This window comes from Luteitalea sp., from assembly GCA_009377605.1.
Lineage (GTDB): Bacteria > Acidobacteriota > Vicinamibacteria > Vicinamibacterales > Vicinamibacteraceae > WHTT01.
The window spans coordinates 1-57,671 of record WHTT01000005.1 but is presented as its reverse complement, the minus strand read 5'-3'; the positions used below and the strand labels follow the sequence as shown (position 1 = coordinate 57,671).

Sequence of the window (57,671 nt, the reverse complement as noted above, 5' to 3'; positions counted from 1 at the left end):
TGTTTGGCGCTGGTAGTCGGCGAACTCCGGCGACATCGCTTCCTTGAAACAAACCGCCTTGCCGGCAATCACGTGCATCAGCGGTCCACCCTGAAGGCCCGGGAAGACCGACTTGTCGAGCGCCTTGGCCCGTTGCGCACGGCACAGCACCATGCCGCCACGTGGACCGCGCAGGGTCTTGTGCGTGGTCGTCGTGATGAAGTCGGCGTGCGGGATGGGGCTGGGATGGACGCCGGCGGCGACGAGGCCCGCGATGTGCGCGATGTCGCACATGACCGGCGCATCGACGGCCTGCGCCGCCTGCGCGATGCGGGCGAAGTCGATCACGCGTGGGTACGCGCTCGCGCCCACGATGACGAGCTTTGGCTTGTGCTGCTCTGCGAGGCGCTCGAGCGCCTCGTAGTCGATCCGCTCGTCCTCCTGCCGCACCCCGTACGGGACAACAGTGTAGAACTTCCCTGAGAAATTGAGCGGATGGCCATGTGTCAAATGGCCGCCGTGCGCCAGGTTCATGCCGAGGACCGTATCCCCAGGCTGGAGCACGGTGATATACACCGCCATGTTCGCCTGCGCGCCGGAGTGCGGTTGCACGTTCGCGTGCTCCGCGCCGTAGAGCTCCCTCGCTCGATCGATGGCGAGCGACTCCGCGACGTCGACAAACTCACACCCGCCGTAGTAACGGTGGCCTGGCTTCCCTTCGGCGTACTTGTTGGTCATGACCGAGCCCATGGCCTCGAGCACGGCGCGGCTCACGAAGTTTTCGGAGGCGATGAGCTCGAGGCCGCTGTTCTGCCGGTCGACCTCGTGACGGATTGCTGCGGCGATCTCGGGGTCAGTCTCGATCAAGGTGCGAAGCAGGGGCGAGACGGTGTCGGTGGTCATGATGTATGGCTGACTGCGGAAGAGGAGGACATGGGCCGCTCGAGTGCGGCCCCGTCTTCGAGCGCGGCGATCTTTCGCACACGCCGTTCGTGGCGGCCACCCTCGAAGGTCGTCGTGAGAAACGCGCGGACGATTGCCAGCGCCAGGTCGGTCGGTGTGACACGTGCGCCCAGCGCCAAGATGTTCGCGTCGTTGTGCGATCGGCTGAGCCTCGCCGTGGCGAGGTCCCCGACGGGCGCAGCCCGGATGCCGCGAACCTTGTTGGCGGCCATGGCCATCCCGATGGCGGTGCCGCACACCAGGATGCCGCGGTCGGAGCGGCCGCCGGCAACGTCACGTGCTACGCGCGCGGCGAAGTCCGGGTAGTCCACCGCCTCCATCGAGTGGGTGCCGAAGTCTTCATAGGTCACGCCCATCTCGTCCAGCACCGGCTTGACGAGCTCTTTCAACGTCACGCCCGCATGATCCGCCGCCAGCGCTACGCGCATAGCCGTTGATTGTACTATGGGTCGATCGCTCGAGCACCTTCCGATGCGCAGCTCACCCTCAACCGTCTCCATCAGCCATCATGGCCTGCAGCGCATCCACAATGGCCACCTGTGGATCTACCGATCCGACTTGACGCAGATCGATGCGGAGGCGGGCGAGGTGGTTCGTGTAGTCGACGGCCGCCGCCGACTCGTTGGCCAGGCACTCTACAGCGAGCGATCGCAGATCGCGCTGCGCCTCTTGACGAGGACCGACGAGGCCATCGATGCCGCGTGGTGGCGGTCGAGGCTCGATATGGCCTGGCGCGTCCGCCAGTCGCTGGCGATCGACGCCACGGCATACCGTCTCGCGCACGCCGAGGGCGACCTCCTCCCATCCCTCATCGTCGACCGCTATGGTGATGTCCTGGTCGTTCAGACGTTGTCTCAGGGGACGGACCGGCTCTTGCCGCTTCTTCGCGACCAACTGGTGGAGCTGTTCGAGCCGGCTGGCATCATCGCACGCAACGATCCGAAGGTGCGCCTGCTCGAGGGTCTCGAGCAACGGGTCGAGACCGTCCACGGCACAGTGCCGGATCGCGTGGCCGTGCGGGAAGGGCCGGTTGCCTACGAGGTCGACATCCGGCGGGGCCAGAAGACTGGCTTGTTCCTGGACCAGCGTGAGAACCGTGAGGCGGCGGCGCGATACGCGCGCGGCCGACTGCTCGACTGCTTCAGCTATCAAGGCGGGTTCGGGTTGAGGCTCGCTCGGCAGTGTGACAGCGCGCTCGCGCTCGAGATCTCCGACGAGGCATGCCGGGCCATTCGCGAACATGCTGTGCTGAATGGTGTGACGAACCTCGAGGTGCGCTGCGCGAACGTGTTCGACGCCTTGCGCCAGCTGGAGCGCGAAGACGAGCGGTTCGATACGATCGTGCTCGACCCGCCTGCGTTCGCCAAGCGCAAGACAGCGTTGCCGCGCGCGCTCAGCGGCTACAAAGAGATCAACCTCCGGGCGCTTCGACTCTTGCGCCCAGGCGGGCACTTGATCACATGTACCTGCTCGGCTCACGTGGACGAGGCAACCTTTGGCGAGGTGGTCTTCAGTGCTGCGGTCGATGCCAATGCGCCCGTGGTGGTCGTGGAGAAGCGCATGCAGTCCCGAGACCATCCGGTGCTGCTCGGCATGCCGGAGACCTACTACCTGAAGTGCTTCATTCTGAGGCGGCTGGCGTGAGAAATCACAGGCTGCCGGTGTGTAGCTGACCTCAAGACCTTGGAGAAATGCTATAGTGAGCGTCTAGCCGCCAGGGGTATCTGCGCAGCCGTCATGGGCGGGCAGATTGAGAGAGTCCCTTGGAACCTGACCCGGTTGAGACCGGCGGAGGGAGCGCGGCGTCACCCGCCTCCGTTCCTCTCTGGTTTTCAACCGCCTGTAATACGTCTTTACCCGAAGAGGGTTTCGGAGTCGGCCATGTCATTCACGCTCGCAGCAGCTCCAGCTACGTCTGACTACAGTGCGGCATTTCCGAGCTCACGCAAGGTGTACGTCGAGCAGCACGGCGTGCGCGTACCGATGCGCGAGGTCGCGCTCTCCAACGGCGAGCCGCCCGTGCGACTCTACGACACCAGCGGACCGCAGGGACACGACGTTCGCGAGGGGCTGCCGCTGCACCGCCGCGCGTGGATTCTCGACCGCGGCGACGTCGAAGAGGGGCCGCGTCGCTTCCCGCAGCAGACGTGGCAGCGTGAGATTCCGCAGGGGCTGGCGAGCCGGACACATCGGCGACTGCGTGCAAAGCACGGCCGAGCCGTCACACAACTGCACTACGCACGGCAAGGCATCATCACGCCAGAGATAGCGTTCGCGGCCGCGCGCGAGGACATGGACCCGGAGCTCGTTCGCTCGGAGGTCGCACGCGGACGAGCCATCATTCCGGCAAACGTCAACCACCCCGAGCTGGAGCCGATGATCATCGGACGCCGCCTCCTCGTGAAGATCAACGCCAACATTGGCAACTCCGTCGTGAGCTCGTCGATCGAGGAAGAGGTCGACAAGCTCCGATGGGCAACGCTCTGGGGTGCCGACACGGTGATGGATCTGTCGACCGGGCGCGACATTCACGAGACGCGCGAGTGGATCCTCCGCAACGCGCCGGTGCCGATCGGCACGGTGCCCATTTACCAAGCGCTCGAAAAAGTCGGTGGAAAGCCGGAGGAGCTGACCTGGGAGATCTACCGCGACACGCTCATCGAGCAGGCGGAGCAGGGTGTCGACTATTTCACGGTGCATGCCGGCGTGCTCCTCCGCTACGTTCCGCTCACGGCCCGGCGTGTCACCGGCATCGTCTCGAGGGGCGGCTCAATCATGGCGAAGTGGTGCCTCGCGCATCACGAGGAGAGCTTCCTCTACACGCACTTCCGTGAGATTTGCGAGATCATGCGCGCCTACGACGTCGCGTTCTCGCTTGGCGACGGCTTGCGTCCTGGATCGATTGCCGACGCCAACGACGAGGCGCAGTTTGCGGAGCTCCGAACCCAGGGCGAGCTCACGCGCATTGCGTGGGAATACGACGTGCAGGTCATGAACGAAGGCCCCGGCCACATTCCCATGCACCTCATCAAGGAGAACATGGACAAGCAGCTCGCGTGGTGTGACGAGGCCCCCTTCTATACGCTTGGACCGCTCACCACGGACGTCGCGCCTGGCTACGACCACATCACGTCTGCCATTGGCGCCGCCATGATTGGCTGGTACGGCACGGCGATGCTGTGCTACGTCACGCCCAAGGAGCATTTGGGCTTGCCCGACAAGGAGGATGTCAAGGCTGGCGTCATCGCCTACAAGATCGCCGCACATGCGGCGGATCTCGCCAAGGGGCACCCGCGTGCCCGCGCGTGGGACGATGCGCTCTCGAAGGCGCGGTTCGAGTTCCGGTGGCGCGATCAGTTCAATCTCTCGCTCGACCCGGTGACCGCGGGCGCCTTCCATGACGAGACGCTGCCGGCGGAGGGCGCCAAGCTCGCACACTTCTGCTCGATGTGTGGCCCCAAGTTCTGCAGCATGGAGATCACGCAACAGGTGCGCGACTACGCGGCGCAACAGGGACTCGACGTCGGCCGGGCCGTCGAGGCTGGCCTGGACGAGAGGTCGCGGGAGTTCGCAAAGGCGGGCGAGATCTACGTGAGAAGCGATGATTGAGGCCCGGCGCGAGATGAGAGCCGACTGGCGGACGACAGCTGCGGTTTTCGCTTATCGCTCTCTTGGTCCCGGCACGATCTGAATTACCGTCGGATATCGCTGTGGCTGTGCGCCTTGTCTTGGATCGAGGTAGCCCTCGGCATTGCCCCAGGTGTAGTCCTTCACGGTCACGCTCGGCGGGAACGCCATGCGCCGCTCGTCGAAGCGGCCCTCTTCGAAAATGTGCACCGGCGGCGCGTCGAAGACACGGTTGCCTCGCGAGCGCAACGCACTGCGATAGAAGCTGACGACCTCTGTGTAGCTCGCCGTCGCGCCGAACAAGTAATAGCGTTGCCCTTGGCCAGCGCTGTAGGACTTCAGGAACTGGGCGCCCGAGAACAGGGGAAAACCAAGCGTCGCTTCGGTTGGCGCCGGCTCGCCCGCCGCCTCGACGTCCTTCGCTGCGGCTCCAGCTTGCGCCGTCGACTTGGAGCCGGTTGAGCTGCTCGCGGACGACTGGACGGGCAGTGGTCTCTCATCCGCCGGTTGCGTCGGGCTGCCCATCTCTCGTCCCGTGACCTTGTCCTCTGGGATGGCTTGGTCTCGCTCAGGAGGCGGCTCTTCGTTGCCGGGTCGCTCGCTGGGCTCAGGCGGCGCAGGTTTCGGTCGAGGCGCCGTTCGGTCGGCAGGCTTGGGAAACGGCTGTGGCTGCTGCGCGACTGCCAGGCCTGACAGCATGGCGCTCGTGAGCGACAGGGCAACTACCAACAGGAATCGGCGTGCCATTTCCTCAGTATAAAGGAATCAGGAATCAGGAAACGGAAACCGGCGGCAGGTCGGGGGTCAGCAGGGGCGAGGGGCACAGCCCAAGAACCAAGAACCAAGAACCAAGGACCAAGGACGAAAGAACATCCCGGCCGGTTTCGCCGTAAAATAGGAACAGCATGACGAACGTGGTGAAGACAGCTTTCCTTCTTGGTGCTCTGAGCGGGCTTTTGCTGCTGCTGGGTCAATGGCTCGGAGGGTCGGGCGGTCTGGTGATTGCCTTCGTGTTGGCGGTTGCCATGAACTTCGGATCGTACTGGTTCTCCGACCGAATCGTGTTGCGGATGTACCGAGCGAAGGAAGTCGGTCCCGAGCATCCGTTGTCGCAGGTCGTCCGACGCTTGACTCAGCGCGCCGGCATGCCCATGCCACGCGTCTACGTCATACCGGACTACTCGCCCAACGCGTTTGCGACCGGCCGCAACCCGCAGCATGCGGCGGTTGCCGCCACCGAGGGTGTTCTCCATTTGCTCGACGAGCAGGAGCTGGAGGGCGTGATGGCCCACGAGCTCGCACACGTCAAGCACCGGGACATCTTGATCAGCTCGATCGCGGCGACACTTGCGGCCACCATCATGTTCGTCGCCCAGATGGCACGCTTTGCCGCCATCTTTGGCTATGGCGGCCGCGGTGACGACCGCGGTGGCAACCCGCTCGGGCTGCTTGCGGCCGTGATCGTGGCGCCGCTGGCGGCGATGCTCATCCAGGCCGCCATCTCGCGCTCACGTGAGTTCGCCGCAGATGCTGGCGGCGCGGCAATTGCGGGCAGCCCATATGGGCTGGCGCAGGCATTGCGCAAGCTGGAAAGCGCCTCGCGGCGCGTACCGCTCGATGCGAATCCGGCTACTGCGCACATGTTCATCGTCAAGCCGTTGTCGGTCTCCGGGCTCTTTTCGTTGTTCAGCACGCATCCGCCCACCGCCGCGCGAATCGAGGCGCTGACCCGGCTGACCCCGTGATCCTGGTAGGGCCGCCTCGCCGAGGCGGCCTCGGCGCGCCCGCCTTACCATCGCTCGAGGGGCGTGAAATTCCAACGTCTCGGGTTAGACTTGTCGTCTCCCGTCAGTGACACTCGACCCGAAAGCCCTGCTCGACTCGGTGGCCGAAGCCGTCTCCGACGGCCAGGCCGTCGACTGGTCCGCCGTCGATTCCCGCACCAGCAGCCAGAAGACGCGCCATCTCCTCCGCCAGCTTCGGCTGATTGCCGAGATTGCCGGCGTCCATCGCGACGCGCCTGTGGATGGCCAGGGTCGCAACGAGGCGGAGATCGACCTGACCTCGTCGGCGGGCCCGACGCCGCACGCCGGTCCACTCCCGGCTAGAACCCTGCTGCCGCGCAAGACATGGGCGCATCTCCAGCTGCGCGAGGTGCTCGGCCACGGGGCCTACGGCGTGGTGTTTCGCGCCTGGGACTCCCGCCTGGATCGAGAGGTCGCGCTGAAGTTGATCCCCGATCTTGCGGATCGGAGCTACGCGGAGGGTGTCATCCAGGAAGCCCGGTTGATGGCGCGTATCAACCATCCCAGTGTGGTCACCATTTACGGGGCGGCGCGCATGGACGGGTTCGTCGGTCTGTGGATGGAGCTGGTGGAAGGCCAGACACTCGAAGCGGGCCTTCGGCAGCGCGGCCGGCTGAGCGCGCGCGAGGCGGCCCTCGTGGGCCTCGACGTGTGCGAGGCGCTGGCCGCTGTCCATGGCGCTGGGCTGTTGCACCGGGACATCAAGGCGCAAAACGTCATGCGCGACAGGCGCGATGGCCGCATCGTCTTGATGGACTTCGGCGCAGGGCGCGAGCGGCCGCTACCAGGCGGCGTCGAGGTAGCGGATCTCGCCGGCACGCCGTTGTACATGGCGCCCGAGCTCTTTCGTGGCGCTGCCGCGTCAGTGCAGAGCGACGTCTACAGCGTCGGCGTGATGCTCTTCCGCCTTGTGACCGGCAAGGCCCCAATCGCGGCGCGATCGATCGATGACGTGCGGCAGGCGCATGAGACGGGTGCGGCCAGGCGCCTGCGCGACGAACGCTCCAACCTGCCCGCAGGGTTCGTTCACATCGTCGAGCGCGCCCTTTCCGCAGACGCTGCGAAGCGCTTCGGAAGCGTGGGTGAGCTCGAGCTCGCCCTGACGGGCTTCATCAGCGGCGGGCAAGGCCGCGCGCGACCGGCCACGACGCGTACGCGCTGGTACGACGCGCCGCGCTGGCTGTGGCTGGCGGGCGTGCTGGTCCTCCTGGTGCTCCTCACGTTCGCCTGGCGCGCCCTCCGCGGGCCTGCGCGCGGTGACATTGGTCCGTTGCCGCGAATCGCGTTTACGGTCTATCCGCCCCCTGGTGGCGAGTTCGATAGCCTCGCGATCTCACCGGACGGTACGCGGCTCGCGTTCGAGAGTCAGGGGCGGCTTTGGATACGCGCCCTGAGCGGCGTGCAGGCGACCGAGGTTCACAACTCCAGTGGCGGTGTCGATCCGTTCTGGTCGCCCGATAACCGGTACATCGCGTTCTTCAAGTCGGGGCGGCTGTGGAAGGCTCCTGCCAACGGCGGAGAGCCGGTCGTTCTGTGCGACGCACCGCGCGCGCTCGGCGGCTCATGGGGACCCAGCAACGCGATTGTGTTCGCTGGTCAGCTCGGCGAGACAATCTATCGCGTCCCGGCGTACGGCGGCGCTCCACAGGCGCTCCGGACCGCCGGTGCGAATGGACTCGATGAGCTCAGGTGGCCGGTCGTGCTGCCATCGGGACGTGGCTTCATCTACTCTGCGCAAAAGGAAGGCGGGGCCCAGCGGGCCATCTACTTCGCGCGCTTCGACAGCACGACCGATCAGGCCCTCGTCGACAGCGACGCGAACGCCCATGCGACCGACGACACCCTGTTTTACTTGAAGCAGGGTGTGCTTTACGCGCACCCGCTCGATATCGAGCGCGGGCGGCTCACCGGAGCGCCCACCCAGATCGGCCACCGTCTCGATCCGAGCCCGTACCAGCAATTTCACGCTGAGTACTCGGTATCGCCCAAAGGCGTCGTCGCGTATCGCGGCGGCCGCCAAGTGGATCGCGAGCTCCGCATTGTCGATCGGACCGGTCGCACCGCCCGCGTCCTCGGTGGGCCGGGGGAATTCCGCGACATTGCGCTCTCGCATGATGGTACCCGGCTCGCGTACGAAGAGCGCGATGCCGCCGCCGGCACGACCGACATCTGGGTCGTCCACATCGAGAGCGGCGGCCGCACACAAATCACGTGGGGGCCGGACGATGAGACCTGCCCGATATGGTCTCCGGACGATCGGCAGCTGCTGTTTGTCGCCCATGGTGAGGGACGCGCACGACTGTTGCGGAAGACCGCCGACGGCAATGGGGCGGCGACGGAGATGTTCGAGTTTCGGGCCGAGGCGCAGCCCTTCCACGTGTCCTCCGATGGTCGATGGTTGGCGTTCCAGCAACTCGGGCACGAGACATCCTGGGATATCCACTTACTCGACCTGCTGGCCGGGCCTGCGCCTGCCGCCCTTCGGCAAGCTCAGGGCGACCCTGACCCTTCGACCCTTCAGCAAGCTCAGGGTCGCCAGACCCTCTTCCATCGCACCTCGCACGCGGACGATGAGCCGAGATTTTCGCCGGATGGCCAATTCCTGGCCTACTCATCGCGCGACTCGGGAGATCGCTTCGTCTTCTTCGAGGAGGTCGATCGCACCACTGGCCAACGCTGGCGCGTCTCTCCGTCATACGGCCGCCAGCCGCAGTGGCGCGCAGATGGGCAGGAGCTCTATTACCACGGCGCGGACCGGATGCTCATGGCGGCGCCGATTGATCTCTCCGGCGAGACGCCCCGCGTGGGATCGCCAACGCCCCTCTTCGAGCTCGCGTTCCGTGGATGGGACCTTCGGTACCATTACGCCGCGTTTCCCGACGGCCAGCAGTTCGTGCTCAACGCACCGCGCGAGGGCTCGCTGCCGCTTCCGGTGACGGTCGTCCTCAACTGGGAGGGGCGGTAACGATCAGTGATCACTGCGTGAGCCGCGCCCGATGCCAGGCGAGGAGATCGGCAAGTGTTTGGGAGAGGGGGATTTCAGGTCGCCAGCCGGTGTCGGTGGTGAGGCGAGCCGGATTGCCGACGAGCAGCGCCTGATCGGTCGGGCGCAGCCGTGTTGTGTCGACGCGTACCTCGATTTCGCGCGTGGCGTGCCGCCGAAGCTCGCCGAGGACATCGCCGATGGCGTACGCATGACCGCTGCACACGTTGTAGGTCGTGCCTGGACGGCCGTGCGCCATGAGTCGCTTGTACGCTTGCACAGTGTCCCGCACATCCGTCAAGTCGCGTTGCGGTTCGAGATTGCCCACCGAGATGACTGGAGCTTCGAGACCGGCTTCGATGCGCGCGAGCTGCAGCGCAAAGCTCGATGCGAAGTATTGGGGGCTCTGACCCGGTCCGATGTGATTGAAAGATCTGGTGACGATCACCTCGAGCTTGTCGTCGTGTGCCGCGCGCAGCGCCAGCAGCTCCTGGGCGAGCTTCGAGAGACCGTAGGGGCTCGTGGGGGCGAGCGGTGCATCCTCTTCGAGTGGCACAGCCGCCGGTCGATACACCGCTGCCGAGCCGGTCACCAGCACTCGGGTGCCAGGCGACCGTCGCCGCAGCACCTCGAGGAGGTGATGAGTGGCACGGACGTTGAGGGCAAGCGCGGTGTCGCTCTCCTGCCACGAGCTCGCCTGGTGGGCAGCGCCAGCCAAATGATAAAGGGCCGACGGGCTCATGTCGGCAAGCGCGCGTTGTACGGCTTTTCCATCCAGTAGCTCGACGGCGCGCCAAGTGACGCCATCTCTTGCTGTGCGGGGCTCGTCACTGCCGGGGCGATACCAGCCCACGATGGGCCGGCCGTCGCGGATGAGGAGGTCGAGCAGGTGGCTGCCGGCGAAGCCAGCCGCACCGGTGACGAGCACAGGACGGTCGGACACTTTTTGCTCCGGGTAGTACGCAGCGAAGGTGAAAGGTCGAAGGGGCAAGGGATCAAGGACTAAGGGATCAAGGGGTCGAGGGCGAGCCGGAGGCCTCTACCGTAGCCCCCCTAGATCCCTAGATCCCTAGATCCCTGGACCCCTTGCCCCTGTCCACATACTGCTGCTTGTAGTAATCGCGAAACGCTGGGTCCTGTTCCTTGATGGGACGCCACCACCACTCGTTCTGCTTGTACCACTCCACGGTCTCCGCGAGGCCATCCGCAAAGGTCTGTGCCGGTGTCCAGCCGAGGGCACGGATCTTGGTGGTGTCGAGCGAGTAGCGGCGGTCGTGGCCAAGGCGGTCCGTAACGGGCTGGATGAGCGACGACGGCTTCCCGACAAGGGCCAGGATCTCGTGCGTCAGATCGAGGTTCCTGACTTCGTTGCCCCCTCCGATGTTGTAGACCTCGCCAGGCGAGCTCTTGTCGAGCAGCAGGTCGAGCGCGGCGCAGTGATCGCGCACGTGTAGCCAGTCACGGATGTTCTGACCGTCACCGTACAGCGGCACTTTCAGATCATCGAGCGCGTTCGTGATGAAGAGCGGGATCACCTTTTCGGGGAATTGATTTGGCCCGTAGTTGTTCGACGCGCGCGTCACGATGACGGGTACCTGATAGGTGGCCCAATAGCTGTAGGCGAGGCGGTCCGCCCCCGCCTTGCTCGCCGAGTACGGATTGCGCGGCTTGATCTCGTCGGTCTCGCGACTGGCCCCTTCCGGCACGCTTCCGTACACTTCATCGGTCGAGATCTGAACGAAGCGTTTCAGTCGTGGAGCCTGGCGCGCCGCTTCGAGCAGGACGAACGTGCCGAACACGTCCGTGTTGATGAATTCACCGGCGCTGAGAATCGAGCGGTCCACGTGCGTCTCCGCGGCGAAGTGAACCACGTAGTCCGCGTCCTGAACGAGCGGTGCGCTGGTGTCACGGTCGCAGATGTCGCCCTCCACGAACCTGTGCCGCGGTGAATCCACTGCCTCCTTCAAGTTCTCGAGCCGTCCTGCGTAAGTGAGCTTGTCGAGCGTGGTAACACGCCAGTCAGGGCGCGCCGCCAAGATGTGCTTTACGAAGTTGCTGCCGATGAACCCGGCACCGCCGGTGACTAGCACGTGAGTCATTTGAAGCTCCGTAACGCGGGTGACAAGGTGACTGGGTGATGGGGTGACACGGTGAATGGGTGATTCTGCGATCGCGTCGGGCCTGCTCCGTTGACCGTAGGCCTCGCGCTACCCCGTCACCTTGTCACCCTGTCACCCCCTCACCTAGTAGCTTCTCCCATATCCGCTGGACCCCGTCGTTCCCCCGCCCCCGAACGCGCCGAGGAAATTGGAGAACGTTCCGATACCGGCCAGCGTGAACGAGATGTTGAATCGCCGATCCTGCGGGATGAGCGACGCCCCGAGGACGGGGTAGTTGTACGTTTGGTATTCAACGGCAATTCCACAGCATTGGGCGTTGTAGAACGCCAGGAAGCGATTCTCGACCAGCGTCGAGCGGCGGAGATCGTAAAAGAAGCTGTAACGACCCCCGTATCGACCGTTAGGTTCCTGCACGTTCGTGGTGGTGTTGATGAATTTGTCCGAGGCGAGGGGGTTGGTGATGTAGCTCCGCTGGCTCCACCCGGCATCCACGCTGACCCAGCGCGTGAGCTGCGCCTTGCCATTTGCGTTCAGCGAGGGCAACGTGCCGAGTATCGAGTCGTACTCGAGGCGCAGCCGCGCGCTGGTGCGCTCGGTCGGGTTCGCCGTGACCTCGAGCTGAATGGGCGAGTAGTTCAGCTCTAGACCCGCAACATCCGTGTAGAAGCAACTCGGGCACCCTTGGTAGTCCGTACGCCGGCCCTCCGGGTTCGAGTAGTGCGTTTGTGACAGGGAGACGCTCAGCACCTCCCGCGCCTGGGCCGATGGATTGTCGTTTGGTTTGCGCAAGAAGCGGTTCGTGACACCGTACCGCGTGTTGGTCGTGCCGGTGATGAGAAAGTGGGAGTGCTCGATGCGCGGGATGGCTGAACTGATCTCTTCATCGACGCTGGTCAGACGCTGAATGTGGATGCTCGGCTCGATCACGTGCTTGAAACGACTGTTGCCCGTATCCCAGATCTTGCTGAAGATGGGACCGACGAGTCGCGTCCCCAGTTGCCAGTATCGCCGTGTGACCGACTGTTCTGCCTGCTCGTCGAGTGACCCGTCGCCGTTACTGTCGATCATCCGCTCCGAGTACCGGGTGTTGTGCAGCGTGGCGGTCGACGTTATGTTGAGAAACGACCAATTGGGGAACGGCACGTTGACCGAGGGGCTCAGGTCGATGCGGTTGAGGCCGCGGTCCCTGTCGACCTCGGTACGCGTGTTGACGTCACGCCGCAGCACGCCGGCGAACTCGATCGGCAGCGTGACGAAGACCGGCGCCGACCCGAGCTGCTGGTTGGAGAAGCGGTACTGCAGGCGCGGCACGGCGCCGTAGCGGCTGTAATTCGTCTCCCCGTAGAAGATGTCCGTGGACTCGTACGATGCGCTGGTGTTATGGACTCCCCAGGAGCCGGACAGGCGCCCGGAGATGGTGCGGGAGCGCTGTGAGGCGGAGTAGACGTCTTGCTGGTAGAGCTGCTGCGTGGCAATGTCCGAGAAGAAGTTGACGTTGGCCTGCGCCGTCAGACCCGCCGGCATGGCCTGCGTCGCCGTGGCGCGGACGTCGAAGCTCCGGCGCGCCGGCTGCACGTAGTCTCCGTACACGGTCTCTTTGCCGTCGAGCAGATACGTGCTCACCTGGCCTTGAGAGCCTGCTCCCGAGACATACCGATATTCGCCGCCCACCCCCTGGCCGGCTTTACTGAACCAGTCGTGGAGGATGGTCGCATCCTGGCTCCGGTTGATGGCCCAGAAGAACGCATTGCTCACGCTCTGCCCGCGCAGCGTCGAGGCGCCGTAGACGGGGATGAGGAACCCGGTCGCGCGGTCGTCGTCTTGAATGGGATAGTACATGATCGGCAGATAGAACGCCGGCACGCCCTTGACCTTGAGGAGAGCATTGGTCAGCACGGCGTAGTCGTCGAGCTCGATGATGGCAGTGGTCGACACCAGCTCCCAGCGTGGCGTCGGTTGCACACAGCTCGTGAAGCCGCCCTTCCGCACGCGGTAGCGCTTCGGCCCAATCTTCGAGATCTCCACCCCATAGAAGTACGCGTCTGGCTCCTGCGTGCCGAAGTAGCTCTTCTCGACGTGGTCTCCCAGCGAGGCGGAGCCATACGCGTTGAAGAACGTGCCGGTTCTGGTCTTCGAGTCGTAATCGAGGCGATCTGCCGCAATCCGGTGATCCGGTCCGCTCGCCACCACATTGCCGACGGCGATGATCTTGCCTGTGTCCGCCCAATGCTCGACTTCGTCCGCAAAGAAACGCTGGCCGTCGTTTTGCTCGATCTCGACGTTGCCGATCGCGTGGAGATACGCGCCCTTCCGCGTCCCTTTGTCGTATCGATACCTGCGAACCGCCCACGGCAGCTCTTGGATCGGCGCGCCCGCTGAATCGACCGCGGGGGCTTGTTCCTCTCCGGGTGGTTGCTCCGAGGGTGCTGGCTCTTGCGGTGCCGGCTGGGGCGCCTGCGACGCCGGCTCGGATGGCTGCGCTGGCTGTGGCGACGGAGCGGGTGGAGGTGGGGCCGGTTCCTGCTCGGACGGCGCCGGCGCTTGATTCTGCGGCTGCGCCGGAGTCTGTTGCGCTCCCGCACTCGACGCGGCGAGGAGCAGCGCCGCCAGGAAAGAGATGGTGCGCGTCATCAACGGTCTGACGATGGCTGGCTGCCCATGGCCGCCCGGTCGAGATGCAGCTGCCGAGCGCGCGTTCGCGACCTACGTCGTAAACCCGACGCTCCGTCGGACGGCAACGTTGAGCCTACCACACTCGCTTTCACACTTCGTGCATGTGTTCTATACTCCCATCTGCCCACCAATTTTCGCCCCTGCGACCCACGGCCCAACGTGGGAGCTCTGGCTCGTGTGGCCGCGCCGACGCAGCGAAGCCGCGAAGGCAGGCCGTTCACCGAGGAGGAGGGACCGCATGAACGCGCTGAGCTTGTCGGCGTCTCGCCGATTTGCCGTTTGCGCGCTGGGGGTGTTGCTTGCAGCACCCGCCACAGCGCAAGACTTTCGCGGCCGTATCACCGGAGTCGTCGCCGATTCGAGCGGCGCGCTGCTGCCAGGTGTGACGGTGACAGCAGAGAGCCCCGCCCGCATCCAGCCCCAAGTCGCTGTCACCGACCAGGATGGCACGTATCGGCTGATTGCCCTGCCACCCGGAGTCTACGACGTGACCTTCGAGCTCGAGGGATTCCAAACCCTCAAGCACGAGGGCGTGCGCGTCGTCATCAATACGACGTTGACCCTCAATACCAGCCTCGACGTTGCCTCCCTCGCCGAGACCGTCACGGTCAGCGGTGAGTCGCCGATTGTGGACACCACCACCACCGGTGTGGGCACGAACTTCGTGAAGGAGCTGCTGACGGAGATTCCGAACGCACGGGATGTCTGGGCGGCCATGTCACAGTCGGCTGCCATCCAGGTCACGGGATTCGACGTGGGCGGGTCGCACACTGGCACACAGACCGGCTACATGACGTACGGCGTGAACCAACAGAATACGACTCGACTCGAGGGCATCAACACCACCGAAGGCACGAACGCGAACGCCGGTTACTTCGACTTCGGTTCCTTCGAGGAATTCCAGATCGGTGGCGCCGGCAATATGGCCGACCAGGACACGCCCGGCGCGTCGCTCAACGTCACCGTGAAGTCCGGCGGCGACGACTTCTCGGGTAGTTGGTACAGCGATTGGGAGGGGGATCGGACGATTAGCGACAACGTCCCGGGCGCGTTTCGGACAGAGGGTGAGCGTGATGGGGACGGCTTCTTCACGAGGGAGGAAGATGGCTTGCAGCGCGGTAACCCCATCGACCGCCAGTACGACATCAACGCCGACCTGGGCGGCCCGATTTATCGCGGCAAAGCGTGGTTCTACTACTCGTATCGGCTCAACGACCAGTACAAGAACGTGCTGAACTTCGACGAGCTGGCCCGCTCGAAGCTGACCAACCCCTTCACGGTCAAGGGCACGTATCAGTTGAACCGCAACAACCAGCTCATTGGCTACGCGAACAAGCGCGAGAAGCTACAAGCGCTCCGTGATCTCGGCCAGAACGTGCCGGTGTCCGCCGCTCGCTTCCAGTCGTCGCGCAATTACGTCTACAAGGCCGAGTGGACGAGCGTCCTGAGCGATCGGCTGTTCCTCGACGTCATCGCCGGCACCTGGCGGAACTTCTTTCCGCTCCGGCCGACCACCGAGAGCGGCGCTTTTGCTGGGCCGTATGTTCCGGGTCGACTGGACCTCAGCACAGGCGCCCGTTTGGACGGCGGGCCGCACACGCTGTATCAGGATCAGCAGCGAGAGAAGCCTCAGTTCTCCGTCTCGCTCACCTACGACAAGAGCGGGTGGATCGGCAGCCATAACTTCAAGCTGGGCACCGACGGGCGGTGGGAAACGCGGACGTTCTTTGCCGATCAGCCGTTCAATCACGTCTATTACGACGAGGTCTTGAACACGATCCCGAGCGAGGTAGAGTTCTACAACACGCCGAACGAGAGCGACAATCGCGTCAATGCGTTCGCCGTGTACCTCAACGACAACTGGCGCATCAGCGATCGCGTCACGCTCAACCTCGGGCTTCGCCTCGATCGCTATCGCGACTTCTGGCCGGATCAGCTCGTGACGCCAGAAGGCGTGCCAGCGCTCGCCGGCACGAGTGACGAGCGACTAATGGAGCTCTTCAGCGAGCAGCAGGTGCCAGGCGAGACCGTCTCGCGATCGACAACCGTGGCGCCCCGCGTTGGGCTCGCCTACGACTTGAGGGGCGACGGGCGCTCAGTGCTGAAGGTCTTTTGGGGAAGGTTCTACTTCAATTCGGCCCCAGACACGGTCGCCGCGGAGGCAAATCCCGTCGGCAGAACGCGCCTCCGCTACGACTGGACAGACCTGAACGGCAACCTGGTCCTCGACGGCCCCGCCGAGCTGGAAAGCTTCCTGCGCACGGTGGCTGGTCCCTCTGGCGTCACGATTGATCCAGACCTCGATCGGCCCGTGTCACAGGAGATATCAGCCCACTTCGAACGCGAAGTCGTCCGAGGTCTCTCAGCGCGCGCGTCCTACGTCTACAAGAACATCCGTGACGAGTGGGATGTCGTCGACCTCGGCCGCATCGCTACGTATACGCTGCCGATCGAGCAGACCGACCCTGGGCCGGATGGACAGTCGGGCACGGCCGACGATGGCGGAACGATCGCGTTGTTCGACCGCGCGCCAGCCGAGGAGAACCGTGTGTTCACGAACCCGGCGGACAACGACGCCGACTATCACACGCTGGAGCTCGGCGTGAATCGGCGCTTCCGCGACCGCTGGATGCTGCTCGCGTCGTTCGGCTACACATGGCTGGAGCAGCTCTATGGCACCGGCTCGGACACAGGAGCACTCTCGTCCGCGGGCAACAACAAGGACTACGATTGGCGGCCGAATCTGCGCCGCTTCGGTCGCGAGCAGACGACGATCTGGAACTACAAGATCATCGGGCGGTACGTGGCGCCGTGGGCCGTCGGGATCAGCGGGTCCTACAAGGTTCAAAGCGGCCGGCAGTGGGGGCGCTCGCTCAACGTCTCGCTTCCCGAGGCCGGCAGCGAGACGATTCGCGTGGAGCCGGCGACGGCCAACCGCGCGCCGAACGTCGCCATTCTCGATCTCCGCTTCGACAAGACGTTCACCTTGGCGGGCGGCGTGCGATTGACACCGATGCTCGACATCTTCAATCTCGCGAACGCCGGAACGGTGACGGCGTTTCGCAACGCGACGGCCTCCAACGGCAGCTTCCAGGAGGTGACCGCCCTCCTCGACCCGCGCATCGTCCGCTTCGGCGTCCGGCTGCAGTTTTGATAGGTAGGGCCGCCTCGCCGAGGCGGCCTTCCGGCATTTAGTAGTGGAGGCCCGACCTTTTAGGTCTGGCCTCCTTGTCCGAAGACGTTGAGAACGGCACCGACCAGGAAGAGCGATCCGGCGACGCAGACGAGGGGGCCATGTGCAAGGGCGCGCTCGACGGCCGCTCCCGGCGACGCCACGATCGCGACAGGGAGATCTGGAGCAACCGCACGTGCCGTTTCAGCGATGCTGACGGCTGGTAAGCGCCGTGGATTCTCGACTTCTGTTATCACCAGCTGGCTCGCGACCTCCTTCAACGCGCCGAGCATCCCGGTCACATCCTTGTCGCTCATGGCGGCGAAGACCACGGGGACGCGCGTCCCAGGGAACGTTGCCTGGAGCCATGTCGCCAGTGCGCTCGCCCCCGCGGGATTGTGTGCGCCGTCGAGTATCAGCTCGCGGCCTCCATCGAGCTGGAGGCGCTGCAGGCGACCGGGCCAGCGTGTCGTGGAGAGTGCCCTTACGATGGCGTGAGCCGGCACGTCGATGGCGCGCACCGCAAGCGTTTCGAGGAGACGGACCGAGACCGCGGCATTCATGACCTGGTGCGCGCCTCGGAGCGCGAGCCGCAGAGGGCCATAGTCGGCGACCGGCGTTCGGAGGCGGAGGTCCGTTTCGCCTGCGGTGAACGTCGTGCGCGCGTCGGTATCCTCATCGGCCCTTACCAGCGTTGCGTGCTGCGCGCGGCACGCTTCCTCGAACACGCGCACAGCCTCAGGCTTGCGCTCCCCGGTCACGACGCTCATGCCCCGCTTGACGATGCCAGCCTTTTCGGTGGCGATCTCGGCGATCGTGCGGCCGAGGAATCGGGTGTGATCCAGATCGATGGTCGTGATGACGCCCGCTATAGCTGGCACCACATTCGTGGCATCGAAGCGGCCTCCCAATCCAACCTCCAGGACCGCGACATCGACGCCCGCGTTGCGGAACAGCTCCAGGCCGACGGCCGTGGCCACCTCGAAGTGGGTCGCCGGTGTCTCGAGCCGGCCATCGTGACGACACGCGGCTTCGATATCGAGCACGTGCTCGAGGACACTGGCCAACCTTCCCTCGTCTACCGTTGCCCCGTCGACCACGTAACGCTCCGCGAGATGTACGAGGTGGGGAGACGTGTAACGCGCGGATCGGTAGCCGGCAACGCGGAGCGCTTCAGCGACCATCGCCGTGACAGAGCCCTTGCCGTTCGTGCCGGCAACCAGCACGGAGCGAAACGCCCGCTCCGGGTGCTCGAGCGCCGCGCAGAGCGTGCGCATGTTCTCGAGGCCAAACTTGATGCCGAACTGCTCGAGGCGTGCGAGACGTTCGAAAGGCGACATAGGGAGGTTCGAGGTTCAAGGGTCGAGGTGCAGATGCACGGTGCAACGTGCGAGGTGCGAGAGCCCAAGGTCCCGGGCCCGCTGGCTCGAGCGTTCAGGCCGCGTGGAGGGATCGACGACAGGGCGAGGCCTGGGCGCATTCGGCGAACGCGCCCTACCTCCTACTGCGGCACCGGTGCGTTCTCGGGCTGGGGCCCGACAGGCTCGACGCTCGTATCTGCCTCGCTCGCGGATGGTCTCGGAATCTCCGGAGGCGTCATGAAGCGCAATGCCCTCGCAATGGTCGTTTTCAGCTCGCGGCGGTCCACCACCATGTCGACGAAGCCATGCTCGAGGAGGAACTCGCTCCGCTGAAAGCCTTCAGGGAGCTTCTGCCGGATGGTTTGCTCGATCACGCGCGGTCCGGCGAACCCGATGAGCGCCTTCGGCTCGGCGATGTTCAAATCGCCGAGCATTGCAAAGCTCGCCGTCACGCCGCCAGTGGTGGGATCCGTGAGCACAGAGATATAGGGAAGCCGAGCACGATCCAAGCGCGCCAGCGCGGCGCTGACCTTTGCCATCTGCATGAGTGAGAGCGTTCCCTCCATCATGCGAGCGCCTCCCGAGCACGAGACGATAATCAACGGTCGACGAGAAGCCAGGGCCCGCTCGATGGCACGTGTAATCTTCTCGCCGACGACAACGCCCATGCTGCCGCCAATGAAGCTGTACTCCATCGCGGCGATCTCCACGTCGACGCCCTCGACGCGGCCCGTCACGCAGACCACCGCGTCGTTTTGACCGGTGGCTTCGACTGCCGCCTTCAGCCGTTGCGTGTAAGGCTTCGTGTCGATGAAGCTCAAGGGGTCTGTCGTGTGCAGCCCCGCATCGTGCTCGGTCCATTGCTCGTCGTCGAGCAGCGCTCGCAGCCGGTCGACGGCGCCGAGCCGGAAGTGGTGGTCACACTTCGGGCAGACGTGGACATTGGCGGACAGATCTTTGTGGTAGAGCGCCTGACCACAACTGGGACACTTTACCCAGAGGCCCTCCGGCACACGGCTTGCGCGATCGGGTGGTGCAATGGGCTTTCGCTCGCGCTTGAACCAGGCCATGTTCGCAACAGCTTAACACCATCGCAATCCCTATGTGGTTCTGGGCACGTAGTATCGGGTCCCGGCGTGAGCGTTCTCGATCTGCTTCAGGAGGTCGTCCACCGTCTCATCGTCCCATTCCAGGTCGAGCTCGGAGGTCTCCACCACCAGGAGCGAGGTGGCCGTGTAGTGGAAGAAGAAGTGAGTGAAGGCATCATTGAGCTCCGCGAGGTCCCGCTCGCGGAGCGGCCGGTGTTCGGGGTCGTGGCGCGCTCGTGCCTTGACACGTTTGCGGAGCACCTCGGTTGAGGCCTGCAGATAGATCGCAACATCTGGCGTTGGGAGGTCGCGCGCAAGGAGCTCGTAGACGCGCTGATAGATGAACAGCTCGTTGTCGTCCAGCTTGAGGTAAGCGAAGATCTTGTCTTTGTCGAACAGGTAGTCACATACGGTGATCTGGCTGAAGAGATCACCTTGGCGCAGCGCTTCTTGCTGCCGGTGGCGTGAGAGCAGATGGAAGAGCTGTGACTGAAACGCTGCGCCGGGGCGACGCGAATCCTGATCGTCGCCAAACGGGTTCTCAGTCTCGTCGAGCACGAGATGGGCGTCGAGCCGAGCCGAAAGCCGCTCTGCGAGGGTTCCTTTGCCGGCGCCCGGAGGTCCTTCAATGGCTAGGTATCGGAACTCCAAGATGCCGCGGAGTATACAAGGTCCGAGGGGCGAGGCAAGGGATCCCTGCCCCCTGACCCCTTGCCCCTTTGATAGGATGCTGTCGCCGTGACCATGACGCGTCGACTGCGAGGATTCCACATGCGTGCGAGATCGTGGGGGATAGTTGCCTTGCTCGCCGCCGGGTGCGCGAGCGCGCCACCGGCGCCGCCAGCTCCTGTGGTGACCATCGAACAGCACATGGGCACGATCTTGTGGCTGGAAGATCAGCGGGTGCTTCGAGATCCCGCGTCCGCGGCGCCTGCGCCCAAGGAGCCTGGCGCCGGCCGAACGCCAGAGGCGCAGGACAGTGTCGAACCGCCGACTGCACCCGCGGATCTCCCGGCCTTGCTTCAGCACTCCGAGGCGCGCTTACGTTGGCGCGCCGCACTTGCTATCGGTCGGATCGGCGAGCCCGAGGGCGTGGCGCCATTGACTGCGGCGCTGAAGGATCCGGATCCGGCGGTCCGCGCAATCGCTTCTTTCGGCTTGGGCCTCATTGGCGTCCCTGACGGCGTAGCACCGCTGACCAGCGCGCTGGCCGATCCGGATGCGCGAGTGCAAGGGCGAGCGGCTGAGGCGCTGGGGCTCATCGGTGAAGCCGCTCAGAGCAGCGCCGAGGCGATTGGCGGCATGGTGAGCGCCCATCTCGCTGCCGGCGCGCTCGAGCAGGTGCCGCCCGACGATGCGCTGGAGGTTCCCGCAGAAGCGGATGCCGTGCGTCTCGGACTGTGCGCGCTCGTGCGGCTCGACGCGTATGAGTCGCTGGCAGCGCTGGTGCTCGATGCGCAAGGACAGCCGACGCTGCGCTGGTGGCCTGTCGCATACGCGCTGCAGCGTATCGGTGACGCTCGCGCCCTACCGGCGCTCCTGACGCTTGCCGGTGACCAAAACGCCTATACGGCGGCGTTTGCCGTGCGAGGTCTTGGCGAGCTCGAGGAGGCTGGTGCGCTCGACGTTCTGCTGCCGCTCGTGCAAGGGAAGGGCCCGACGGTTGGTGTCCAGATCGCTGCCGTGAGAGCAGTCGCAGAGATCGGGGATCCGAAGGCGGTGGACGCGCTGTTGCCGCTACTGGCGCCGCCGCCCCGTACGGCTCCTGAGGCAGCTCCTAGTGCGGCGCGCTCGGCGAGCGCACCGGACGATGGTGGCGGTCGGCCGGCGGCGAATCAGAATCAGTTGCAGCTCGAGGTCATCGAGGCGCTCGCGACACTGAAGAGCGATCCGGCCTACGACGCGATCCTCGATTTCGTCCAGGATCCGTGGCCAGCGATGCGCGCCGCCGCGATTCGCGCGCTCGCCGCCATCAGACCCGAAGAGTTCTTCATCATCCTCTCGGGGCTCGACCGTGACCGCGAGTGGGTGGTTCGGGCCGCCCTTGCCACCGCGCTCAGCTCGCTGCCGGCCGACGTGGCGGCACCCCGGCTCCACGAGGTGTTGAAAGATGAGGATGCCCGCGTCATCCCCGCAGTGCTGCGTGCGCTCGCCGCGATTGATGCGCCCGACCTCGAGGAGCTCGTTCTCACCCATCTGGAACATCAAGACATGGGCGTCCGGATAGCGGCTGCGAGGCTGGCACAGGAGCATACGATGAAGAAGGCGGTGCCCGCGCTGGTCGCCGCGTACCGCGTCGCCAAGGCGGACGCTGGATACGGCGCGCGAGCTGCCGCGCTCGAGTCATTGGCCGCGCTGGACACCACCACGGCGCGCGAATGGCTTGGCGATGCGCTTGGCGACAAGGACTGGGCTGTGCGGGTCCGGGCCGCCGAGCTGCTGCAGAAGCTCGATCCGAGCGCAGACGTCTCACGCATACGCCCGGCACCGGTCACGCGACCACGTGCGGAGTACGACGCACCGGAGCTCGTGCAACCCACGTTCTCGCCTCAGGCGTACATCGAAACGAACCGCGGCACCATTCAAGTTCAGCTCGATCCCGTCAACGCACCGCTGACGGTTGCCAACTTCATCAGCCTGGCGCAAAAGGGCTTTTTCGAGAACGCCCGTATTCACCGCGTCGTTGCCAACTTCGTCGTGCAGGACGGCGACCCGCGGGGCGATGGAGAAGGCGGGCCTGGCTATACGATTCGCGATGAGCTGAGCACGCGGCCGTTCGCCCGCGGCACGCTCGGCATGGCGCTCGACCCCTGGGCGGACACTGGAGGCAGCCAGTGGTTCGTGACGCACACCCCTCAGCCGCATCTCGACGGCCGCTACACGGTTTTCGGCCACGTCGTCGATGGCATGGAGATCGTCGACGCGCTACAGCAATGGGACGTCATCAAGCGCGTCCGTGTTTGGGATGGGGAGTCGATGACCGGTAATTGACTCAGGACTCAGAGCCCAGAGCTCAAAACTCACGGAAGGGATTGGAGAGAGAGAGAAAGGGGGCGACGGCCGCCCCCTGTGCGGCGAACCACGTAGGGGCGCTACTTCTTCTTGGCCGCCTTCTTGGCCGTTTTCTTGCCCGTTTTCTTGGCCATGACCTGTACCCCCTTTCACTAGGGTGTCCAACACGAGAGCAGCTCCTGACCCACCCACGCGGCTGTCACTCCCGTGACCATTGTGTGCCGCCGATGGATCAGCGCTCCCGATACGCGATGCCACGCTGGGCATCTAGTGCGAAGGAAGGGTGTCGCACACTGCGGCGACACCCTGAGGAAGCGTCGAGCGAGTCGTTCGCTTAGCGCTTCTTGGCAGCCTTCTTCGCCTTCTTCGCTGCCTTCTTGGCTGCTTTCTTGGCCATTCTGCCTCCTTGGAAAGCGCAAGCTCAGCCCTTGTGCCCAAACGCGGCACTACAGATGGATTGAGCTTGTCGCCGTCATACAAGATGTAGATTATGGATGAGAAAATTTTGGTGTCAAGCACAAAAGTCTGCCAGATGTCAAAAATATTCTGCGGAGCACCCGATTTCAGGGGGTGAGCGCCTAGCGGAAGAGGGATCATTCCGTCAAGTTCCGTAATGAATCCTGAATCCTGAATCCCGATTCCCGACCCTGCTGGATGCGATCGAGAAACAGCTTCAGGTTGCTCTTCATGACGATGTGGGGTGAGAGGCGCACATGGTCGGGGGGTGAGATGTGCTCCACCAAGAAGCGGTGGAGATTCTGGAGCGCAACCCGGCCCTGTGTCCACGCGCGCTGATGCATCGTTGCCGCGATCCTTCCAGACTCGATGAGCGGGACGAGCGCGGGAAACAGGTCAGTCGTGATCAGCGTGACTTCAGACAGCCCACGGCGCTCGATTGCCTCGATCACAGGAAGCGAGTTGGCCGTACTGACGTACACGCCGGCAACATCCGGCTGGTCCGTGAGCACCTTCAGACATTTGTCGTACGCCTCGGCCTCGTTGTCGTGCGCCTCGACGATGGACGCGATCCGTACGTTGGGCCAGATCTCATCGGTCGCCCGGCGAAAGCCCTCCAGCTTGCCGGCATGATCCATGGTGTTCAGCGACCCCGTGACCACGATCACTTTGCCGCTGCCTTTGAGGAATCGCCCCATCAGCTCGGCGACGAGCGATCCGCTCGTGGTCGGGTCGACGGAGACGGCCGCGAGGCGCTCGGTGTTTGGCGCGTCCGTCGAGACGCACAGGGTCGGGATCCCTCGGCTGGCGGCTCGATGGATGAGCGGCTCGAGCCTGTCCGGCCGGCCCGGCGCGATGATTAGCCCGTGGATGTCGTCTGTCAGCGCCCGTTCGACCGCGCGAGCTTCGCCGTGACCCAGCCGCGAATAGGAATGATGCACGAGCACGACGCCGCTGGCCTCCAACGCGCCCGCCGCGGCAGTGATCCCGTCGGCGACCAGCTCGAAGAACGATGCCACCTCGCGAGGGAGGCAATACGCGATGCGCATCTCCCGTTTGGACGACAAGTAGCGTGCCGCCAAGTTGGGGCGGTATCCCAACCGCTCCGCCATCCTCAAGACCTTGCGGCGGGTGAGAGGACTGATGCGGCCGCGATCGTGCAGCGCACGATCGACCGTGCCGATCGAAACATTCAGCGCCTTCGCGATCTCACGAATTCCCGCCGGTCTCGATGGCCTCGTCGGCCCGACTCGCTTGCGCGCGCTCATGGATCTGCTATCAAGCCCTTGACCTGCTCGGGCGTTATCTCCACGTCCGGCCGAAAGCGATTGCTGGCCATGTACGTAAGCAGGCTGTGCAGCATCTGACGCGCCACGAGATTGCGATCCCCCTCTTTTCGGAGGTCGATACTGGTCACGAGCAGGCGGCCGCCGGCGACCTGCGCCTCGAAGATCAGCCCCAGCTTGCGACTGGTGACCCAGTCATCGATGACCTGCACGGTTGGGCGGAGCTGCGACGGGAGATCGTCCAGCAGCATCGCACCTGCCCGGGTGACGAGATACCACCACTGCCAATTGCTATGGTAGTCGGTCGGAAACGCCGCGAGCGCAGGATGCTCGGGATCGCAGAGGATGCCAAGCGTATGCGGCGGCTGGCCACCGGTCCACGCCGTGTTCCAGAAGATGCTGGAGAAGCCGAGCGCCACCGGGCCGCCTCCGCGCTTCGCGCTCCGGCGGTCATCTCCTTTGACGCGCTTCGGCGGGATCATGAGCAGCACGCGACCGCCATCCCTCAGTGTCGTCAGGGTGGCGCGATCGAGGTCGGTGGCGATGGTGACGGCCTGCGGCGTTCGAGTGTCCACACGGTCCGGGTACACCCACACGTCCCAGTCATTTTCGAACGGCGTGCCCTCGAGCGCAACCACCAGCTTGTAGCGTTGGGGAGCAGGCACCTGGCGGAGATCCGCTGCGACGCGGCCGAGTGCGATAGCGTTGCCCAGAGGAATCGTTCGCGGCGGCAAGCTGCCCCCGGCGACCGGCTGGTCGCCGCCCTCCGTGGGAACGAGCTTCCAAGTGATCGAGACGTCTGCGAGCGGTGCCGGTCCAAAGTGTGCGACCTCGAGCACCGCCTCGAGCGTGTCGCTGTTCGAGAAGACCCGCCGCTCGAGCCGAGCGAGCGGCACGGTCCTGTTGCAGAAGCGTCGGTATTCTTCGGCTGTCACATAGCCCTTCGGTTCCCAGAAGGCGTCGAGCACACCCACCAGGGCGGTGCCTTGGCCGGGGAAGTCGTGGAGGTCGAGGAGCTGGAAGCCGCCCATTCCAGGTGTGCGGAGGGCCGACTCGATGTCTTCCTTGTACAAGAGCGTCTGCAGCTTGCCCGACGCCAGCAAGAGCTCGCGAGCCTGACCGCCCATCTGCTGCTCGTCGAGACGCTCGCGAAAGATCTCGAAGTTCCTCGGCTTGAGATATCCCGTGTACTTTGGCATCTCTGCGAAGTTCGGGAACGCGCACCACTGACCGATCTCGTGGCTGATCACCGGCACCCGCCACTTGCGGATGTAGTCGCGGTAATCGGTCCGGGTTTCCGGCGGCCGGGCGTTGACGCGCGATTTCAGACCGGCCCCCCAGGCCTGAATGCGCGGATCCGGCGTGACGTGGAACTCGTTCTCCGGAATCTGCGGCCACCCGGATGCCGCCGTGTAGAGTCTGCGCTGGTCCTTGGCCTTGTAATGCGTGAGCCACCGCGCCAGATACGCCTCGTCGTTGCCTTCCGGCTCGTTGCCGTACGCCATCAGCACGAATGACGGATGGTTTCCGTAGGCGCGGAGGATCCGATCCGTCTCCTTGTAGATCCAGGCATCGACCGGTAAGCCTACGCCGAGCCTCGTCGACTGATTCGCCCAGGAGCCAGCTTCCACCTGGAGATAGAAACCGAGCTCGTCGGCTGCCTCGAATGCCGCGGCCGGCGGGCACCACGAGTGAAAACGAAACATGTTCAGGCCATGCGCCTTGGCGGTGCTGATGATGCGCTTCCAGGATCCCTTGTCCGTCGGCGGATGACCAGTCTTGGGGAAGATGGCGGACTCGAGCGTGCCGCGGAAGAACGTCTTGCGGCCGTTCACGACGAACTGCGTGCCCTCCACGCCAATCTGGCGCAATCCAAACGTCACCGCAAAGGGGAACGGGCGGGCTTCGAGGTTCGGGGCTCGAGCGTCAAGCGGAGCAGATGCCGCTGTCCCAGGCTCGAGTGTCGCGGTGAGGCGATAGAGCACTGGGGTGAACTCGTCCCACAGCTTTGCGCCCCGGCCGAGCGAATACCGAGCTTCGAAGGTGCCACCGTGCCGATTCCACTGCACATCGACGTTCATCGGCGCGGGTGCGGCAATTGGAGCCGCCACGTTGAAGCCTTCCGCCTCCAAGCGCACGCTGCCGCGGCCGGCCCGGCCGGTGGCGTTGCCCACCTTCCCACGTACGAGCACGAGCTTCGCGTCGACATCCGGGTAGAGCTGCAGATCGTCGATCCACACTGCTGGCGTCGCCGCGAGCTCGATGCGGCCCGCGACTCCATTCCAGTTGCTCTGAGTGTGGTCACTCACGCTGTGCGAGTTGACGCCCACGTCCACGATGAGCCGGTTGTCGACGCGGACCGTGAGCCGATGCTTACCAGGCTCGAGCGTTCTCCCCAGGTCGTAGACATGCGGCGTGGACAGGCTATCGTTACTGCCGATGATGCGATCGTCTATCCAGACGAGCGTCTGCCAGTGCGGCCGCTCGAGCGTCAAGACGACCTGCTGGCCGCGCCACGGTTCCGGAATCTCGATGTCACGCTGGTACCAGGCTGGCCCAACGTAATGCTTGTCTGGTTGGAGCCAGAAGGGGATCTTGATGTTCCCTGGCCGGCGATAGGGCTCGTACTCCGGAGCGGTGAAGTACGAGCGATCCACAACCTGCCCGGTCCACTCGGTGGCCGGTGTCACGTCATCACCGAAGCCTTGTGCCTGGAGCACGCCGGGAAGCGCGATCTGCTGCGACAGTGACCGCCGATACCAGTGCTCGAGGATGCCGCGGTCGTCGCGGTCGAGCTCGAAGCGCCAGGTGCCCGCGAGCGACACGACGTCCTGCGAAGCAACCTGCATCGCCGGGACCGAGACGAGGCTGAGCATGCCCAGAAGACTCCCAGCCAAAAGCGTGACATGTCGACGCATGGGGCTCCCTTTCACGACAGATGGACCACAGCCAAAAGCCGGCGGCCGCCTCGGCGAGGCGGCCCTACCGTCGTCCGCGGTAGGGCGCGTTCGCCGAACGCGCCGTGCTCGCTAGCCACCGACGCTCGTCATCTGAAGACGACGAAGAACAATACAGCGGCCGCGATCACGACGGCTCCACACACTCTCGCAGCAACCGACGAGGTCAGATCGATATCCGTGCGCACCGGCAGCGGCTTGGCTCGTTGCAACGGCCAAGCTGCCGTGATGATCGCCATCAAGACCAGCAAGCACACGAACGTCAGCAGCATCCGGTGCAGATAGGCAACGTGGCCAAGCTGCCACTGCAGGAGCCCGTACATAGGGGCGCTGAGAACCAGCGCTGCAACGCCGGCGCTCGGAGGTGCGATCTTGACGACGAACCCGAAGAGAAACGCCGCGAGGATGCCGGGCGAGATATAGCCCTGGAACTCCTGGATGAAAGCAAAGACGCCGCCGTGCAGCCGCGGCGAGACCGCAATCAGGCAGGCGATGGCGAGAAAGACCACCGTGGCCAGACGGCCCGCCGCGACCAGCTCGCGCTCACCGGCGCTTCTCCGCAGATGGCGCTTGTAGATGTCCATCGTGAAGATGGTCGAGGCGGCGTTCAACATCGAGCCGAGCGAGCTGATCACGGCGCCCGCAATGGCCGCGAAGATGAAGCCGCGCATTCCTGCTGGGACCAGCTCACGGATGAGCGTCGGGTACGCCTGGTCCGGTCTCGTGAGACGATCGGCGTAGAGCTGGTGCGAGAGCACGCCCGGCATGACGACGACAAAGGGAACAAGGAGCCACAGCGCTGCGGCAAAGACGATTCCAAGCTGTCCCTGTTTGAGCGAGCGCGCGGCTAGCGTGCGCTGCACGATGAACTGATTCAGCCCACAGTAGTAGAAGATGGGGATCCAGATGCCGCCAACGAGCACGCTCCAAGGCAGCTCGGGATGATCGCGTGGCAAGATCATGTGGAGGCGGTCCGCGTTCTGCGTGAAGAACGCGTCTGGGCCGCCCGCGGCAGCCACGCCGAGAACCAAGATCACGAAGCCTCCGAGCAGAAGGGCGATCCCTTGGAAGAGGTCGGCCCAGACCGCCGCAAGTAACCCGCCCCATGTGACGTACACGACGGCAATGCCCGCGATGAGGGCGACACCGGTCGTCAACGTCGAGCCGAAGATGATCTCGAGTGTCGTGGCGCCGGAGTACAACACCGCGGCCATCGTGACAGCCACGTAGATGGTCACGGTGAGCAGCGACATGATGGCGCGCGCTGCGGGAGAGTACCGATACTCGAGATACTCCGGCATCGTGTAGATGCCGGCCCGTAGGAACCGCGGTAGGAACGTCAGTGCGACGATGACGATCCCGATCGCCCCGGTGAGTTGCCATGCACTTACCGCCAGGCCCACGTCGCCAGCGGCTTGGCCCGCCATGCCGACGAACTGCTCGGTGGAGATGTTTGCAGCCACGATCGACACGCCGATCAGCCACCACGGTAGTTGGCGCCCCCCGAGGAAGTAGTCAGCGCTCGTTCGCCGGCCACGGCTCTTGACGAGGCTGAACGCCAGCACGGTGCCATAGAAGGCTACGAACACGGCCACATCGAGCTTGGTGAACGTCATCCGAACATCCGGAGGTGCAGGCGTGCCGGCTGGTGGCTGGGATCGAGCCGGAGCGCGGTCCCCAACCCTCTCAGGCTGCCGTGGCGGCGGCCCAGGCCCCACGAGCCGAGCGCAATCAAATACCGGCACGTGACCTCGTTGCGGAGGCGCAGGTCCTCGTCGAAGACGAGGAACTCGGGCAGCGACACCGCGAAATAGTCGATGCTCACCTCATCGTTGAGGTGTCCCCTTCCGAATTGCACGAGCGCCTCGTATCGCTGCCGCGCGCGCGCGCGGCGCTTCAAGCGCTCGAGCGCGAGTCCCTGATAGAAGAGCGCGTCTGGGCTCTGATCGTTGTAGAACATCGCGGTTGTAGGAGCCTCGAGACCGGTCGCGGCCTCCTGCCAGTTCCGCTTCGCCGCCGCAAGGTCTCCCACGCGCTCGAACGCGACGCCCAGCCAGTACAACACCTGGTTTTCTTGCGCACCGGCGAGCTTGCCCTCGCCGAGGTTCAGCGGGTACACGCGCGCACGCTGCAATAGCGCTACAGCCCGCTGTGCGTCGCCGGCGGCAAGCTTTTGCTTCGCGAGTTCCACGAGCGCCACGACGTACTGTCCGGTGACCTTGCCTTCTCCCCCTTCCCACGGATGGAACGTACGCGCGGTGAGGATCTCCAGCGCGCATTCATGGTCGCCCAGCGTGTTTCGTAACGTGATGACCTCGAGGGTCAGGTCGTCGCGCCGATCCACGAGCGCCGCGTAGCGCCGGAGGAACGCCAATCGCTGACCCGGGGAGACGCCGGTGCGCTTCTTCAGCAGGTCGAGCTCGAAGAGGACACGCGCATCCGATCGATCGAGCGCGAAGGCGCGCGTCATGGCACGCAGCGCTCTCCTTGGCTCATGCTGCTTGTTGAAGTACAGAAGGGCCAGGTTGCGGTGTGTCGTCGGATGGACGACATCCCCCCGCCGCGAGCGCTCCCAGGCTGCTCTGGCTTCGTCGACTTGCCCCTTGTCGTACCAGAGGTTGCCGAGGTAGAACGCGGCGCGCGCATCCTTGGGGTTGAGCGTCAACGCGGCCTGGAGCGCCAGCAAGCTGTCCACGCTGTTCGGGAAGCACCGATCTGGGCACTGCTCTGCGCCTCGGGTAAAGTATCGAGCCGCCTCTTCCTGATCATCCTTCAGCAGAGCGTAGTAACCGGCATGGTAGAAGAGCATGGGGCGTAGGTTCGGCGTCCCCGCTCGACCCGTGTGCCCCGCGGCGCGGTGCTCCGGCGTATCGTCCGCGAGCAGTCGACCAAGGAGGTCCAGCGCCTCGTCATAGGCGCCGGCGTGCGCATAGGCTGCAGCGATCTCGAGATGTGTGTGGACGTCGCGTCGCATCGAGCAGACGAGGCTCTCCTGGGCGGAGGCTTCGGCACGGTGCTCACCTCTTGCCCGAAGGAGGAGCAATCGCTCGTTGAGAGCGCCGAAGTCCAAGGGGTCGCGGTCGAGCAGCCGATCGATCAGGTCGAGCGCCTCGGAATGGCGTCCGAGTCGCCTCGAGAGGAGCGACTTCAGATGCGACGCCTGCTGGTTGTGAGCGTTACGGATCAGCGATCGATCGACGAGTGCTAGCGCTTGGGCAAGGTCCCCATCGATTGCGGCGAGCTGGGCGAGGTTGAAGAACGCGGCATCTTGCCAGGCGGCGTTCCACGCTGCCTTCGCGAACGCGTCACCGGCTGCAGCAATCCGACCTTGATAGCGAAGGCAGAGACCGAGGTAGTAGTAAGCCTCTCCGTCGTAGGGATTTGGATTGTGCTTCGTCTCCGCTCGAATGGCCGCCCCGAACAGCGGCTCCGCTTTCGCGAATTGGCCGCGCCGTACGAGCAGCCGCCCGAGCGCGGTGTTGTTGCGCACGTCGTCTCGATCGCGGCGCAGCGCCTCCCGATAGTAATCCTCGGGCTCGCGCGTCGCGTGACGATACTGCTCGAGGTGCAGGCCAGCGAGATAGAGCGCCTCGGTGCTGGCCACCTTCGCTGGCGCTGGGATGGCTGTCGCAGGATCGGGCACGGCCGGCGGGCGCTTCGGCTCCGGCGTGTAGGCGACGAGCAGATCTCCGTCGCGGCTGCAGACCTCGAGGCTGAGCCCCTGCGCGTGGACGCGTGGGCGCAGGGGAACACGCGCCGTGAATGGCGCTTCGGGTGAGAGATCGACGCTCCTATCCCAAATCGAGCGTCCGCGATACACCAGTCGAACGGTCGCGTCAGGTCGTGAGGATGTCGCGTACACGCCGACCACGGCAAGACTGCGGCGGAGCTCGAGGCTGACGGCAGCGTGGATGGTCGCATTGCGCACGTAGCCAATCTCGCTGTACGGAAAGAAGTACTGTTTGGCCTCCTTCTCTTCGAACGGTTGGAGCCAGGAGAAGTCAGGCTGGTTGTCGGCAAAGACGCCGCACATCAGCTCGGCGTAGGGCCCGTCCTCGTCTGTCAGGTTGCGGTCCCATGCCTTGCCGAAATCGCCAGCGCCCCAGACCCACTGCTTCTTTCCGGGCACGAAGCGATGATCGGCGACGTGGAGGATGCCGGCCCGCTTGCCGTGGTCATAGCCGCCGAGAAAGTCGTAGCGTGACCCTGCCGCCATGTAGGAGGTCGGCACGGGGATGTTTTTGTACCAGGAGATGTCGACGCCGCTCGAGTAATCCACCTTGTAGTACTCACCCCGCGCGATCGGATACTCGGAGACGTCTCGCTTGCCGTGGTCGTAGACGGCCTGGACGTCTGGCGGAAAGATGGCCTGATACTGCTCATTGACGTGCACCGCTGGGTTCGTCCAGAGATGGAACGTCTGCGGGATCGGCGTTGGATTGAAGAAGCGAATCGCGATCTCCAGGAAGGCTTTGTCTGGGTACAGCGTGAGGCCGAGCGTGCTCTTCAGGTGCCACATGGGCTCGATCTCGCTGAGCCACAAGGTGGCCGCCCCGTCCGCACGCTCCGTGATCGTGTAATCGACGGGGCAGAACGTCCCTGGCCGGTGGTGCTGCGGCCAGTTGAACTCGATGCCACCCGAGAGCCAGGGCCCTGTGAGGCCAACCAGCGCCGGCTTGATGACCGTGTTGTGGTAGATGAACGGGTAGCCGTTCGTCTTGTCGTAGGCGTACTGGATGCGGCCGCCGAAGCCGGGCATGACCATGAGCTCGAGATAGCGGTTCTCGAGAAACAGGACGGGATGGCGCTCGTCGACACGCGTGTCCGCGATCCGATCGATGACGGGGTACGGATAGACGCGTCCCGAGCTGCCCTGGTAGACGCGCCGCTCGAGGAACATCGGATTTCTGTCCGGCTCGCCGGCCTGGTAGGTGGGAATCACGACCTCGTCTGCCCAGATCCGCACCTTTGATTGGTTGGTGTTGCGGTGCATGCGTGCAATAACCACGAAGATCACGAAGGATCAACCACGAAGGACACGAAGGACACGAAGAAAGAAGGGCACGAAGAAGAAATCAATTAATTCTCAAATCAAAGACTTCGTACTCTTCGTGTTCTTCAAACTTCGTGCTCTTCGTGGTGAAAATTCTTCGTGTCCTTCGTGGTGGTGCTCCGTTCCTCATTTCCCCGTTCTACCAGTAGAGCTTCATTCCGATCTGGATCTGCCGGGCGGAGTTTCGGGTGCTCGTAATGCGCGCGAAGTTCGCCCGGTTGCTGAAGTTGAGCGAGCCCGGCAGGTTGAAGCTCGGTGTATTGGTCAGGTTGAACGCTTCGACGCGGAGCTCCAGATGCGTCCCAGCCGTGAGGCTCACACGCTTGGCCACCGAGAAGTCGAACTGCTGGAACGGCGGTCCGGTCACCTGGGTGCGGCCGCCGCCGAGCGGCGCGTAGTCGGCTTGGCCGATCTCGGTTGCCACGGGCGGGTCGGCGAAGGCATCCGGATTGTAGAACTGTGACACGTCGTGGCTCCCTTCGTACGGATCCTCGCCCGGGACAAGCAGCGCATAGCAGCCGAGACCTGCGGTCGTTGCGACCGTGCATCCGATCGTCTGCGGCGGGCCACTGTAGAGCGCGACGACCCAATTGGCGCTCCATCCGCCAAAGATCGGGCCCTGGAAGGGCAGCTCATAGATGCCGCTGAACGTGAACGCGTGCCGGATGTGAAACGGCGCCAACCCCGTATCCGCTTGGATGCCGAATCCTGGAAGATCCGGCGCCCGAAGGCCGCCAACGCCTCCGCCGCTGAGCAGATCACCGGCGTTGGTCTTGGCTTCGCTCAGCGTGTAAGCGGCGAGGAATTCCAGGCCTTTGCTCAACCGATGTGTGAACTTGGTCTGCAATGAGTGGTAGCTGCTCGTGCCGTTGGTCGTGGCGTAGGACGATCCGCGAGCGAAGTGTGGAAAGGGCACGTGCTCTTGTGGGTCGACACCTGGAGGCAAGATCTCGGTGACGTGGTTCGTCCCGGAGAACGTCTCGATATGACGGCCCAGTGAGCCGACGTACCCCACTTCAACCGAGTCGTGATCTGTCAGCTCGTACTGTGCCGTCAGGTTGAAGCCCTGGAGGTACGGCGTCTTGTAGTCGAACTCGATGCCGCGCAGGTTCAGTCCCTCGCCGCTGACGAACCGCGGGTCGAGCGGAACCGAGAGTAAGCCCCGTTCCAGCGTCGCCTGCGACCCATCGGGATACCTGAGCGGCGTGACGTCGTTCGCGGCTTGGAAGTTGAAGTCGTACTGGAAAGGATAGTTGTATCCGAGATTGGGAAAGCCGCCACGATTCTCGAATGCCGCGTAGTAGATCCCGTACCCGCCGCGAATCACCATCTTCGAGGTGGGCTGATAGGCAAATCCGACGCGTGGGGCGAAGTTCTGTTGCATCTGGCCAATGCCGCTGCCGAACTCGTCCGAGTACACGAGCTCGATGCCGTCCACGGCCAGCGCATCGATGAACTCCGGCGACAGCTGCGGATCGTCCCGGCGGCGCTCGGGCACGATGTAGCGCGCGCCTGCGCCTGGCGTGCCCGGAACGAAGTTCGCCTGCGCCCAGTGCTCCTCGCCCACCAGGCTGAAATGCTCCCAGCGAAGGCCGAAGTTGAGCGTGAGGCTGGAGAAAATCCTCCAATCGTCCTGCGCGTAGGCCGCAAAGTAGTTTCTGAAGTTGTCGATGCTCCCGAAGGGGGAGGCATTGACGTCATTGGCCCCGCCGACGAAATCAACGCCGTTTGGCACGAGCGAGGTCGAAGGCGTCAGCAAGAGCTGCGCGCGGCCGGTGCTGCCGTCGTTCTGGTTCGGCATCGAGGTGTACGCACCGCCGAAGCTGAACTCGCCTCGGGCGGTTGGCGGTGCCGTCCACGGAAACTCCACGTGCTGCAGCTCGATGCCGCCCTTGAACGTGTGGGACTTGTACACCTTCGTCAAGTTATTGGTGAGCTGTGTGGTGTTGCTGAAGCGCTCGCTCACGAGCCAGGTCACCGCACCCAGCCGGTGCAGGCCGCCGATGTTGATCGGAGGGAGACCGCCGTTGCCCGGTACTTGCGGGACGCCCGGAATCCCGAACTGCGCGGGGATGTCGCTGGTGTCATCGCCAAAGGGCGGCACGCGATAGGTGTGCTCGCGGCTTACGCCGACGCGCGTCTCGTTGATCAGGTTCGGCGAGAACATGTGGGTGTAGCTCACCGCAGCACCGTGCGTGCGTTGGGTCTCGAGGCCCTCGCCAAATGCGCCGCCATCGGCATAGCCCTCGAACGGCCCCGGCCTGACGCGGTCCGCGTCGGTCAGGCTGTAGCGCCCAAACAACCGGTTGCGCTCGCTGATGTTGAAATCGACGCGCCCATGAATGGCGTGCGTGTCCGATTCGTTCTGCCGCGTGGTCACGTAGTTGTCGAACGGGCCGGGTTGATTCGGCTCGGGGTACTGCTCGAGCAGTCGAATGGCGTTGGGGTTCAGACGGTCCTGTGGAATTCGGTTGCCGCGGAACGGATCCCGGACGAAGCCGCTCGCGACCGCCGTGCGTCCGGTCACAGGGTCGATCTGGCCGGTCGTCACCTCGCGCGTCGTTGCGGGGTCGAAGAGAGTCCCTAACGGGAACGTTCGCCCCAGCGAGTCGGGGCCCCGCGTGCCATCCTGTCCGCTGATGAGATCCGAGAAGTCAGTGAATCCGCTTGCACGCTCTGCCGCCGTCGGGACGCTGGTCGTCCATAGCCGGCCCTGCCGCGTGTTCGTGCCCTCGTAGGACCCGAACCAGAACAGCTTGTTGGCGATGATGGGACCGCCGGCCGTGGCGCCGTACTGATTCTGGAGAAAGTCCGCCTTGGCCTGGTCCGTCGCGTTGGCGAAGAACTCGTTGGCATCCAGCGCGTCGTTGCGATGGAACTCCCAGCCGCTTCCATGGAACGTGTTGGTTCCCGACTTCATCGACGCATTGAGCACGGCGCCGCCCGCGCGCCCGTATTCGGCGCTGAACGAGTTGGTCAGCACCTTGAACTCACTGATGGCATCGACTGGCGGCGAGACCACGTACGCCGTGCCGTTCAAGAAGTCGACGTTGCTCGTGTTGTTGTCGATCCCGTCGAGCAGATAGCTGTTTTGCGCCGGCCGGGCGCCGTTGGCGGCGAACTGCCCGGCCGCACGCGCGCCAGGCTGGGCGTGCGTCACGCCCGACGTCAACCTCGCCAGGTACGTGAAGTCACGTCCGTTGAGCGGCAGGTTCACCGCGGTTCGCGCGGTGACCGTTTCGCCCACCGAGCCGCTTTGGGTCTGCAGCAGCGGGGTGCCGGCCGTCACATCGACGGTCTCGGCAACGTCGCCTGGATCGAGCGTGAAGTTCACCTCCGCCTGCTGTTGGAGGCGCAGCTCGATGGTGCGCTGCGCCGTCTTGAAGCCGGGAAACTCCACCTCGATGCGATAGGTGCCGCTTCTGACCGGTGTGAAGACGTAGCTGCCATCTTGACCGGTCACCGTGGTCAGGCTGAAGGATGTTTCCTGCTGAACGATGGTCACCGTCGCTCCTGGAAGGACCGACGCGCTGGCGTCGCGGACGATGCCGAGGATGCTTCCGGTATCGACCTGCGCGCCTGCGGGGACCGGGACGCTGGCCACGCCGGCCAGGACGAGGAACGTGACGAGCCGCAGCGGTGGGCGCATGCGAGCCTCCTCTCTCGGACACGTGGCGCGTGTCCGATCACACCTGAGTGCGTGTACGTTAACGCAGAGTGACAGCACTCTATGCCAGGAGGGGGTAAGCGGTCAAGATACCGCTGTGACAGATACCGCTGTGACAGATACCACTGTGACAATCGGGCAAGTCCCAAGAGCTCGGCCGCCGCCACGATCTCGGGGTCGCCGATCGCCAGCTGCCGAGACTGCTCGAGGACCAGCCATACGGACGAAATGTTCCGTTCACAGCCCCGCGGGCTTCCCCCTCGCCCCTTTACACCGTGGTGCGAAGCTGCTGTTTCTCGGCGTGCCGCTCGCGGGCCAGTGCGATGAGCCGATCGAGCAACACCGGATACTCGACGCCGCTTGCAGCCCAGAGCTTGGCAAACATGCTGATGGTCGTAAAACCGGGGATGGTATTGATCTCGTTCAAGTAGAGCGCACCGTTGGTGCGGCTGAGGAGAAAGTCGACGCGCCCGAAGCCGGCCGCGTCGACGGCGCGAAACGCCTCAATCGCCAGCCGTCGGACCTCGTCCGTCTGCTCCGGCGTGATCGGCGCGGGAATGATCTCCTGCGAAGGTGCCAGGTACTTCGCGTCGTAGTCGTAGAAGTCGCGCGACGGCAGGATCTCGCCTGGCATGGAGGCTTCTGGCTCGTCATTCCCGATCACGGCAACCTCGATCTCGCGCGCGTCCGGTATCGCCGCCTCCACGAGAATCTTGCGATCAAAGCCAGATGCCACGCGAAGGCCGTCCTCGAGGCTTGCGACATCCACCGCCTTGGTGATGCCGACACTCGAGCCCAGGTTCGCCGGCTTGACGAATACCGGGAGCGCGAGGCGCCCGAGAACGTCTGCAATCACGGCGTCCGGCTCGTCCAGCCATCTCCGTCGTGCGACGACAACGTAGTTGCCAATCGGCAGACCACGGGCAGCGAAGACCAGCTTGGCCACCGCCTTGTCCATGCCGACGGCAGAGGCGAGCACGCCCGACCCGACATACGGCACGTTGGCGAGCTCCAGCAGACCCTGGACCGTGCCGTCTTCGCCGTACGGTCCATGCAAGACTGGAAACACGACGTCCAGGCCAAGGCCGGTCACCCGCGCGCGATCCTCGTTGATGGCAGTCATGCGCTCCGCAGATCGCTCGATCGTGACGATCGTGTCTTCGCTCGGCCGCGCTGGCATGTGCACCTCTCGCAGCGGATGAGCGTCGTGTGCATGCTCGAGACGCGCCTGCTGGATGACTTCGGCCGCGGATGACGAGAGCGGGGGCGTCTCGGCGATCGTCCACCGCCCGTCGCGCTCGATGTGGATCGGCACGGCGTCGTACGTCGAACGATCGAGATGGCCAAGGACGGCTGCCGCCGACGCCAGCGAGACTTCATGCTCGCCTGATCGGCCGCCGTAGATAACGCCAACGCGGAGCTTCTTCAAGGCTGGTCCACAGCTGCGATTGGGCGAATTTCAATCCACAGATCCTAGGACACTAGGATCCACGGATTGCCCCGCGGTGACAAGGTGAAGGGATCTAGGGGTCAAGGGGTCTAGGGGTCAAGGGGTCTAGGGATCAAGGGGTCGCGTCGTTCGTCTACGGCTCTCGAGGCTTCGCGCCACATCCTGCAGCCATTCACGGTGTCACAGCTTTGGGCTTAACCTTAGGTCTCGTGACCGGTGCCCCTAGATCCCTAGATCCCTAGATCCCTTGACCCCTAGATCCCTCTCTAAGAACCCGTGCCCATCCATGCCTTCACAGTGACCCATCGCGAAGGTGCCGCGCGGCGCGGTCTCCTGCCGACGTTGCATGGCCTCGTGGAGACGCCGGCGTTCATGCCCGTCGGCACACGTGGCACGGTGAAGGGCGTCACCCATCGCGACCTGCGCGATGCGGGCGCCCAGATTCTCCTCGCCAATACCTATCATTTGTACCTTCGTCCCGGCGACGAGCTGATTGCCGAGCGAGGCGGGCTGCACCGCTTCATCGGATGGCCGGGGCCCATCCTGACCGACAGCGGCGGCTACCAGCTGTTCAGCCTGGGGCCGCTCGTCGCGATTGACGAGCAGGGCGCACGCTTCAGGTCGCACGTCGATGGCAGCCACCACCACCTGACACCGGAGCAGGTGGTCGATATCCAGGCACGGCTCGGCTCCGACATTGCCATGGTGCTCGACGAGTGCCTGACGTACCCGGCATCCGAGGAGGCGGCCCGCGTGTCGCTCGAGCGGACGCTGCGGTGGGCGGCGCGCGCGCGGGGCCGCTTCGACGAGGTACGCGGCGCCTCCGGCGGCGTGACCGTCACGAATCCGTTGCAGGCGCAGTTCGGGATCGTCCAAGGCGGCGTGTATCCGCACCTGCGAGAGCGCAGCGCACGCGAGACCGTGAACATCGGGTTCGACGCCTACGCAATCGGCGGCCTGAGCGTTGGCGAGCCCGTTCAGGTCATGTACGACGTGGTGAGGCACACCGCGGCACTCCTGCCAGAGGACCGACCACGGTACCTGATGGGTGCCGGTATGCCGGACGACATCCTCGAGAGCGTTGCGCGAGGCATCGACCTGTTCGACTGCGTGATTCCCACGCGAAACGCCAGGAATGGCCAGCTCCTGACGTCGGAGGGACCGCTCAACATCCGCAACGCTCGCCACGCGCGCGACGACCGGCCGCCGGATCCGGCTTGCGGATGCTACACGTGCCGGTCGTTTTCACGCGCGTATCTGCGGCACCTCTTCCTCGTCCGCGAAATGACCGGCCCGACCCTGGCGACGCTGCACAACCTCCGCTTCTACCTTGACACCCTACGTCGAATTAGGGACTCTATAGCGTTTGGGACCTTCGGTCGTTTCAGGCAGGAATTCCACCAACGTTTTTCCCGCCGGCCGGCAAGGTAGGGTGCCCCAAAGAGAGGGAGGCCTCGCCGAGGCGTCCGAACGGTGCGTTTCGCCTTTGCGCTCAGCGCTACGGCGGACGAGTCGGCGAAACGCGCCCTACCCATTGTCCTGACTGCTCATGATGAGTACATCGTCGCTCGTTTCAACCACGGTGGCGCTCGCGTCTCGCCCCGATGCGGCCGTCAGCCCCTGGGTGCAGTTGCTCCCGTTCGCCGTCATCCTGGCGATTTTCTACCTCCTCATCCTGTTGCCCATGAGGCGGCGGCAGAAGAAGGTTGCCGACTTTCAGTCGAACCTCAAGATCGGTGACAAGGTGGTCACCACGTCCGGCATCTACGGCGCGGTGACGCGCCTGAGTGACAAGACGGTCCGCCTGCAGATTGCCGACAAGGTCACGGTTGAAATCGCGCGGGCTGGCATCGGCGGCTATCAGGGCCAAGATCCGGTCGTCCCGGAGTCGGGCTCCTCTTGATCCTTGGGCTGAATCCTGCATCCTGAATGCTGACCGCTGATAGCTGACTGGCTGACATATGTGGAAGACGCTTCGCTGGAAGGTCCTCATCATCCTGGCGGTGACGGCGCTTGCCGTGTGGGCGTTTTATCCGCCGAGCCAGAAGGTGAAACTTGGTCTCGATCTGCGCGGCGGTGTCCATCTCGTGCTGCGTGTGCAGACCGACGATGCGCTGCGGCTCGAGACGCAGCAGACGGCCGAGCAGCTTCGCCTGGTGCTCGAGAAGCAGAAGATTCCCGTCAAGGTGACGGCTGAAACAGTGACGCGCTTCCGCGTCCAGGGCGTGCCGTCGGCGCGCGACGGCGAGTTTCGCGCGGCCGCCGACACCGAAGCCGGCGTCTCCTACGATCGCGTGAGCCGGAGTGCCGGCACCTACGCGTTTGAGATGAAGCCGAACATCGTTCAGCAGCGACGTCGTGAGACGGTGCAGCAATCGGTCCAAACGATCGAGAGGCGCGTGAACGAGCTCGGTGTGACCGAGCCGACGGTGGCGACGCAAGGGAGCGAGAACGACCAAATCATGGTGCAGCTCCCCGGCGTCGAGGATGTCGAGCGCGCGAAGGACATCATCCAAGCGACGGCGCAGTTGGAGTTCAAGCTGGTTCAGGGGAGCCCGGCGGCCACGGAGGAGGCGCTGCTGCAACCTCACGGCGGCAAAGTGCCGGAGAACACGGTCGTGGCGCAGGGCGTGGAGGGGCAGTTCTATTTGGTCGACGAAGTGCCCGCCGTGGCCGGTCGCGAGCTGCGCAACGCGCGGCCCACGCTCGATGAGTACAACCTGCCCGCCGTCAGCTTCACGTTGAACAACGAGGGCGCCCGCAAGTTCGGCGACTTCACCGGCGCCAACGTCAACCGGCTTCTGGCCATCGTGCTCGACGGAAAGGTGCAATCGGCGGCCACCATCGAGACCCGCATCAATGCCGATGGGCGGATCACCGGCAATTTCACGCAACAGGAGGCCGCCGATCTCGCGCTGGTGCTGCGTTCGGGCGCCTTGCCGGCCGACCTGGATTATCTCGAGCAGCGGACCGTGGGACCGACGCTGGGCGCCGACTCGATTCGTGCCGGTGTGACCGCCTCGCTGGCGGGCCTCATCCTGGTGGCGCTGTTCATGCTCGTCTACTACAGACTGAGCGGCGTCAATGCCATCCTGGCGCTCGTCCTGAACCTCGTGATCCTGCTCGGCTTCATGGCGTATCTCGGTGCCGTCATGACACTACCCGGCATTGCGGGGTTCATCTTGACGCTCGGGATCGGCGTCGACAGCAACGTGCTGATCTTCGAGCGAATCAAGGAAGAGCTCGCGACGGAAAAGGCGCCGCGCTACGCCGTGGCAGCCAGCTTCGATCGCGTGTTCCTGACGATTCTCGACACGCACGTCTCGTCGTTGATCGCGGCCGCATTCTTGTTCCAATTCGGCACTGGGCCGATCCGCGGGTTCGCAACTACGCTGACCGTGGGACTGGTATCGAACATGTTCACGTCGCTCTTCGTGTCGCGAACGCTCTTCGAGATCATCCTGACGTCACGACGTCAGGCGACCGTCAGCATCTGAAGAGACCGGAGCGACTGCAAGACCATGCGCATCCTCGCCAACACCAACTACGACTTCATCCGCTGGCGCTGGCACGCGCTCGCCCTGTCGGCCCTCATCCTGTTGACGGGCGTCGGCCTGATGGTGAAGCAGGGCGGGCCTGCGCTGGGGATCGACTTCTCGGGTGGCACGAGCATCGTCCTGAAGTTCGACCAGGCGACCCCGGAGGAAACCGTCCGCCGTGCGCTCGAAAGCATCTCGGGAGACAAGATCGTCCAACAGTACGGCCAGCCGGGCGACAACGAGATCATGGTTCGCCTGCCCGTGATGGAGGGCACCGAGCAGGGCACCAGCTTGGACCAGTCGTCGAAGCAGGTGGTGCAGACGCTGCAGGAAGCGAAGATCGGCACCTTCGAGGTTGCCGGGAGCGAGCTCGTGGGGCCCATCATTGGCCGCGATCTCCAGCGACGCGGTATCTGGGCCGTGGTGCTCTCGATCCTCGGCATCGGGGTCTACATCGCACTGCGCTTCCGCCCCTCGTTCGCCGTCGGTGCAATGGTGGCGACGGTCCACGACATCCTTGTCGTGCTGGCCTTCCTCACCTTCGTTCAACAGTTCCGAATCGGCTACGAGCTGTCGCTCAACGTGGTGGCGGCCATTCTCACGATTGCGGGCTACTCGGTGAACGACACGATCGTCATCTTCGACCGGGTGCGCGAGAACCTCCGAGTGCTGCGACGCGAGTCGCTCACGACCATCGTCAACCGTAGCGTCAACCAGACGCTGAGCCGCACGGTAATCACGACGGGAACGACGTTGCTGGCGATGATGGCCCTCTTCCTGTTCGGCGGGGAGGTGCTGAAGGGCTTTGCGTATTCGATGCTCGTCGGCATCATCGTCGGGACGTACTCGACCGTCTTCATCGCCTCCTCCATTGCGATCGTTGTGAGCAAGCGCGGCAGGGAAGCGCGGGCGGGCGCAACAGCGCCCCCGGCTGCGACGGCCACGGCGGCCGCTCCGGCGGCCCCTTCGGTCTCGGCCCGCCCGAAAGTACGCCGACGACGGCGGGGCTAGTGGGCTGTATCAGTCATTTGTAAAGTGGCTGGCGGAGCGCGGCGCCCGGCTGGCAAGGCGCGAGGAGGGAGCATACAGGCAGTATGTGACCCACGAGCAACGCAGCCAGGGGGATGCCCCGCCCGCCAGGCGCTTTACAAATGACTGATACAGCCCACTAGGGTCCTGATACTGCTGTGCACCTGCTCCATGCCTTGTTCCTGGGCGTCATCCAGGGCATCACCGAGTTCTTACCGATCTCGAGCTCGGCGCATCTGATTCTCGCGCGGGCATTCTTTGGGTGGGATGGCGACCTCTTTGGCTTGCCGTTCGACGTGGCCACGCATCTCGGGACGCTCGCGGCGGTGGTCGCGTATTTCCGCGCCGATGTCGTCGCAATGGTGCGCGCCGTGCCGCGCATGGCGCGCGTGTCGACGTGGTTCACCGTCCGAGCGCCGTCGCGGGACCTGTCGTCGGACAGCCGAGACAGGGCTGCTGAGCTCGCGCGTCTCATCGTGATCGGGACGCTGCCAATCGTGGTGATAGGAGGGCTCTGGGCGGACGCGATCGAGGGCTCACTGCGTTCGCCGCTCGTGTGTGGCGTGACCCTGGCAGGGGGCGCCTTCCTGTTCTTCCTCGTCGAGCGGGTGTCGCGCCAGCAGAGAAGTGAAGGGGCGCTGACCGCTGTCGACGCGCTGCTCTTCGGCATTGCCCAGTCCACGGCGCTCGTGCCCGGCGTGTCGCGCTCGGGAGCGACCATTGTGATGGGCATGATGCTCGGACTCTCACGGGCCTCGGCGGCGCGCTTCGGTTTCTTGCTCGGGATCCCGGCGATTCTCGCGGCCGCCGCCAAGGAAGGTCTGGTCCTCGTCGGCGAGCCACTTCCGCCGGGTGAGGTGACGGTCTTCGTCATCGGCATCGCCTCGTCGGCGGTGGTTGGCTACATTACGGTCGCGTATTTCATGCGGTTCCTCGGCGGCCATCGGTTGGACGCGTTTGCGTGGTATCGTCTGGCGCTTGCCGCCGCCGTGGCCCTCTGGATGCTACAGCTGTGACCTCTGTGCTGCTCTGGCTCCGGCGACGCTTCATTGCGGGCTTCTTCGTGATGGTGCCGCTCGTGGTGAGCGTGGCGGCATTGGTTTGGATCTTCCAATTCCTCGACGGGCTGGTCGCGCCGCTCTACGAGCGGTGGACCGGACAACAGATACCTGGCCTCGGCTTGATCACCACCGTCGCGTTCGTGCTGCTCGTTGGCGTCGTGGGCATGAACGTCTTCGGCCGCCAGTTGCTGCAGCGGCTGGACAAGTATCTGCTGCGTCTGCCTGTCTTCCGAACCGTGTACGCGCCGGTGAAGCAGCTCCTGGCCGCGTTCAATCCTGACAACGAGTACGGGTTCAAACGTATGGCCCTCGTGGAGGATCCTCGGCGTGGCTTCATCCTCGGTTTCCTCACGCGTGAGTTCATGGTGGACCGTGGGCGCGGCCTCGAGCAGCTCGTTGCCGTGTACGTGCCGACGAATCACTTGTATCTGGGTGACGTCTTCATCTACCCGCGGGAGCGCGTCAGTTTTCCGCAGCTCAGCGTAGAAGAAGGGATCAGGATCTTTCTGACCGGGGGAATGGCGCTACCAGAGCGTTTGACCTCGAGCTCGGCGATCAGTGAGCCGCGAGCGTTTCGTGATACGAGACGTACAAAAAAGTAGGTGCCAATGGCCAAGGCCGAGCTCCGCCTCCGCGCTACGGCGGACGAGCCGCCTTCGCTGAAGCTTCGGCAGAACTTGCCCGCCATAGCGCGAAGCGACGCCGGGCTTGTCGCGCCGAAGCGCGGCGCGCGAAGGCGGATGTGTCCATTTCTCGCCGTGCGGTGTCTAAATAAGTAATGAGCGAAAGGGCCGCAATTTTCGGCGGCGGATGCGGGCAGTCGGGAGGACAAGGGGGCAGACCGTCTCGGAACCGCCTCGACTGCGGGCTTCCTCGAGTTTAGCGAGCGAAGTGAGAGAGCTTTGTTACATGTGGGTGCGTTGACAGGCTTTTTGGCCTGTCGCTATAATCGGCGCTCCTGCCGCACAGCCCAGGGCCTGTTGGAGGGGTGAGGAGGACGAGCCTGTGCCACGTGAGATGTTCGGCGATGTGGTCGATCCCTCGGTAAAGGTGGGGTCGAAGAAGTGGTATACGGTCCCGGTTTCGATTCTGCTGCATGTCGTTATCGTTGGAGCGGTGATCGTCATTCCGCTCATGGCGACCGGGAATCTGCCGGCACCGCCTGCAATGATGGCGTTTGCAGCGGCGCCGCCGCCGCCACCACCGCCACCGCCACCACCACCACCACCTGAGGCGGCGCCACCTCCAACGGTCAAACCCGTTGAAATGAATCCTGCCGCGGCGCCCATTGAAGCGCCGAAAGAGATCCTGCCGGAGGCGCCACCGCCGCCATCGAGTGTCGTCGGTGCGACAGGTGGCGTCGCGGGTGGTATCCCTGGCGGCACGTCAGGTGGCGTGGTGGGAGGCATTCCGCCACCGCCTCCGCCCGTGCAGAAGCCGGTGCGGGTGGGCGGCGCCATCAAGCAGCCGAGCCGCGTCAAGAACGTCGATCCTGTTTACCCGCAGATCGCGCAGTCGGCACGGGTGCAGGGCATTGTCATCATCGAGGCCACGATCGGTACCGACGGCAAGGTGGCCAACGCGCGTGTGCTCAAGTCCATCCCCTTGCTCGACCAGTCGGCGCTCGACGCGGTCAAGCAGTGGCAGTACACGCCGACGATGCTCAACAACGTGCCTGTGCCGGTCATCATGACGGTCACGGTGAATTTCACGCTGCAGTAAACAACAACGTAGATCGAGCCGTGCGTGTCGTCGATGGCGCTCTTCGGCGACTCGAAGTTTGGAAGCACGCAGTACATTGGAGGTAAGGGAATGGATCTTTGGGAAATGTGGGTCACCATGGGCGTTCCGGCGAAGTTGGTCGCGGTCGTCCTCTTCATCATGTCTTTCTGGTCGATTGGCATTGCGGTCGAACGGTGGTGGACCTTCCGCCAGGCGAAGGGCCAATCGAAGATCTACGCGCCACAGGTTGCGAAGCACCTCAAGGAAGGGCACCTGAAGGACGCGATTTCGGTGTCACAGTCGAAGAACTATCGGTACAGTCACTTGGCGAAAGTCGTGCTCGCCGGATTGCAGGAGTACCAGTTCCAGCAGGAGAGCGGCTCCAGCCTGAGCCGTGAGGACCTGCTCGACACGGTGCACCGCGCCATCCAGCGCGCCACGGCATTGACGTCGAACGACCTGAAGCGCGGCGTGCCATCGCTCGCCACGATCGGCTCGACGGCGCCGTTCGTCGGCCTCCTCGGCACCGTCATCGGCGTTATCAACGCGTTCCAAGCGATCGGTGAGACCGCTTCCGCCGGTCTCGGCTCGGTGTCGGTTGGTATTTCGGAAGCGCTCGTCGAGACAGCGCTCGGGCTGTTCGTCGCCATCCCCGCAGTGTGGTTCTACAACTACCTCACTGGCCGGGTCGAGTACTTCAACGTCGAGATGGACAACTCTTCATCGGAGCTCGTTGATTACTTCATCAAGAAGACGGCGTAGAACGAAGAACCACGGACGGCAAGGAGAGCCCCATGTCAATGGACCTCGGTGGCGCTAAGGGTGGCGTTAAGGCAGACATCAACGTGACGCCGCTCGTCGACGTGATGCTCGTGTTGTTGATCATCGTCATGCTCATTGCGCCGATGGTCCAGGCGGGCGCGAATGTGACGTTGCCGCAGGCAAGCAACATCGAGCAGAAGCCGGACACCCAAGAACAAACGACTGTGCTCATCACGGCCAGTGGAGAGTTCTATGTGGACGGCCAGCCGGTCGCCGAGGCGCAGGTCCTCAGCCGCATCATGGAGTCGCTCGAGTCGAAGCCGGAGCACATCGTTTACCTGAAGGCAGACCGGACGACACGATATGCAGCCGTGATGGAGATGATGGATCGTCTTCGTGAGGCGGAGATCGAGGAGGTCGGCCTCATCACGGAGCAGGATCCAGACGCGGTGCGCGAGGAGCAGGGGCCGGCGGAGGGAGGTGAGTAACCGATGGCTCTCCACAAGCATTACGGCGCTGAAAAGGTCATCGAGAGCGAGCCGCCGCACTTCCTGGCGGACATGAACGTCACGCCGTTCATCGACGTGCTGCTCGTGCTGATCGTGATCTTTCTCTCTGCGCTCGCTCACTCGCAACAGGGGATGGATATCAACCTGCCGCTCGAGACCAGGTCGCAGGAGCAAAGCACGGTCTCGGACCAGATCGTGGTGGAATACTCCGCCGACAAGCGCATCTCCATCAACAAGCAGGACGTCGGTCTGAACGAGCTGGAGTCTCGGCTTCGAGATCTTTTCAGTACACGTAAAGAAAAGAAGATGTTCTTCATTGGCGAGCCGGCGGTGCCCTACGGAGAGGTGGTCGAAATCATCGATGCTGCCAGGGGTGCCGGTGTCGAAATGGTTGGCATTGTCACCGAAGGGATGCGGCAGGCGTCAGCACAGGCGCCGCCAGCCAGCGAGTAAAGGTTCGCGAAGTTCAAGGTTCAACGTGGGGCCGGGGTAGGTGCCGGTGGCAGAGCCTGGCGCCGGTCCTGAGCCTGGTCACACGCCTCGAGCCAGCAAACCATTGACTCTTGACAGTTTAGCCTCGAACCTCTGTCCTCAGACCTAGAACCCTTGAGGCGCCGAAAACTTGACTCGTTGAGTCAAGTTTCAGGGTTCTCGAGTGAGCGTCGGGGAGCGCGGCCCTGGCCGCGGTCCGCTAGAACCTCTCACCTCTGATCTCGAAGGTCCCCGCCCCTGGTTCCTGGCAAGCCGACAGGCGAGTCGAAGGGCCTGACCCTGATTGACCTGGCAAGTCTCGACTCGAGCCGGGTATGCTTATCGGGAGACGTAGGCGGCGTTTTTGCAAGTCACTCCGAGGATGCCGTGATCGACCCCCGGCGTGGACAATCGGAGCCTCGAGCGTTGTGGAAACGGGGACAGTCCTCGTTTTCGGATGATTGAGGGAGCCGTTGCCCAGAGCATCGGGGCCGAGGAACGAGGGCTGTCCCCGTTCTCCGGAATCGCCGATTCGGCACAGAAGCTGGTCCCCGCGTCTCTGAGTCTCGGGAGTTTACTTCATGGCTATGCGCTTTCTCAGCAGTCGCCTTGCGGCCGCTGTCGCGCTGGGTGCAGCAGTTGCCCTGATGGTGCCCGCGCATGCGTCCGCCCAGTACTTCGGACAAAACAAGGTCCAATACGACCGCTTTCGCTTCGAGGTCCTCAAGACCCAGCATTTCGACATTCACTACTACCCAGAGGAAAAGGCAGCGATTGACGAGGCCGCCCGCATGGCGGAGCGCTGGTACGAGCGGCTCGTGAAGACCCTGGACCACGAGCTGACCAGCCGCCAACCGCTCATCCTCTACGCGAGTCACCCTCATTTCGAGCAGACCAACGTGATCGAGGGGGGCATTGGGGAGGGCACCGGTGGCGTGACCGAGGCGCTCAAGCGGCGGGTGGTCCTGCCGTTTGCCGGCCCCCTGGCGGAGACGGACCACGTGCTCGGCCATGAGCTCGTCCATGCCTTTCAGTACGACATCGGCTTCATGATGGGCGGGCGCGGCTTGTTCCGCCTCCCCCTGTGGTTCATCGAGGGCATGGCCGAATATCTCTCCATTGGCCCGGTGGATCCGCAGACAGCCATGTGGCTTCGCGATGCCGCGTTGCGAGACAACCTCCCGACCATTCGAGACCTCAATAACCCACGGTACTTTCCGTACCGGTGGGGCCAGGCGCTGTGGGCGTACGTGGCTGGCCGTTGGGGTGACGCGGTCGTGGGTGACGCGCTCCGCATCGCGGCGCAAACGGGGGATGCCGAGGGTGCCTTGATGGAGGTCACCGGACTGGACATCAAAGAGCTCTCCGACAGCTGGAAGGGCGCCATCATCGAGCAGTACCAGCCGGTGTTGAGCAAGGCGCCGCAGGAGGAGAGCGGCAGGCTGGTGCTCTCCGAGCAGCAGAACGGCGGCCAACTGAACATCGGTCCCTCGCTGAGCCCTGACGGCAAGAAGATAGCCTTCCTTTCCGAGAAGGACCTCTTCTCCATCGACGTGTTCCTCGCCGACGCGGAGACCGGAAAGATCGAGCGCAAGATCGTGGAGACCGCGGCTGACCCGCACTTCGACAGCTTGCAGTTCATCAATTCCGCCGGTGCCTGGGATCACGCCGGCCGCCACATTGCCTTTGCGGCCGTGAGGCGTGGAAACCCCGTGCTGAGCATCTACGACGTCGAGCAGGGAAAGCGCGTGCGTGAAGAGGAGTTCGAAGAGCTCGGTGAGATCTTCCATCCAACCTGGTCCCCGGATGGCCGCCGCATTGCGTTCTCTGCCCTGAAGGGAGGCTTGCCCGATCTCTACCTGTACGACCTCGACAAGGGCGAGCTTCGAGCGTTGACCGACGATGCGTACGCAGAGATACAACCGGCATGGTCGCCAGACGGCAAGACCATCGTGTTCGTCACCGATCGCTTCTCCAGCAACCTGGAGACGCTGCAGTTTGGCGCATACCGTCTGGCGCGGCTCGACCTCGACACCAGGCGTATCGAGCCGGTTGCGGCATTTCCGCAAGGGAAGCACATCAACCCGCAGTGGGCGCAGGATGGTCGGTCACTCTTCTTCCTCGCGGATCCAGATGGTGTCACCAACGTCTACCGGCTCGAGATCGAGAGCGGCCGCATGCATCGCGTGACCGACGTCAGGACCGGCGTGACCGGTATCACGGCGCTCAGCCCGGCACTGTCGGTTGCCGCCAAGGCGGACCGCCTCGCCTACAGCGTGCAATTCGATAGCGGGTTCGAAATCCGAACATTGGATGGGAGCGCTGGTGAGGTGCCGGTCGAGATATCGACCGACGCGTCCCAGCCGGATGCAGCCATGCTCCCCCCGCCGCTCGCGGCGCGCAAGAACACGCAGGTTGAAAAGCTGCTCACCGACGCGAGCTTCGGCCTGCCCCCGGAAGATCAAAAACCGGAAGAAGCTCCCTACGATGCCAAGCTGGGCCTCGACTATGCAGCCCAAGCGATGGGCGTCGGGGCGAGCTCGTTCGGGACGTATCTGAGCGGCGGCGTTGCGCTCCAATTCAGCGACATCCTCGGCAATCACATTCTGACCACCAACATTCTCGCCAACGGCGAAGTTGAGGACATTGGCGGTCAGGTGGCCTACCTGAATCGCTCGTCCCGGTTGAACTGGGGCTTGATTGGAGGATCGATTCCATATCGATGGGGCGGCTTCAGGGGACGTACTCTACAACCAGACGGCACCTTTACCGAAGACTTCGTCACGATACGCCAGACACACCGCCAGATTGCCGGTTTGGTGGCGTATCCATTCAGCCGATCCGATCGGTTCGAGTTCTCAGGCGGCTACGAGAACATCGCATTCGACCAGGAAGTGGATCGGTTCACGTTCTCTCCATTCGGAGAGCTCCTCGATCGAAGCGAGTTCGAGGAGGCGGCGCCGGACGACATTCACTTGGCGAGCGGCTCCGCGGCGTTCGTTCACGACACAACAGTGTTCGGCCCAACTAGCCCCTTACTGGGCTCGCGTTGGCGGGTTGAGGCCAGCCCAACGGGCGGCAGTCTGAACTATACGGGCATGCTCCTCGACTACCGTCGCTACTTCGCTCCGGTCCGCCCCATCACGTTCGCCGTGCGTGGGTTGCACTACGGTCGGTATGGTGGGGACGGAGACGATACGCGATTGCGCCCGCTGTTTCTCGGGTCGCAGTACTTTGCAGACCCTGGTTTCGTGCGTGGTTACGACCTGAATGATATTGACCGCAGCGAGTGCAATGCGACGGACGAGAGCGGTTGTCCAGAGTTTGATCGCCTGATCGGCTCACGCATACTCGTTCTCAACGCCGAGCTGCGCTTCCCGTTGATTGGCATCTTCAAGGGGCAGTACGACTACGGCCCAGTGCCGATCGAAGGTTTGCTCTTTGGTGACGCCGGGGTGGCCTGGACGTCTACCGAGGACCCCGCGTTTGCCAACGGGTCACGCGATTGGGTGCGCAGCGTGGGGGCCGGCCTGCGCTTCAACGCGCTCGGCTTTGCCATCTTCGAGCTCAACGCCGTCCGGCCACTCGACCGCGAAGGCGTCGGCTGGAAGTTTGCCTTTAATATTCGACCTGGGTTCTAAGAGCAGTGACGAGTAGCGCAGGCCTTTAGGCCTGCCGACGCCGGGATGGCAGGCCTGAAGGCCTGCGCTACGAGTATCGGACCTGTTACTGATTAGAACCGAAACCTGATACTGAACTGCCCTTGCCAGCGAGATCGGAGATCATCGATGGTGAAGGGTGAGACGGAGAGCGGGCTGAGGTCGAAAATCATCTTGCCCGTCTCATCATCGATTCCGCCGAAGCGAACCGGGAGGAGTTGCTGGAAGCTTCCCGCGTTTCGGATCAGGCCCGTCTCGTTGCCGAACACGTTTCCCAAGTTGAACACATCGAAAGCGAGCTCGAGGCCGCGCCGTCCTGCGAGTGGGACATCGACCGCCACCCTGAAGTCCACGATGTGGGTCCAGGCTGTGAACGAGGCATTGCGCGGGACGATCTGGCCGATGTAGTCCTCGAGCTCGGCCAACGCGACGTAGTCGAGCAGGTCATCGTATGTTCCGTTGCTGAAGACGACCTCGTCGGCGCTGGCCGGAATGTACAGCTGATCGTTTGCGTTGCGGCCATCACCGTTCACGTCTGTAAAACTGAACGAGCTCGAGTACGGCCGACCACTTTGCCCATTGTAGAAGGCTGACGCAGTTACGCCCAACTGCCTCAAGTCAAAGCGATAAGAGCCGCTCAAGTTGATGCGGTGGTGCACCTCGAAGTTCGATCGGGCGACCGGAGCGTTGTTGGGGTCCCCCGGCACGTAGAGATTGCCCCAGTTGCTCGCCGCCTGGCTCGACGTGCCGTCGTTGAGCGACCGCGCATAGCCGTATGCATACGACCCGCTCGCGAACCAGCCATCGCGAAGCGGCCGCTCTAGCTTGAATGCGAGGTTGTAGTTCTCGCCTTCGTCGGTATTCGTGAGCAGGATGACGTCACTCAGCTCCGGGTTGGCGCGCTGGAAGAGCGGCCGTCCGTCCGGCTGCGTGCCAATTTGCTCGAGGTTCAGGTTCTGGTACGCGATGTCCTTGAGGCTATTGCTGAAGAGGAGCTCCGCCGTGGCGATGAGACCGCCGCCGACCTCCCGGTCGTATCCGAGATTGCCTCGAATGACCTGCGGGAACCGGTAGTCCGGATCGATCAGGTCTATCTCGTTGGTCGCCGCATCGCCAACGGTCGTCGGCTGGGCGCTCGGATCGGGGACGAACGGGATGCGATTGTCGGCGTCGCGTGGAACGTTCAATCGCGTGAACTCGAGACCGGTGTTGCTGTACTGATTGCTCAACCAGACATACGGCGTCCGTCCTGCGAAGAGCCCCAGACCGCCGCGAAGCTGCTGGCGCGTGTCCGTGCCGAGGTCATAGTTGAAGCCCACGCGCGGAGACCACAACACGTCATTCGGCGTCACGTCAGAGCGGAACCCGAACAGCTCCTCGCTGACAGGGTTGCGCGCGGGGTCGTCCGGAAAGCGCGGCAGATCCACGCGCAGGCCGTAGGTGAGCGTGAACTGCGGCGCGAGGCGCCACTGGTCGCCCGCGTAGAAGCCAAACTGTCGCACCGCGAACTCCGCCGCTTGCTCCGGATCCGAGGTGGCGGAGAAGCTGTAGTCGAACTGCTGGGCGAGCCCCTGCTCGAAGAAATCCAGGCTGTCGAAGCGGTAGGTCCCGAAGTTGTCGCGGATGAAGAGATTCCGGAAGCTGAAGAACTCGTTGTGCGTCCCGAGCGTGAAGGTGTGGCGGCCGCGCACGAAGGTGAGATCGTTGGTCACCTCGACCACGTCCTGATCGAGCTCGTTGGCCGTCGAGAACTCCTCGCGTCCGGCCTCCAACGTGCCATCGGGGATATTGACGAAGAGGTGAGGAAAGAGACCAGGGAAATCATCGGAGCCGCCGCGGCGGTCGCGGATGCGCTGGTAGGTCACGCGCAGCTCGTTCACGAAGCCGCCGAACTGGCTGTTCAACTGGCCGACCGTGGAGTTCACCGCGCTGTTGAACTGGTAGAAGCTGTCCGGGAACAAGAATGTGCTATTGCTGATCGAGCCGATGTCTGAGATCGGGTCGATATAGTTGTGGCGCACGGTCAGGCGATGATTGGGCGAGAGATTGAGATCGCCGCGCGCGAAGATCATGTTGTTGTCGCGCTGGCGTGAGAACTCGCTCACGGGACCGGGGTCGTACCCGTACTGGTTCTGCAGGATGTCCACGAAGCGTGTGACGTCCTGCCTGCGACCTTCCGCACGATCGCTCACGGCCGCCCAGTCATCGGCCGAGAACCCGGTCGGCGTGCTGCGCCGGTTGAGCTCGCCGAGGCCAAAGAAGAACGCCTGGTTGCGGACGAGGGGCCCGCCGACGCTGGCGCCGAACTGCTGATCCTCGAAGTCTGACACTGGTTCCTCGTCGATGCCGTCCCCGACGAGCGCCTGCGTGCGGCCGTAGTAATAGCCGGTCCCGAAGAAGTTGTTCGCGCCGCTCTTGGTGATGGCATTGATCCCGCCACCAGCGAAGCCGCCCTGCCGGACGTCGTAGGGTGCCACGACCAGTTGCAGCTCCTGGATGGCGTCGAGGCTCACGGGTTGGGCGTCAGCCTGCCCACCCGGTACGCCAGAGGCCGCCAGGCCGAAGAGGTCGTTGTTGACCGCGCCGTCGACCTGGATGCTGTTGTAGCGGTTGTTTCGCCCGGCCACCGACAGCGCCGAGCCGTCCTGGCCGGCCGGCGTCTGCACGATGAAGGGATTGGTTCGTGCGAAGTCGTCGATACGCCGCGCAATGGTGGGGAGCGTCTCGATTGCTGCCTGCGGCACGTTCGACGCCGTGCCCTGCGTCGCAGAGCTGAAGGTCTCGCTGGCCTGCGCGGTGACTTCCACGGTCTCGGCGACCGTCGCAAGCTGCAGCGTCACGTTCACCGCCAACGCGGATCCGAGCGGGACGTTGAGGCCGGTGCGCTGTTCATCCCGGAAGCCCGGCAGCGCGACGGTGACCTGGTAGGGGCCGCCTGCGCGCACGTTCAACAACTGGAACTGTCCGTCCTCCAGCGTTACCGTCTCGTAAGTCGTGCCGGTGGGCTCGTGGACGGCGACAACCGTGGCTCCTGGCAGCACGGCCTGCTGTTCGTCCACGACGATGCCGCTGACGGCGCCGGTCGTGACGTTCTGGGCGGCGGCCCGTGACACCGTGAGCACGCTCGGACAAAGCAGGAGCGCAAGAACAGCTAGACGTCGGATATAGATTGACATGGAAAGTCCCCCAAAAAGGACAGTCTAGCAAGACCGTTTTACAGTGGCGTAAAACGCTTGGGGTTGCAAGGGGGAGACAGAGACGGCGGGGGCTAGCGGACGGGGACCAAGGGATCAAGGGACCAAGGGACCAAGGGACCAAGGGACCAAGGGATCAAGGGATCAAGGGATCAAGGGGAGGAAAGGCTGCGACAGTGCCCGTGCAGGCCGAGGGTGACGGGTGAACCTGCCGGGAGGTGACCGCGAGTAACGGCGGCTGCGCGAGCCACCCTGCCATCCCTCGATCCCTTGGTCCCTTGGTCCCTTGGTCCCTTGATCCCTGTCCCCTACGTATCGCCCTGCTTCTTCTGCATCTGCTCGATCCTCTGGGTGACTTCGTCAGCCTGCTTCATGATGGCGTCGTACTCTTTCCGGTTCTTGGTCTGCTTGGCCTGTAGATTCAGCAGAATCCGTTTGTACACGAAGGCTTCGAAGTAGTCGGGCTTGACCTGGAGCGCGCGGTCGGTCGCCTCGATGCCGCGCTCGATGTACTCACCCCTCTGCGGCGCGCTCAGAGTGTGATCCTTGTCTGCTTTCTCCTGGAAGAACTGCGCTAGGCGAAGGCGTGCCACCGGATCCCTGGGTTGGAGATCCGCCACCCGCTCGTAGATCTCAACGGCGTCGTCGAACTTGCCACCCTTGTTGTGCGTTTCCGCGAGCTCCTGTAGCAAGTTGACGTCATCTGGGCTGCGCTCGAGGGCTTGTTGCAGCGTGGCCACCGACGATTCGGGGTCTCCAATGTCCAGATACAGCCGTGCGAGCCCTCGGTACGAGTCGAGGTCATCAGGATCACTGCTGATGAGCGTCTTGCCAATTCGCTCGGCTTCATCCGGGCGGTCCATCTTGTCTGGTCTATACAGACCGAACAGGTACTGGAGCGCAAGCTTCTGGTATTTCGGGTCCTTTGAGCGCTTCGACGCGAGCTCATAGTTCTCGATCGCCTCTTGCCCGATCTGCTCATTCTCTGCGTTTTCGGCCCCCGGCCTGTAGAGGTTGTCGTTCGCGTTCGCGAGGAAGAACCACACGCTACTCAGCGCGTCGTCCTGCGCGATCTCGTCCTCCGGCAGCGACTCGAGCACTGTGTGGTAGTGCTCGATGGCTTCGCGATACTTCTTGCCCGCGTACTCTTCGTTGCCTTGGCTGAACTCGCGATTTGCCTTCAACCGGGCAAAGTTGCAGCCGGCAACAGACACCACCACACCAGCCACGAGAAACAGACGGCCCAACGAACGGAACCGGGTAACCATGAAGACTCTCCTTGAGCTCGGGAACGGGGCCTGCCGTAACCGCGACACCCCCTACCTTGGCCGGCTTGCCGCGCCTGAGCATAGCGACGGCGGGCTCTTCGAGGAAAAGCGCCGACCAGTATAGTCAAGCGCCGCTCAGGCGGTCAAGGCGCGCTATAGTGACAGGTAAAGGGGTGCTACTTGAGCTGCCCCATCGCTTGAGCGCGCTACGTACCAGGAGATGAGACACGGCGGCCCATATCGACGGTGCCCCTGAAGCGCCCTTACCTGCCACCCCTACATAGATAGACACCGGTGAGCATGATTCGGTTCGAGGACGTTGTCGACAAGGTCCGGGCGTATAGCCCAGAGGCCGATATCGAGCTGCTTCGCCGGGCCTACGTCTTCTCGGCGCTGGAGCACAAGGGGCAAATCCGCCACTCCGGCGAGCCGTACCTCGTGCATCCGCTCGAGGTGGCGAATCTCCTCGCCGAGCAGCGGCTCGACGTCGTGGCGATTGCCGCAGGCTTGCTGCACGACGTCGTGGAGGACACGCTCACCACTATCACCAAGATTCGCGACCTCTTCGGCCCCGAGGTCGCCCATGTCGTCGAGGGCGTCACCAAGCTTGGTGCTATTCCCCAGGTGGGCTTCTCGACGAGCGAAGAGCGGCAGGCCGAGAACTTCCGCAAGATGCTGCTCGCCATGGTCGACGATGTGCGGGTGATCTTGGTGAAGCTGGCGGACCGGCTCCACAACATGCGCACCCTCGACCACTTGCCGGAGGAGCGCGCTATTCGCGTCGCGCAGGAGACGCTCGACATCTACGCGCCCATCGCCAACCGCCTCGGCATGAGCAAGGTGAAGAACGAGCTCGAGGAGCTCGCCTATCGATCGCTCGAGCCGCGCGCCTACGAGGCGCTCCGCCAAAAAGTCGAGAGCCGCCGCAAGCAAATGGAAGCGGTGATGGCCGAGCTCGAGGCGACGCTCGCGTCGAAGCTCAAAGAAGCACAGGTGCCCGTCATCCTGCTGGAAGGGCGTATCAAGCGCCTCTACAGCATTCACCTGAAGCTGAAACGGCAGCGCATCGACCTCGATCAGGTCTACGATCTCCTCGCGCTACGCGTGATCACGGGATCCGTCCAGGACTGCTACGCCACGCTCGGCATCGTCCACCAGACGTGGTCGCCCATCCCCGACCGCATCAAGGACTTCATTGCCATGCCGCGGCCCAACGGCTATCAAGCGTTGCATACGTCGGTCATCAGCGAGCATGGCATGCCGTTCGAGATCCAGATCCGGGCGGAGGACATGCACCGCATTGCCGAGGAGGGCATCGCTGCGCATTGGAAATACAAGGAAGGACGCGTCGGCGCCGAGCGCGACGAGCAGTACTTCAAGTGGCTGCGGCAGCTGCTCGAGTGGCAGCAAGAGGTGCGCGACCCCGGCGAGTTCATTCAGAGCCTCAAGATCGACCTCTATCCGGAAGAGGTGTATTTGTTCACACCTCGCGGCGAGGTCAAGGCGCTGCCGCGTGGCGCGACGGTGATCGATTTCGCCTACTCGATCCACACGGACATCGGCCATCAGTGTATCGGTGCGCGCGTCAACGCGAAGCTCGTCCCGATTCGACACCGCCTGAAGAACGGCGACATCGTCGAGATCGTGACACAGGCCGGACGCTCACCGAGCCGTGACTGGCTCGCGCACATCGTCACGTCCCGCGCCCGCCAGAAGATCCGGCACTTCATCAACGCGCAGGAGAAGCAGCGCGCGCTCGAGATCGGCCGCCGCCTGTTCGAAAAGGAAGCCCGCCATTTTGGTGTCAATCTGAAGACCCTCGCCGCCGATGCGCTCGGCAAGGTCGCGCAGGAGCACGGGCTGCAAAGGGTGGACGACCTGATGGCGGCCGTTGGGTACGGGAAGATCTCGGCGCGTCACGTGCTGCAGAAGGCCGTACCGGCTGAGCGCCTACCGGAGCCGGAGCAGCCCGGCCGTCTCGCGTCGATGATGCGGCGCGTCCTCAGGTCGGGCGAGGATCGAATCACCGTGCGCGGGGCCGACGACCTGTTGGTCTTTCGCGCGCGCTGCTGCAATCCCATCCGCGGCGAGAAGATCATCGGCTACATCACGCGCGGCAAGGGCGTCTCGGTGCACTCGGCGACCTGTCGCAACGTCCTGAACCTGATGTACGACCCGGAGCGGCGTATCGAGGTGGAATGGGCCCGCAGCGAGAAGACGCCTGCAACCTATGCGGTGCCGCTCAGCGTCATCGTGGAGGATCGCAAGGGCATGCTGGCGGCCGTGAGCGCCAAGGTCTCGGGCATCAACACGAACATCCGATCGATGGAGGCGACCAGCGAGCAGGGCCAGGGCCGCATCGACATGACCGTGGAGATCAACGATCTCAAGCACCTCGAAAAGGTCATCGCGTCCATCAAGGGGGTGACCGGCGTGCTCGATGTGGAGCGCGCCACCCGCAAGGTGGTGGCGGGTTCCTAAGGCCAGCTAGCGATGGTAGGGCGCGTCAGCCTCCCGCGTCGTCACCGCCGCCTCGGCGAGGCGGCCCTGCCTAGGAACTCAAACTCCATGAACGAGCGCCACAAGGATCGGTCGTGGGGCATTGGGCAGCGGGTGCTGCTGGCGGTAGGAGTGTGGGCCGGCGCAACCGTCGTTCTCTCGGTCATGCTGTACGCCAGCTACCTGGCGGTTGGCAAATCGATCACGTGGGTGCTCTGGATCAACGCCGTACGCTGCGCGACGTGGGGGCTGACGCTGCCGCTGCTCATGCGCTATGTGCGGCGATTTCCGCTGAATCAGGGATCC

General features: G+C 64.0%; 36 protein-coding genes and 1 riboswitch (1 of these 37 running past the window's edge). Of the genes, 19 read left to right on the top strand and 17 right to left on the bottom strand.

The genetic code is table 11. From position 1 onward, the window contains the following. Both GEV06_02750 and rpiB read right to left on the bottom strand, forming a co-directional pair. Positions 1–882 carry the 5' portion of a serine hydroxymethyltransferase gene (locus GEV06_02750; protein MPZ16827.1) on the bottom strand. 390 nt of this gene lie to the left of the window's left edge, so 882 of the gene's 1,272 nt are visible here — the first part of the coding sequence; it begins with the start codon at positions 880–882; the stop codon falls past the left edge of the window. Beyond that, positions 879–1,370 carry a ribose 5-phosphate isomerase B gene (gene rpiB, locus GEV06_02745; GenBank protein MPZ16826.1) on the bottom strand — a complete coding sequence of 164 codons (492 nt, stop codon included), beginning with the start codon at positions 1,368–1,370 and terminating at the stop codon, positions 879–881. The genes GEV06_02750 and rpiB overlap by 4 nt, the downstream gene beginning before the upstream one ends. Positions 1,371–1,413: 43 nt before the next feature. On the opposite strand from rpiB, the gene GEV06_02740 reads away from it, so the two are divergent. Next, the gene (locus tag GEV06_02740; GenBank protein MPZ16825.1) at positions 1,414–2,586 is read left to right on the top strand and encodes a methyltransferase domain-containing protein; all 1,173 of its coding nucleotides are present in this window, start codon (positions 1,414–1,416) and stop codon (positions 2,584–2,586) included. 62 nt (positions 2,587–2,648) lie between these two features. Further along, positions 2,649–2,757: riboswitch (TPP riboswitch) on the top strand. Positions 2,758–2,823: 66 nt separating this feature from the next. Beyond that, entirely contained in the window at positions 2,824–4,551 is a 1,728-nt protein-coding gene (thiC, locus tag GEV06_02735; protein ID MPZ16824.1) for a phosphomethylpyrimidine synthase ThiC, read from the top strand. A gap of 51 nt (positions 4,552–4,602) precedes the next feature. Here thiC and GEV06_02730 read toward each other — a convergent pair whose 3' ends face one another. Continuing rightward, complete coding sequence (locus tag GEV06_02730; protein MPZ16823.1) at positions 4,603–5,316, bottom strand: hypothetical protein; 714 nt, start codon at positions 5,314–5,316, stop codon at positions 4,603–4,605. A gap of 158 nt (positions 5,317–5,474) precedes the next feature. Between GEV06_02730 and GEV06_02725 the strand changes: the two genes are divergently transcribed. Next, positions 5,475–6,314, top strand: coding sequence for a M48 family metalloprotease (locus GEV06_02725; GenBank protein MPZ16822.1), 840 nt, complete (start codon positions 5,475–5,477; stop codon positions 6,312–6,314). Positions 6,315–6,420: 106 nt separating this feature from the next. After that, the gene (locus tag GEV06_02720) at positions 6,421–9,339 is read left to right on the top strand and encodes a protein kinase (protein MPZ16821.1); all 2,919 of its coding nucleotides are present in this window, start codon (positions 6,421–6,423) and stop codon (positions 9,337–9,339) included. Between the two features lie 10 nt (positions 9,340–9,349). Here the strand turns inward: GEV06_02720 and GEV06_02715 are convergent, their stop codons facing one another. The 3 genes from GEV06_02715 to GEV06_02705 all read right to left on the bottom strand — a co-directional run bounded on the left by GEV06_02715 (position 9,350) and on the right by GEV06_02705 (position 14,108). Beyond that, a complete protein-coding gene (locus GEV06_02715; GenBank protein MPZ16820.1) occupies positions 9,350–10,348 on the bottom strand; it encodes an NAD-dependent epimerase/dehydratase family protein in 999 nt (332 codons plus the stop codon). A 70-nt stretch (positions 10,349–10,418) separates the two neighbouring features. Continuing rightward, on the bottom strand, positions 10,419–11,456 hold the full coding sequence (gene rfbB / locus GEV06_02710) for a dTDP-glucose 4,6-dehydratase (GenBank protein ID MPZ16819.1): 1,038 nt from the start codon (positions 11,454–11,456) through the stop codon (positions 10,419–10,421). Positions 11,457–11,600: 144 nt separating this feature from the next. Then, positions 11,601–14,108, bottom strand: coding sequence for a hypothetical protein (locus GEV06_02705; protein ID MPZ16818.1), 2,508 nt, complete (start codon positions 14,106–14,108; stop codon positions 11,601–11,603). On the opposite strand from GEV06_02705, the gene GEV06_02700 reads away from it, so the two are divergent. Further along, complete coding sequence (locus GEV06_02700) at positions 14,095–17,304, top strand: hypothetical protein (protein MPZ16817.1); 3,210 nt, start codon at positions 14,095–14,097, stop codon at positions 17,302–17,304. The two genes, GEV06_02705 and GEV06_02700, sit on opposite strands and share 14 nt — an antisense overlap. 59 nt (positions 17,305–17,363) lie before the next feature. Here the strand turns inward: GEV06_02700 and GEV06_02695 are convergent, their stop codons facing one another. The 3 genes from GEV06_02695 to GEV06_02685 all read right to left on the bottom strand — a co-directional run bounded on the left by GEV06_02695 (position 17,364) and on the right by GEV06_02685 (position 20,425). After that, complete coding sequence (locus tag GEV06_02695) at positions 17,364–18,662, bottom strand: bifunctional folylpolyglutamate synthase/dihydrofolate synthase (protein ID MPZ16816.1); 1,299 nt, start codon at positions 18,660–18,662, stop codon at positions 17,364–17,366. 161 nt (positions 18,663–18,823) lie between these two features. Further along, complete coding sequence (locus tag GEV06_02690; protein MPZ16815.1) at positions 18,824–19,753, bottom strand: acetyl-CoA carboxylase carboxyltransferase subunit beta; 930 nt, start codon at positions 19,751–19,753, stop codon at positions 18,824–18,826. A gap of 30 nt (positions 19,754–19,783) precedes the next feature. Continuing rightward, complete coding sequence (locus tag GEV06_02685) at positions 19,784–20,425, bottom strand: AAA family ATPase (protein MPZ16814.1); 642 nt, start codon at positions 20,423–20,425, stop codon at positions 19,784–19,786. A 90-nt stretch (positions 20,426–20,515) separates the two neighbouring features. On the opposite strand from GEV06_02685, the gene GEV06_02680 reads away from it, so the two are divergent. Continuing rightward, the gene (locus GEV06_02680; protein ID MPZ16813.1) at positions 20,516–22,762 is read left to right on the top strand and encodes a hypothetical protein; all 2,247 of its coding nucleotides are present in this window, start codon (positions 20,516–20,518) and stop codon (positions 22,760–22,762) included. 614 nt (positions 22,763–23,376) lie between these two features. Here GEV06_02680 and GEV06_02675 read toward each other — a convergent pair. The 6 genes from GEV06_02675 to GEV06_02650 form a co-directional block, all read right to left on the bottom strand. After that, positions 23,377–24,507, bottom strand: coding sequence for a substrate-binding domain-containing protein (locus GEV06_02675; protein ID MPZ16812.1), 1,131 nt, complete (start codon positions 24,505–24,507; stop codon positions 23,377–23,379). After that, positions 24,504–27,443, bottom strand: coding sequence for a glycoside hydrolase (locus GEV06_02670; protein ID MPZ16811.1), 2,940 nt, complete (start codon positions 27,441–27,443; stop codon positions 24,504–24,506). Before GEV06_02670 ends, GEV06_02675 begins: the two co-directional genes overlap by 4 nt. A gap of 128 nt (positions 27,444–27,571) precedes the next feature. Beyond that, complete coding sequence (locus GEV06_02665) at positions 27,572–29,098, bottom strand: sodium/solute symporter (GenBank protein MPZ16810.1); 1,527 nt, start codon at positions 29,096–29,098, stop codon at positions 27,572–27,574. After that, positions 29,095–32,475: a DUF5107 domain-containing protein gene (locus tag GEV06_02660; GenBank protein ID MPZ16809.1), complete on the bottom strand. Its 3,381-nt coding sequence runs from the start codon at positions 32,473–32,475 to the stop codon at positions 29,095–29,097. Before GEV06_02660 ends, GEV06_02665 begins: the two co-directional genes overlap by 4 nt. 199 nt (positions 32,476–32,674) lie before the next feature. After that, positions 32,675–36,184: a TonB-dependent receptor plug domain-containing protein gene (locus GEV06_02655; protein MPZ16808.1), complete on the bottom strand. Its 3,510-nt coding sequence runs from the start codon at positions 36,182–36,184 to the stop codon at positions 32,675–32,677. A gap of 286 nt (positions 36,185–36,470) precedes the next feature. Next, entirely contained in the window at positions 36,471–37,631 is a 1,161-nt protein-coding gene (locus tag GEV06_02650; protein ID MPZ16807.1) for a D-alanine--D-alanine ligase, read from the bottom strand. A gap of 297 nt (positions 37,632–37,928) precedes the next feature. Here GEV06_02650 and tgt point away from each other — a divergent pair, with 297 nt between their 5' ends. The 11 genes from tgt to GEV06_02595 all read left to right on the top strand — a co-directional run bounded on the left by tgt (position 37,929) and on the right by GEV06_02595 (position 50,386). Next, entirely contained in the window at positions 37,929–39,083 is a 1,155-nt protein-coding gene (tgt, locus tag GEV06_02645) for a tRNA guanosine(34) transglycosylase Tgt (protein MPZ16806.1), read from the top strand. A 118-nt stretch (positions 39,084–39,201) separates the two neighbouring features. Beyond that, entirely contained in the window at positions 39,202–39,555 is a 354-nt protein-coding gene (gene yajC, locus GEV06_02640; protein ID MPZ16805.1) for a preprotein translocase subunit YajC, read from the top strand. A 58-nt stretch (positions 39,556–39,613) separates the two neighbouring features. Then, positions 39,614–41,149, top strand: a complete 1,536-nt coding sequence (gene secD / locus GEV06_02635; protein ID MPZ16804.1) for a protein translocase subunit SecD — start codon at positions 39,614–39,616, stop codon at positions 41,147–41,149. Between the two features lie 24 nt (positions 41,150–41,173). Continuing rightward, on the top strand, positions 41,174–42,202 hold the full coding sequence (secF, locus tag GEV06_02630) for a protein translocase subunit SecF (protein ID MPZ16803.1): 1,029 nt from the start codon (positions 41,174–41,176) through the stop codon (positions 42,200–42,202). A gap of 176 nt (positions 42,203–42,378) precedes the next feature. After that, positions 42,379–43,236, top strand: a complete 858-nt coding sequence (locus GEV06_02625; protein MPZ16802.1) for a hypothetical protein — start codon at positions 42,379–42,381, stop codon at positions 43,234–43,236. After that, entirely contained in the window at positions 43,233–43,883 is a 651-nt protein-coding gene (locus GEV06_02620; GenBank protein MPZ16801.1) for a DUF502 domain-containing protein, read from the top strand. Before GEV06_02625 ends, GEV06_02620 begins: the two co-directional genes overlap by 4 nt. A 403-nt stretch (positions 43,884–44,286) precedes the next feature. Continuing rightward, positions 44,287–45,003: a TonB family protein gene (locus GEV06_02615; protein ID MPZ16800.1), complete on the top strand. Its 717-nt coding sequence runs from the start codon at positions 44,287–44,289 to the stop codon at positions 45,001–45,003. A gap of 117 nt (positions 45,004–45,120) precedes the next feature. Then, entirely contained in the window at positions 45,121–45,765 is a 645-nt protein-coding gene (locus GEV06_02610; protein ID MPZ16799.1) for a flagellar motor protein MotA, read from the top strand. Between the two features lie 32 nt (positions 45,766–45,797). Further along, positions 45,798–46,253, top strand: a complete 456-nt coding sequence (locus tag GEV06_02605) for a protein TolR (protein ID MPZ16798.1) — start codon at positions 45,798–45,800, stop codon at positions 46,251–46,253. Between the two features lie 3 nt (positions 46,254–46,256). Next, positions 46,257–46,727 (top strand): hypothetical protein, encoded by a 471-nt coding sequence (locus tag GEV06_02600; protein MPZ16797.1) that lies wholly within the window; start codon positions 46,257–46,259, stop codon positions 46,725–46,727. Between the two features lie 599 nt (positions 46,728–47,326). Further along, on the top strand, positions 47,327–50,386 hold the full coding sequence (locus tag GEV06_02595) for a BamA/TamA family outer membrane protein (protein MPZ16796.1): 3,060 nt from the start codon (positions 47,327–47,329) through the stop codon (positions 50,384–50,386). A gap of 92 nt (positions 50,387–50,478) precedes the next feature. Here the strand turns inward: GEV06_02595 and GEV06_02590 are convergent, their stop codons facing one another. Together GEV06_02590 and GEV06_02585 are read right to left on the bottom strand one after the other, a co-directional pair. Beyond that, a complete protein-coding gene (locus GEV06_02590; protein ID MPZ16795.1) occupies positions 50,479–53,580 on the bottom strand; it encodes a TonB-dependent receptor plug domain-containing protein in 3,102 nt (1,033 codons plus the stop codon). A 326-nt stretch (positions 53,581–53,906) separates the two neighbouring features. Then, on the bottom strand, positions 53,907–54,866 hold the full coding sequence (locus tag GEV06_02585) for a tetratricopeptide repeat protein (GenBank protein ID MPZ16794.1): 960 nt from the start codon (positions 54,864–54,866) through the stop codon (positions 53,907–53,909). Positions 54,867–55,166: 300 nt separating this feature from the next. On the opposite strand from GEV06_02585, the gene GEV06_02580 reads away from it, so the two are divergent. Next, positions 55,167–57,347 (top strand): RelA/SpoT family protein, encoded by a 2,181-nt coding sequence (locus GEV06_02580; protein ID MPZ16793.1) that lies wholly within the window; start codon positions 55,167–55,169, stop codon positions 57,345–57,347. 87 nt (positions 57,348–57,434) lie between these two features. Further along, on the top strand, positions 57,435–57,671 hold a 237-nt coding region (locus GEV06_02575), incomplete at its 3' end, for a hypothetical protein (protein ID MPZ16792.1).

Coding starts and splice junctions, on each gene's coding strand:
- rpiB (MPZ16826.1), bottom strand. CDS start 1,370: ATGCGCGTAGCGCTGGCGGCGGATCATGCGGGCGTGACGTTGAAAGAG.
- GEV06_02740 (MPZ16825.1), top strand. CDS start 1,414: ATGCGCAGCTCACCCTCAACCGTCTCCATCAGCCATCATGGCCTGCAG.
- thiC (MPZ16824.1), top strand. CDS start 2,824: ATGTCATTCACGCTCGCAGCAGCTCCAGCTACGTCTGACTACAGTGCG.
- GEV06_02730 (MPZ16823.1), bottom strand. CDS start 5,316: ATGGCACGCCGATTCCTGTTGGTAGTTGCCCTGTCGCTCACGAGCGCC.
- GEV06_02725 (MPZ16822.1), top strand. CDS start 5,475: ATGACGAACGTGGTGAAGACAGCTTTCCTTCTTGGTGCTCTGAGCGGG.
- rfbB (MPZ16819.1), bottom strand. CDS start 11,456: ATGACTCACGTGCTAGTCACCGGCGGTGCCGGGTTCATCGGCAGCAAC.
- GEV06_02700 (MPZ16817.1), top strand. CDS start 14,095: ATGGTGCGCGTCATCAACGGTCTGACGATGGCTGGCTGCCCATGGCCG.
- GEV06_02705 (MPZ16818.1), bottom strand. CDS start 14,108: ATGACGCGCACCATCTCTTTCCTGGCGGCGCTGCTCCTCGCCGCGTCG.
- GEV06_02695 (MPZ16816.1), bottom strand. CDS start 18,662: ATGTCGCCTTTCGAACGTCTCGCACGCCTCGAGCAGTTCGGCATCAAG.
- GEV06_02690 (MPZ16815.1), bottom strand. CDS start 19,753: ATGGCCTGGTTCAAGCGCGAGCGAAAGCCCATTGCACCACCCGATCGC.
- GEV06_02680 (MPZ16813.1), top strand. CDS start 20,516: ATGACGCGTCGACTGCGAGGATTCCACATGCGTGCGAGATCGTGGGGG.
- GEV06_02675 (MPZ16812.1), bottom strand. CDS start 24,507: ATGAGCGCGCGCAAGCGAGTCGGGCCGACGAGGCCATCGAGACCGGCG.
- GEV06_02670 (MPZ16811.1), bottom strand. CDS start 27,443: ATGCGTCGACATGTCACGCTTTTGGCTGGGAGTCTTCTGGGCATGCTC.
- GEV06_02665 (MPZ16810.1), bottom strand. CDS start 29,098: ATGACGTTCACCAAGCTCGATGTGGCCGTGTTCGTAGCCTTCTATGGC.
- GEV06_02660 (MPZ16809.1), bottom strand. CDS start 32,475: ATGCACCGCAACACCAACCAATCAAAGGTGCGGATCTGGGCAGACGAG.
- GEV06_02655 (MPZ16808.1), bottom strand. CDS start 36,184: ATGCGCCCACCGCTGCGGCTCGTCACGTTCCTCGTCCTGGCCGGCGTG.
- yajC (MPZ16805.1), top strand. CDS start 39,202: ATGATGAGTACATCGTCGCTCGTTTCAACCACGGTGGCGCTCGCGTCT.
- secD (MPZ16804.1), top strand. CDS start 39,614: ATGTGGAAGACGCTTCGCTGGAAGGTCCTCATCATCCTGGCGGTGACG.
- secF (MPZ16803.1), top strand. CDS start 41,174: ATGCGCATCCTCGCCAACACCAACTACGACTTCATCCGCTGGCGCTGG.
- GEV06_02610 (MPZ16799.1), top strand. CDS start 45,121: ATGGGCGTTCCGGCGAAGTTGGTCGCGGTCGTCCTCTTCATCATGTCT.
- GEV06_02605 (MPZ16798.1), top strand. CDS start 45,798: ATGTCAATGGACCTCGGTGGCGCTAAGGGTGGCGTTAAGGCAGACATC.
- GEV06_02600 (MPZ16797.1), top strand. CDS start 46,257: ATGGCTCTCCACAAGCATTACGGCGCTGAAAAGGTCATCGAGAGCGAG.
- GEV06_02595 (MPZ16796.1), top strand. CDS start 47,327: ATGGCTATGCGCTTTCTCAGCAGTCGCCTTGCGGCCGCTGTCGCGCTG.
- GEV06_02590 (MPZ16795.1), bottom strand. CDS start 53,580: ATGTCAATCTATATCCGACGTCTAGCTGTTCTTGCGCTCCTGCTTTGT.
- GEV06_02585 (MPZ16794.1), bottom strand. CDS start 54,866: ATGGTTACCCGGTTCCGTTCGTTGGGCCGTCTGTTTCTCGTGGCTGGT.
- GEV06_02580 (MPZ16793.1), top strand. CDS start 55,167: ATGATTCGGTTCGAGGACGTTGTCGACAAGGTCCGGGCGTATAGCCCA.